The organism is Rhizobacter sp. LjRoot28 (assembly GCF_964253025.1).
Lineage (GTDB): Bacteria > Pseudomonadota > Gammaproteobacteria > Burkholderiales > Burkholderiaceae_C > Rhizobacter.
The window spans coordinates 4144403-4200936 of the sequence record NZ_CAXUQC020000001.1 but is presented as its reverse complement, the minus strand read 5'-3'; the positions used below and the strand labels follow the sequence as shown (position 1 = coordinate 4200936).

The following is a 56534-nucleotide window of genomic DNA, read 5'->3' as shown; positions in this document are numbered from 1 at the left end:
TTGACGGTGCGAGCAAGTTCGCGGTCTTTCGCTTCATTCAACTTCCGAAGTTGCGCGGCGTGCTGATGATCGCCGTGCTGCTCCGGTTCATGGACAGCTTCATGATCTACACCGAACCGTTCGTGCTGACCGGCGGCGGGCCCGGCAATGCGACCACTTTCCTGTCGCAGTACCTCACGCAGAAAGCGGTGGGCCAGTTCGACCTCGGGCCGGCGGCAGCCTTCTCGCTGATCTATTTCCTCATCATCCTGTTGCTGTGCTTCATCCTCTACAACTGGATGCAGCGGGTGGGAACCCAGTCCGACGCGGAGGTGCAGCATGGATAAGCGCTTCCGCAAGCGCGTGTTCTTCCTCGCGCTCTACCTGCTGTTCGCCATCCTGCCGGTGTACTGGATGGTCAACATGTCGTTCAAGACGAACGAGGAGATCCTCTCCACCTTCAGCCTCTGGCCCAACGAGTTCACGCTCGAGCACTACCGGACGATCTTCACGGACGAGTCCTGGTACTCCGGCTACATCAACTCGCTGATCTACGTGGCGATCAACACGGTCATCTCGCTCTGCGTGGCGCTGCCGGCGGCCTATGCGTTCTCCCGCTACAGCTTCCTGGGCGACAAGCACGTGTTCTTCTGGCTGCTGACGAACCGCATGACGCCGCCCGCGGTGTTCCTGCTTCCCTTCTTCCAGCTGTACACCACGCTCGGCCTGATGGACACGCACATCGCGGTCGCCCTGGCCCACCTGCTGTTCAACGTGCCGCTGGCCGTTTGGATCCTCGAGGGATTCATGAGCGGCGTGCCGCGCGAGATCGACGAGACGGCGTACATCGACGGCTACTCGTTCCCACGCTTCTTCCTCACCATCTACCTGCCCCTCATCAAGGCGGGCGTCGGTGTGGCCGCGTTCTTCTGCTTCATGTTCAGCTGGGTCGAACTGCTGATGGCCCGCACGCTCACGAGCGTGAACGCCAAGCCCATCGTGGCCACCATGACCCGCACCGTGTCCGCCTCCGGCATGGACTGGGGCGTGCTGGCCGCGGCCGGCGTCCTGACCATCGTCCCGGGCGCCATCGTCATCTGGTTCGTGCGGCACTACATCGCGAAGGGTTTCGCGATGGGCCGCGTCTGAGGAGTACCTGCCATGTTGAATTGGATGGCCTGGACGCTGCCGGTGGCAGTGTTCTTCGGCTGCATCGTCTTGATGCTCGTCGGCATGACGATCTGGGAAGTGCGCTCGCCGACCACGCTGCGACGGGGCTGGCTTCCCATGGCGACCACCCGCGGTGATCGCCTGTTCGTCGGCCTGCTGCTGGCCGCCTATGTGAACCTCATCTTCGTGGGCTTCAGCGAGCGGATGGTCACGTGGTTCAGCCTCGAGCAAGAGCCGTCGGTGTGGATCAGCTTCGTCGTCTCGATGGCCGTGCTGGCCCTCGTGATGCGCAAGGGTTAGGCAATCTGGAAAAGGCGCCCGGTGATCCTTCCCCACCGCGCGCCCGTGCGATCCATGGGAAGTCCCTGAGGAGAGATGAACATGAAACTGCGCATGAACGCGGTGGCGCGCGCCGCCGCCATCACGGCGGCCGCGCTGGCCCTGGGCCAGGGCGCCTGGGCGGGCGAGGCCGAGGCCAAGAAGTGGATCGACAGCGAGTTCCAGCCGTCGAGTCTGTCCAAGGACAAGCAGGCCGCGGAGATGAAGTGGTTCATCGACGCCGCCAAGAAGCTCCAGGCCAAGGGGGTCAAGGAGATTTCCGTGGTGTCGGAAACCATCACCACGCACGAATACGAGTCGAAGACGCTGGCCCGGGCGTTCGAGGAGATCACCGGCATCAAGGTCAAGCATGACCTCATCCAGGAAGGCGACGTCGTCGAGAAGCTGCAGACCTCGATGCAGTCGGGCCGCAGCATCTACGACGGCTGGATCTCCGACTCCGACCTGATCGGCACGCACTACCGCTACGGCAAGGTCATGTCCCTCACGGACTACATGAACGGCGCCGGCAAGGAGTTCACCAACCCCGGCATCGACATTCCGGACTTCATCGGTCGCAGCTTCACCACCGCGCCGGACGGGAAGATGTACCAGCTGCCCGACCAGCAGTTCGCCAACCTCTACTGGTTCCGCGCCGACCTCTTTGCCCGCAAGGACCTGAAGGACAAGTTCAAGGCCAAGTATGGCTACGAGCTCGGCGTGCCGCTCAACTGGAGCGCGTACGAGGACATCGCCGAGTTCTTCACCAACGACGTCAAGACCATCGACGGCAAGCCCATCTACGGCCACATGGACTACGGCAAGAAGGACCCGTCGCTCGGCTGGCGCTTCACCGACGCATGGCTGTCCATGGCCGGTACGGCGGACGTCGGCATTCCGAACGGTCTGCCGGTGGACGAATGGGGCATTCGCGTGGCCGACGACAAGTGCACCCCTGTGGGCGCTTCAGTCTCGCGCGGCGGCGCCACCAACTCGCCCGCAGCGGTCTATGCCCTGACGAAGTACGTCGACTGGATGAAGAAGTACGCGCCCAAGGAAGCCACGGGCATGACCTTCGGCGAGTCGGGTCCGGTGCCCGCGCAGGGCCAGATCGCCCAGCAGATCTTCTGGTACACGGCCTTCACGGCCGACATGGTCAAGCCGGGCCTGCCGGTGGTGAATGCCGACGGCACGCCGAAGTGGCGCATGGCGCCCGGGCCCAACGGCCCGTACTGGAAGCAAGGCATGCAGAACGGCTACCAGGACGTGGGCTCCTGGACCTTCTTCAAGGACCATGATGCCAACCGCACCGCGGCGGCCTGGCTGTACGCCCAGTTCGTCACCAGCAAGACCGTTTCTGCGAAGAAGTCGGTGGTGGGCCTCACCTTCATCCGCGACAGCGACATTCGGCACGAGTACTTCACCAAGAATGCGCCCAAGTACGGCGGCCTGATCGAGTTCTACCGCAGCCCCGCCCGGGTGGCCTGGACCCCGACCGGCAACAACGTCCCCGACTATCCGAAGCTGGCGCAGCTGTGGTGGAAGAACGTGGCGGTGGCGGTGACGGGCGAGAAGACCCCGCAGGCGGCGATGGACAACCTGGCCGAGGAAATGGACCAGGTCATGTCGCGGCTCCAACGTGCCGGCATGGCGCAGTGCGCCCCCAAGCTTAACCCGAAGGGCGACCCGAACAAGTACCTCAGCGACAAGGGCGCGCCGTGGAAGAAGCTGGCCAACGAGAAGCCGAAGGGTGAAACCATCGACTACGAGAAGCTGCTGGGCGCCTGGAAGGAAGGTCGAGTGCGCTGATCCGGTCGCCCACCCGGTGCCGGTTAGGGCCGGGTTCAGTGAACAGCAGAAAGGCCCGGGTGACCGGGCCTTTTCCTTTTGCGCCGCGGCGCTGCGCCGCAGCCACAAAAAAACGCACGGACCGGGTTGCCCCGGACCGTGCGTTGTCTTTGGCGTCAGGCCACCGGAGCGGCCTGTCGACAAGGGCTTAGAAGTTGTGCTTCAGGCCCAGGTCGAAACCGTTCTTCTCACGGCCGCTGGCGTCGATGCCGTCACGCTTCTCGTTGATGAAGTCGGCGTACACGGTGGTGCGCTTCGACAGGGCGTAGTGGTAGCCGATGCCGATTTGCTTGTCCAGCTTGGTCTTGGTGCCGCCCACAGCAGCTTCGTTCTCCAGCACGCCGTAGCTTGCCTTCAGTTCGCCGTTGCCGATGGGAGCCGTCAGGCCCAGGATGTAAGCGGTGCGCTCGTCGTTGCCACCCGAGGTGGTCAGGCCGGCTTGCGTGCCGGTGTCGCCGAAGCCGTACAGGCCGATCAGCTTGACGACCTTGAAGTCCCAGGCGGCGTTGACGGTGGTCCACTGAGCGTCGGCGTTGGCCGGGTTCTCATGGCCGACACCCACGGTGAAGGGGCCGCCGGTCCAGGCAGCAGCAACGCTCCACGGACGGTCTTCGCCAGCCGACTGCGGCTTGGAGCCGTCAGCTTCGGCGATCTGGGCGCCCAGGGTCACGCCCGAGAACGTGCCACGGTAGTTCACCGAGTTGGCATAGCGGTTCGTGCCGATGCGGCCGTTCAGGATCGTCGTGTTGGCAGCGACGGTGTCGGTGCCGAACGGGTCACCAGCGGCTTGGCTGATGGCGTATGCCGGGTTGTCTTCACGGCCCAGGTAGAAGTCACCGAAGGTCGTGCGAACGCCGACGAACGACTTGCCGTCCCAGAACACGGCGTTGGCGGTGCCTTCACCTGCGTCGAAGCGGTGCTCGAACTGGAAGAAGGCCTTCAGGCCGCCACCGAGGTCCTCAACACCACGGAAGCCCAGGCGGTTGGCCGAGCCAGCGCGGATCTGGCGGTTCTTGACGGCGTCGGCTTCTTGGGCGAAACCCTGGTCGACGCGACCATAGATCGTGACGGACGATTGAGCGAATGCGGAGCCGCTGACGGCGGCGAGCGCTGCGAGGGCGAGCAGAGATTTCTTCATGGTGTGCATTCCAGCTTTATTTGAGGTCAGTCGGCGCCATGATCGATGGGCCGGAGGGCGTGTTGCAAGAGGTGCCTCACATCACGACAGAGTGCATTGGAACCCAGTGCCGCCGGAAATTTAAGTCCCTTGTTGCGATATCGTCACTCGGCGTTGGCGACATGCGACAGTGGGGTTGACGTCATCAATTGTTCACATGCAAAGAGGGGAAACCCGAGGGCAGGTGGGCATCGAGTAATTCGACCCAGTGCCGTACAGGGACATCGGTACCTCCCTGCAGGTGGCTGATGCACCCGACGTTGGCCGAGATGACCATTCCCGCGCCGGTGCCGAGGAGATACCCGAGCTTGCGCTCGCGCAAATTCAGCGCCATCTCCGGCTGCAAAACCGAGTATGTCCCGGCCGACCCACAACAAAGATGAGATTCGGCGCCCGCTAGCACCACCTGGAAACCCATATCTCGCAGATGGGTTTCGACGCCGCCTCTCAACTGTTGTCCATGTTGCAGCGTGCAGGGTGGATGGAATACCACCGGGCCTTGCGGGATACCCTGCAACGCCCCTTTGAGTGCCGGCGCCAGCTCAGGCAGCAATTCACTCAGGTCGCGCGTCTTGTCGCTGATGGCTTGCGCCTTGTCGGCATAGTCCGGGTCGTGCGCCAGGGCATGGCCGTATTCCTTGACCGTCACGCCGCAGCCCGAGGCGTTCATCACGATCGCCTCGACCTCATCCAGCAGGGGCCACCACGCGTCGACATTGCGGCGCATGTCGTCGAGCCCGCCCGGCACGTCGCCGAGGTGGGTGCGGATGGCGCCGCAGCAGCCGGCCTCGGGGGCCACCACCGTCTGGATGCCCGCGGCGTCCAGGACACGGGCGGTGGCGCTGTTGATGTTGGGCATCATGGCCGGCTGCACACAGCCCTGCAGCAGCAGCATGCGACGGGGGTGCGTGGCGGTCGGCCAGCGGTGGGCCGACTTCGGTGCGGCGGGTGGCACCTTCGTCCTGAGCGCCGCCGGAAGCCAGGGGCGCACCCGTTGGCCGAGCCGCATGGCCGGCCCGAATGCGGGCGAGGTGAGGCCCTCCTTCAGAAGCCAGCGCAGCAGACGCTCGCTCCATGGCCGGCGCACCTTGCGTTCCACGACCTCGCGGCCGATCTCGACCAATCGTCCGTACTGCACGCCGGAGGGGCAGGTCGTCTCGCAGTTGCGACAGGTGAGGCAGCGATCGAGGTGCAGTTGGGTGCTGGCCGTGACGGGAGCGCCTTCCAGCATCTGCTTCATCAGGTAGATGCGACCGCGCGGTCCGTCGAGCTCATCGCCGAGCACCTGGTAGGTGGGGCAGGTGGCCGTGCAGAAGCCGCAGTGCACGCACTTGCGCACGATGGCTTCGGCTTCCGCGCCCTGCCGGGTGCCGTCGAACTCGGAGGAGAGGTCAATCTGCATTGAGGTGCTCAGAGATCAGGGTACATCCGGCCCGGATTGAAGATGCCGGCCGGATCGAAGGACTGCTTGAGCGCCCGGTGGATCGCGGCCAGGGGAGGCGACAGGGCCGCATGGACGCCGCCGGCCTTGTCCGCAGCCCGAAAGAGCGTGGCATGCCCGCCCAGCGAGGCCGCGGTGGCCCGCACGGTGGTCGCGGCCGCCGAGGTGCGCCACCACCGCTGTCCGCCATGCCATTCGATGAGTTGCTCGCCCGGCAGCGCCACGACCGGCGCCGTCTGCGGCAGCGACAGGCGCCACAGCGGCGCCTCGCCGCTGAAGAAGGGGTGCCCCTGGTCGCGCAGCCCGGTCCACAGCGAAGCGCCGATGTCATCGGACACCGCCTCGCCGCCCTCGTTGCGCAAGCCCTGCACGGCGGCCCGCACGGCAGCCGCAGCGCCGCGCAACCGCAGCCAGAGCACGTCGTCGACCCAGGCGCTGGCGTTGACGGGCAGCGGCAGGCCGTTCCAGCGGTGCAGTCGTTCGAGCGCCTCGTGTTCGGCGCATGCAAAGCGAAGCGTGGCGGTGGCCGGCGCCGCCGGCAGCACCTTGAGCGAGACGTCGACGAGCAGGCCCAGCGTGCCGAACGACCCTGCCAGCAGGCGAGACACGTCGTAGCCGGCGACGTTCTTGATCACCTGGCCGCCGAACTGCAGGAGCTCACCCCGGCCGTCGAGCAGCGAAGCGCCGAGAAGGTGATCGCGGACCGAGCCGACCGCCGCTCGCGCCGGCCCGGAGAGTCCGCTCGCCACCATGCCGCCCACCGTGCCGCCCGCGGCAAAGTGCGGCGGCTCGAAGGCCAGCGCCTGGCCCCGCTCCGCCAGGGCCGCCTCGAGTTCGGCGAGCGGCGTACCGCACAGCGCCGTGACGACGAGCTCGGTGGGTTGGTAACTCGTGATGCCGGTGAGCCGGCGCGTGTCCAGCGGACGGCCGCGTGGTGCCTCTCCGAGGAATCGCTTGGTCGCCCCGCCCCGGACCTCGACGGGCTCGCCGGCGGCGTGGGCAGCGCGGACCTGGTCGACGATGGAAGCGAGTTCGGGCTGCATGGACTCAGCGGGTGGGGTGAACGAAGCGCTCAGAAGCGCGGGATCTCGGCAAAGGCGAGCAGGCCCCGACGCACATGCATCTTCCCGTTCTCGGCGCATCGCACCAGCGAGGGCAGCACCTTGCCGGGGTTGAGGATGCCGGCCGGGTCGAAGGCCGACTTCAGTTCCCGCATGCGGTCGAGCTCGGCGGGTGAGAACTGCACGCACATCGACGACAGCTTCTCGACACCCACGCCATGCTCGCCCGTCACCGTGCCGCCCATGCGGACGCTGGTCTCGAGGATGTCGGCGCCGAAGCGTTCGCATCGGTCCAGCTGGTCCGGGTCATTGGCGTCATAGAGGATCAGGGGGTGCAGGTTGCCGTCGCCCGCGTGGAAGACGTTCGCGCAGCGCAGGCCGTAGCGGGTTTCCATGGCCGCGATGGCCTCCAGCATGTCGGCCAGGCGGTGGCGGGGGATGGTGGAGTCCATGCACATGTAGTCCGGACTGATGCGCCCGCTGGCCGGGAAGGCGTTCTTGCGCCCGCTCCAGAAGCGCAGTCGCTGCGCTTCGTCCTGGCTGACCTCGGCCCGCGTGGCGCCGGCGGCGACCAGGACGTCCAGCATGCGGTCGATCTCCTCGGCCACTTCTTCGGGTGTGCCATCGCTCTCGCAAAGCAGGATGGCCTCGGCCGTCAGGTCGTAGCCGGCGTGCACGAAGTCTTCGACGGCGGCGATCATCGGCCGGTCCATCATTTCGAGACCGGCGGGAATGATGCCCGCCGCGATGATGTTGGCCACCGCATCGCCGGCCCGCCGCAGGTTGTCGAAGCTCGCCATGATGCAGCGCGCCAATTGCGGGCGCGGCACCAGCCGTACCGTCACCTCGGTGATGACGGCCAGCATGCCTTCGCTGCCCACCACCACGGACAGCAGGTCGAGGCCGGCGCTGTCGAGCGCTTCCGAGCCGAACTCGACGGCAACGCCTGCGGCGGTGAACCCCCGGACCCTCAGCACGTTGTGCAAGGTGAGCCCGTACTTCAGGCAGTGCACGCCGCCGGAGTTCTCGGCCACGTTGCCGCCGATGGTGCAGGCGATCTGGCTGCTGGGGTCGGGTGCGTAGTAGAGGCCGTGCGGCGCGGCGGCTTCGCTGATGGCGAGGTTGCGCACCCCGCACTGGACCGTCGCCGTGCGCGCGCGGGCGTCGACGGCAAGGATGCGGTTGAAGCGGGCCAGGCTGAGCGACACGCCCAGTGCATGCGGCATCGCGCCGCCGCTCAGGCCCGTGCCCGCCCCCCGTGCAACCACAGGCACGCCCAGGCGGTAACAGGTGCGCAGCACCGCCGCCAGTTGCGCTTCCGTCTCGGGAAGGGCGACGAGCAGGGGCACCTGTCGGTAGGCGGTGAGACCATCGCACTCATAAGGCACGGTGTCTTCCGCCTGCCAGAGGAGGGCATGTGCCGGCAGCAGCGGCCGCAGCGCATCGAGCACCTCGCCCCGACGCGCCAGCCGGGCGCGGTTGCCTGCGGTGTCTGCGACGGCGGGGCCGGCGCTCATGCGCGGACCTCGTCCCGGAAGACCGTGAGCACGCCGGTGTAGCCGTAGAGGTGATGGTGGGCGATCTCGCCGGCGGCAAAGAAGCCGACCAGGGGCACGTCGCCCAGCGCGTGGCGGACGATGGCGAGCTCGGCCGACGGGCCGCCGAAGTGCGGCCCCCCGCGCCCCGTGCAGCTGACGTAGATGGCGCCGCGGATGCCACCCGCTGCAGGCGGGAGCGGGTCGGAGCGGGGCGCCGATCGCGCGGTGGCGGTATCGTGGGAGGGGTGGTCGGACTCGAGCTCCTCGCGGATCTCGCTGCAGATGCGCACGAGGTCGCGCCGGGCTGCCTCGGTGTTGCGGTGGCAGAACGCGAGTTGCATGCCGGCCTGAACCTCCTCGGCCACGGCAATGCCGCGTTCCTTCGGGTCGATGCCCAGCAGGTGGCGTACGCGCGTGTCGACCCCGAACTGTCCGCGGTGGGCAAGGACCTGTTCCTGCGGCTCGTTCAGTCCGACGAGGGTCTGGCGCAGGCGATCCAGGGCCTCGCGCGGTTCGCGGTCCGACACGCCCAGGTCGCTCATGAGCACGTCGAGGGCCGGCTCTCCATCCAGCGTGAGCACCAGGTTGCGTTGCGCCGCGGTGACCTGGCGGACCGGACCGATGGGCTGGCACCCCTGCGTGACCCGCGACACCAGGGCGATGTCCCGAGTGAACGCCACGCCCGACAGCCCGCCTTCGATCACCGCATCGGCCACCTGGAGGGCGCGCGTGCGCGACGACACCAGCCCGCCGAACAGGTAGCCGCTCGTGGTGCGGGCGCTCATTTCGCCGACCAGCTCGTCGAGGTCGGGTGTGGCGGGGTCGGCATGGACCTGCGCCGTCGCAGCGGCGAACGGACCCAGTGGCCGCGCACCCGAAAAGACCTTGAAACTGTTACGCGGCAGGTCGGACAGCATCAGCACCAGCGCTGGCTCGTCGATGTACTCCGCCGCATCCGCTGCGACGCCGGTCCCCACGCCCCCCACCCACGACACTCCGGGCCACCGCTGCCCCAGTTCGGCCAAGAGCGCGACCGCGTGGTCGGCGTAGTGGTCGCTGAAGTAGACCCAGCCGAGCGTGGCGTCACGAACGTGATATGAATCGGGGTGCTCGCGACGGGCTTCGATCTGGGCCGCCGCGAGGGCGAGTGCGATGCGCCAGTCCGGATGGGTGGCGTGCGCGTGGAGGAAAGGTCTCATCGTTCAGCGCTTGGGCGCGGTCGGGCGCTTTCGTGCGGGGCTGGCGGACGTTGATTTGCGCGCGGACTTCGCGGCCGGGCGCGTCGACTTGGGCGCCGGTTCGCCGACCGGGGTGCCTTGCGGTTCCTGCATGGCATTCGCCGCGAGCTGCGTGAACTGCTTCGTCAGGGCGCCCCACCATTGCACCGGGTCCACCATCGACGCCGCAGCGTCTCCGGCGGCACTGCCGGAGGCCGAAGCGGGACCGCCCTTGGCGGACTTGGCGGCCGGCTCTCGGAGGGTTTCAGCCTCAGGCTCCGCGACGGGCGCGGGCGGCGGTTCGGTCGGCACGGGTGGTCGCGCACGAAGGGAGTCGCGCAGATCGCCCATCTGCACGTTCATGGTCTTCAGGGTCGAGAGGGTCATGCGCTGCACTTCAAGCGCCTGGATCGTCGCGCCCAGCATGCGCGCGTTCTGCTCGAGCCAGAACTGCACCGTGCGGAGTTCGCCGATGCGCTTCTCGAGTTCCTCAGGGTTGATGGTCGGCGCGATCCATTGGCCCATGGCGGGCATCGCGGTGCCGGCGTTCTTGACCAGGTTCTGGAGGAAGTCGAACCCGGGGACCATGTTGGTGAAGGAAGGGGTGTCGGCCATCATGGCTCCTGCAGTGAGGTGGGCCGGATCATTGTGCATGCGATTCCATGGAGGCCGCAATCGAGGGGAGCCCCGGGGTGCGTCCTGCCGCGGCGCCCGCGGTTCGCGGACTTTCAACGTGCGAATTCGATCCGGCGGACGCTGTAGCCGCGGCGGGCCAGTTGGGCCGGTATACCGTCGGGCCCCACCAGGTGCAGGCTGCCGACGGCTGCGAACACCCGGCGACCTTCGGCATGCAGGGCGTCGATGCCATCGGCCAGCCCGGGATTGCGGTCGTTGAGGAGCGCCTTCAGCTGTGCACGCTCCTCGGGCGTGTTGGCACAGTCGCACCAGTCGGCGTAGTCGACGAGGGCCCGTTCGTCACCGGTCTCCCAGGTGCGGGCGATGCGCAGCATCATCGGGCGAACCTTGCCGTCCTCCAGGTCCAGGAGCATGCGGTCGAGCGACGCCCGTTGCTGCGCCTGCGTGGGGCTGATGAGCAGGGCGAGTTGCTTCTCGGGGCTCTCGAGGCCGACCACCGGCAGTCCGGCGGCCCGGGCCCGCCGCGCCAGCGCGACGTCGATGCCGTGCGCCGCATCCAGGCCGTCGTGCTGCGCCATCGTGGCCATGAGCGTCATGGCGATCATTTCCGGCGCCACCTGTGTCATCAGGGCTTCGGGCAGGCAGGCGAGCTGCATCTGGTTGGCGAGCCGTCGCGCCAGCTCATCGCCGAGGGTGTGGCGTGGATTCGGCGCCATGCCGCTGCGCAGGGCCTGCGCCGTCCGCGGGTCGAGCGGATCGAGTTCCAGCGCCAGCAGGTCGCTGGCCTGGAGCGCTGCGCGCACCTGCGGTCCCGGGACGGTCCACTCGTAGCGGCCGATGTGGATCGTTCCGTACAGCCACGAACTGCGGCCGTCGCGGGTGACCTGCCACAGCAGGCCGCGGTCGCGGGCCGTGCGTTCGGCCTGAGCCTGACTTGCCGAGGACGGGGCCGCCGCCACCGGTGGGCAGGCCGCCGGCGCCGTGTCGGCGACGGCCGGTGGGCCGAGCAGCGCCCAAGGCAGCGTGGCAAGCCAGCGCCAGCGGCCGAAGAGCCGCCTCATGGTTGCCCGCCTCCCAGATCGAAGCTCAACACCCCCTCGTGCTGCTGCCAGCGCAGCCGACCGAGCACGTCCATGCCAAGCAGCGGCCTGTCTCCGAGCCCGGCCAGCGCGACGACGCGCAGGCCTTGCGCACTGACGCCCCCCTCCAGAGTCAGGTCCGCGCGCACCACGTCGCCCTGGACCACGCCCGCTGCGGTGCGCGATTGGACCTGGCCGATGGCGACGAGGCCGAGGTCCCGGGCGAGCGCTGCCGAGATGGCGGTGCCCGTCGCGCCGGTGTCGACGAGGAACTCGACATTGCGGCCGTTGATGGTGCCCGGCCAGTGGTAGTGGCCGTCGGAACCGCGGCGGATCTCGACGCGGTTGCCCTCGGCCTGGAACTGCGTGCGAGCGCGCTGGGCTTCCCAGGCTTCGAAGGACAGGAAGACGCCGAGGCCCAGCAGCAGCCAGACCGTGGCGATCTTGAGGGTGTGGGGCAGTTCGGACATCTCGTTCGCAGTGTCGCCGAAGTGCCGCGGCCGGTGTGCCGCGGGGCCGTGGCGACGCCGCGCGGCGACGGCCGCGTCAGGCGTCGGCCTCGCGCTCCGCCTCGGCCGGCGATGTGATGGTGTGGTCGATGGCGCCGAAGACCGACTGTCCGTCCAGGCCCTTCATCTCGATGCGAACCGTGTCGCCGTGGCGGAGGAAATCGGTGCGCGGCTCGCCGTGCTCGATGGTTTCGACCGCCCGCTTCTCGGCGATGCAGGCGAAGCCCCGGCTGCCGTCCTTGCTGCTCACCACCCCGCCTCCCACGAGCGTGCCCGCGCGCAGCGGGCGAGTCCGGGCGGCGTGGGCAATCAGCCGGCCGAACTGGAACTTCATGTCGGCGCCGGCGTCGCACACGCCGAAGCGCTTGCCGTTCCAGGTGGCCTGCAGGGGCAGGTGGACGCGACCGCCCTTCCAGGCGTCACCCAATTCATCGGGCGTCACCGCGAGGGGCGAGCAGGCGGCGGCGGGCCGGGCGCTCAGTAGTCCTGCGCCCCGGGCCTGCTCCGCCGCGGCGACATGGCACAGGTTCACCTCGTTCACAAGCATGACGAGGCGGATCGCGTCGATGGCCCGATCCGGCGCGGCGCCCATCGGCACGTCGCCCGTGACCACGACAAGGCCGGCGCCGAAGTCGATGCCGGCCTTCTCGCTGGCCACGACGACGGCATCCGTGGGACCGAGCATCGTGTCGCTGGATGCCTGCGCAAGCAGCGGTTCGGTGCGCAGGCCTTCGGGCGCTGGCGATCCCGCCGCTTGGCACAGCCGCTCCACATGGCTCGGGTACGCCGAACCGCTCAGCCGCTGGAATGCCCTCGGCAGCGGCGCCATGCACAGCGCCGGGTCGAAGGCGAAGGCATGGCGGGCCCGTCCGTGGTTCAGCGAGACGGACAGTTCCTCGAGCTGCGGCGAAAGGAAGTTCCAGTCGTCCAGCACCTGCTGCAGGCGCGTGGCAATGCCGTTGGCATAGTGCGCGGTGCTGAGGTCACGCGAGACGACGACAAGCTGCCCGTCCCGGGATCCGTCCTTGTAACTGGCGAGTTTCATGGTGAGTGGCGTGGCATGGCATTCGGTTTCCCGTATTGTCGGTGCATGCACGCCCCGAACTTTTCGCCTTCCCCTCCCCGCGGCCGGTGGCCCGTCCTGCTGCCCTTCGTCGTCCCCGTCGTACTCGCGCACCTCGCGCTGGCGGGAGCGACCCTTTCGCATGCCGAGACGGCGCCTGCTGGCGCTGCGCCACTGAACCGGGCGCCCGTGTCAGTGCGCGTCGTAGAGCCTGCGCTGCCCGTGGCGGCCGAACCGGCCGCTGCGGTGGACGTGACACCGGCCGCTGCGCCGCGTCCGCTCGCGGCACGGCCGGCCCGCGCAGCGTCGGCACTGCCGGTGTCCTTGCCCCCGCCTCCGGATTCGCCCGTCTACCGCACGCGCATTCCACCGCCCACCACCCTGCGCTACGCGCTCAGCCGCGGACCATGGAACGGCAATGGGGAGCTGGTCTGGGAGCACCAGGGCGACCGCTATCACGCCCGCCTGGAAGGCCGGGTGGCCGGTTTCAAGGTCCTGACCTGGGACAGCAGCGGCAGCTTCGACACGGCGGGTCTCGCCCCGACGCGCTTCACGGACGAACGGCGTGGCAAGGCGGCCAAGGCGGCGAATTTCCAGCGCGCCGCCGGCAAGATCACCTATTCCGGCCCGCCCGACGAATATCCCCTGCTGCCCGGCAGCCAGGACCGACTGAGCTGGATGGTGCAGATCGCGGCCATCGCATCGGCCGACCCGCAGCGGGTCGCCCCGGGCAAGCGGGTCAGCATGTTCGTCTCCGGCGCCCGGGGCGATGCGGACATGTGGACCTTCCAGTCCGTGGGCAGCGAGTCGGTTTCGATTGGCGGCAGCTCGGTGCCGGCCATCAAGCTGCTGCGCCAGCCGCGCAAGGCCCAGGACACGCGGGTGGAGGTGTGGCTCGATCCCGCACTGCACCATCTGCCGGTCCGCGCGCGCCTCACCAGTTCACCGGAGAACGAAACTTTGGAACTGGTGCGCCGCGTTCACGATCCATCGTGATGCACATTCCGGCAAGATGGCCTTGAAACCGCCGCCGCCGGCCCGAGGTACGAGGTGTCACCAGGAGATTCACGATGCAAATGGTCTACAACTCGGACAATTACGTGGTCGTTCAGTTCGATCTGCCGCAATCGGAAGACACGGATCTGGGCGACGACGCCCTGTCTCGCGGTGGATTCGAGATCGTCGACAAGTTTGCGCGCAAGGAAATCTTCATCGAAGGCGCCATGGCGGAGACCTTCAAGGACGAGGTCACCGCGCTGATCGAGACCTCCCCCTCCGAGGAGGAAATGGACGCCTACATCGAACGTTACACCTCGCTGATGTTGCACCCGGTGGTGCTGCACTGACGTCGCAGCCCTGAAATGGCCACACGGGCGCGCGGACAAGCGCTCCCCGTGCGGCCGCGCCTTGCGCTATGGTGCAGGCGCAACCCGGTGGTCCCGGGGCTTGCCCCTTGGTGCGTGGTGCGCCAAGATGGTCCCGACGCCCGTACCGCCGCAGGAGCTGCACCATGGCCACCTCTCACGTCGATGCCCGCGTGGTGCTGTCACCCGGCCTGCGTGACGCGCCGGTGCTCGACCGCATGTGTTCGCAGTTCGTGCTCACCCTGACCGTGCGGCATGCGGCGCGCTTCAACCTGCGCCGGGACTGGAACAGCCTGCTCTCCCTGACGGCCAAGCACCTCGTGTGGCCCGCCAGCGTGCTGGCGCGCCTGCGCGCATTCCTGACCACGCGCTGCCGCGGCAATGACCACTGGCGCGGGCACGAGGCCCTGAGCGACGCCGTCTTCATGGAGCGCCATGGCGGCTGGGGCGGCCCCTACGAAGAAGGCACTCTCTTCTTCTACATCGACGAGTACATCAAGGACGCGCCCAAGGACCTGCTGGCCGTCATCGGCACCACGGCCGAATGGCTGGACCGCAGCCTGAAGAAGGAATCGACGCTCGTCGAGAAGAACATCGACGCCTTGGCCGGTCTGCTGCAGCTCAACCCGGCCGAGCGTGCGTTGCTGTTGTACGGCACGCTGGCGCGCTATCAGCGCGACCTGCGGGGCCTCCTGGTGGAGTTCAAGGTTTCCAATGCGCAGGAAGCCTATGCAGCGATTGCCGTGGTCGCGGGCGTGAACGAGCAGGAGGTGGCCGAAGCGTTGCGGGCCGGTTCGCGGCTCGAGCGCACCGGCATGGTCGAGAACCTCATCTCGGAGCACAACATTACCGACCTCGCCGACCTGATGAAGGTCAGCGAGCAGCTGCCGCCGGTGCTGATGCGGCACTACGAAGGCCCGTCGGACCTGATGGCCGTGTTCACCCGCCCGGCAGCCCGAAGCCAGCTCGCCCCCTCCGACTTCCATTACGTCGGTGAGGACCAGCAGGTCCTCACCGCGCTGCTGCGCAATGCAGTCGCCCGGCGTGAGCCCGGCGTGAACGTGCTCCTGTATGGCCCGCCCGGCACCGGCAAGACCGAGCTGGCCAAGGTGGCTGCGCAGGCGGCCGGGCTCGAGCTCTACGAAGTGGAGTACGCCGATCGGGATGGCAACAGCCTGAGCGGACGCGACCGCTACCGCTCCCTGCAGATCAGCCAGGTCTTCCTGAAGGGCAGCGCCACGGTGGCTCTGCTCTTCGACGAGGTGGAAGACGTCTTTCCGCCCATCTCCACCGACGCCGCCCAGTTCATGGCGCGGCTCGACACCGGCGACGGCATGCCGTCCGGCAGCGTCAGCGGCAAGGCCTGGGTCAACCAGATCCTCGAGACCAATCCGGTTCCGGTGATCTGGGTCACCAACCGCATCGAGCAGATCGATCCCGCGTTTCGTCGGCGCTTCCAATATCACCTGGAACTCAAATCGCCGCCGCCAGGCGCCCGCGAGGCACTCGTAACCCGCGCCCTCGAAGGCGTGGCCGTGTCGCCCGCCTTCTCGGCCCGTTTGGCAGAGCGGCGCGGACTCACGCCGGCCCAGGTGCGGACGGCCGTGAAGTTTGCCCAGCTCACCGCCGAGGCTGCAGCACCGGCGGCGATCGAGGCGCTGATCGAGCGTCAGCTCGGCAATGCCGACAAGGCGCTGGGCTCGGCGGGCGGCGAACGGGGCGCCCGCCGCGTCGTCACCCGCTACGACCTGTCGCTGGTGCACACCGCATCGCGCTTCGAGGTGCCGAAGATCGTCGAGGCCCTCGCTCGCAAGCAGTACGGCACCCTGTGCTTCCATGGCCCGCCGGGCACGGGCAAGACGGCGCTGGCCGAGCACATTGCCCAGCAATTGCAGCGACCGCTGCTCGTGCGCCAGGCGTCGGACCTCTCCAGCAAATACGTCGGCGAGACGGAGCAGAACCTCGCGCGCATGTTCGAGGAAGCGCAGGCCGAGCAGGCGGTGCTGCTGCTGGACGAGGCCGACAGCTTCCTGCGCAGCCGACGACGCGCCGAGCGCAATCACGAGGTCACGGAGGTCAACGAGATGCTGCAGGGCATGGAGCGCTTCGCCGGCGTCTTCATCTGCACGACGAACCTCTTCGAGGACCTGGACGAGGCGGCGCTGCGCCGCTTCACCTTCAAGGTCCGGTTCCTTCCGCTGACGGCCGAACAGCGCGAGCGCATGTTCGCCGCCGAAGCCCTGGCGGGTGAAGCGCTGTCGCTGACGGTCGAGCAGGCCGCCCGGCTGCGCCAGCTCGATGCCCTCACCGCCGGTGATTTCGCGGCGGTACGACAGCAGGTCGAGGTGCTTGGCGAAGCGTTCACCCCGGACGAGTTCCTCTCGCAACTGGAGGCCGAGCACCGGGTGAAGCCCGAAGTACGGCACCAGAAGGGCATGGGCTTCATGCGGTGACGAGTCGCGGCAGCTGCAAGCTGCTCCGGGGGCAATGACGACAATCCATGGGCAATGATGTCCGACGCCTACATCGATTGGGGACAGTCGCCGGTTTTGTGGCTCGGCACGTTCCTTCTCGCGTTGTTCGGCGCCTACGTGACGCTCGGGATGGCGCGCGGCGTGCGGTCGCCCGATTCCGGAACCTCCCGCCGGTGCCTGGCAGGTGCGACGGTGGCCCTCGCGGCGAGCGTGTGCGGGGCCCACTTCATCGTCCTGGCCGACTTCGAGATCCCGGTGCGGCCGTACCACCGCGTGGAGAGCGTGCTCGGGCTGGTCGTGGTGTCGCTGGCCGTTGCTGCGCTCGCGATTCGCTTGGCGGTCACGCGCCAGCCGCGTTGGGGAACCGACCTCGCCGCTGCTGTGCTTCTGGGCTTGTTGCTGTGCGCGGTGCCGGTGCTGGGCATGCTGAGCCTGGACCTGTTTCCCGCGCCCGTCTGGCTGCCGACGCCCTGGTGGGGTGCCTGGCTTGTCGTGATCGGCGCGGTGGCTGGAGCCTGGGCGCTGCTCTCGCGCAGTCGGCATCGGCGGAGCGGTCCGTTCGGCCTCTGGCAGGCGGCCGCATCGCTGGTGCTGGCCAACGGCGTGCTGGCGGGCAACGGGCTGCTGATGCAGGTCATGGCGCTGCCCTGGGAAGCCGGGTCCGATCCCCGGGGCGCCACGGTCGGCGGCGACACGCTGTTCGCGCTCGCCTCCCTCGGCGTGCCGGCGCTCCTTTCCGTGCTGCTGCTGTCGTCCTGGCTGGAAGTGCGGTTCAAGCTGGCCCTGCGTCGGGCCCGGGAAGAGGCCGAGATCGCCGCCCGGACGGATCCGCTGACCGGCTTGGCCAATCGGGCCATGTTCGAGACCTGGCTGTCCCGGGCCACCGCGCATGCCGATCGCAACGGGGAGCGCCTCGCGGTGCTGCTCGTCAACATCGATGGTTTGAAGACCGTCAACGAGTCCTTCGGCCAGGCCGCCGGCGACGCGGTGCTGTGCGAGATGGGGCGGCGGCTGAGGGCGAGGGCCGGCGGGCGCGAGGAGGTGGCCCGTGCCGGAGGTGACGAATTCCTGGTGCTGCTGCGCGGCAGCCCCGGAACGGCCGAGGCCCGTGAACGCGGGCACCGCCTGCTGCAGCTGCTGGCCGAAGGATTCACGCTCGATGAGCGAGAGCTCGCCATGTCGTGCTCGGTGGGCGTTGCGGTCTTCCCCGACCATGGCAGCCACGGGCGGCTCATCACCCATGCCGCGGCAGCCATGCATGCGGCCAAGCGGCAAGGCGGCGGCGCCGTGTCCGTCTTCGATCCGAGCATGGTGGCGGGCGCACGCGACCAGGCGGAACTGCTGAGGGACCTGCGCCATGCCGTGGCCGACCGCGACCTGATGCTGTACTACCAACCCAAGGTCCACGCGCCCAGCGGCCAGATCACCGGTGTCGAAGCGCTGATGCGCTGGCGCCATCCGCAGCGCGGCATGGTGGGGCCCGACGTCTTTGTTCCCCTGGCCGAGCGATTCGGGCTCATCCAGCCGCTTGGCAACTGGGCCCTCGACGAGGTGTGCCGGCAGATCCGGGCCTGGGCCGATGGCGGACTGTTGATGCGAGTGGCCTTGAACCTGTCGGTCCACCAGTTGCGGCAGGAAGGTCTCGTCGAACGCATCCTCGATGCGCTGGCTCGCCACGACGTGCGACCTGGCCAGCTCACCTGCGAGATCACCGAAACCGTCGCCATGGAGGACACGCGCAAGACCCTGCGCATCATCGAGCGCCTGACGGCCGCCGGGGTCCACCTGTCGATCGATGATTTCGGGACCGGCTACTCCAGCTTGAGCTACCTGCGCCAGCTGGCTGCCGAAGAGCTCAAGATCGATCGCAGCTTCGTGATGGACCTGGAAGTGAGCGCGGATGCGCGTGCGATCGTCGACGCCGTGATCAAGCTCGCTCAGGCGCTGGGCATGAAGGTGGTGGCCGAAGGCGTGGAGACCGAAGGGCAGCAGGCCATCCTGCGCGGCCTGGGTTGCGACGAGCTGCAGGGTTACCTCTTCGCCAAGCCCATGCCCGCCGAGGCGTTGACCGTCTGGGCGATGCGCCATGAAGGGCCGCGCGACATGGAATTCCGGCCCTCGCTGTTCGACAATTCCCTGCGCTGATCGGCGGCGAGGATGCCCATGCCGAGGGCCCGTTCGCGCGAGCTTTCTACAATCGGGGCATGAACACCCCTTCCTTCACCCGCGCTGCCGCCCTTCCGGGCATCATGAAAAACCGCATCGTCATCCTCGACGGGGCGATGGGCACGATGATCCAGCGCTACAAGCTGGGCGAGGCCGACTACCGCGGCACCCGCTTCGCCGACCACCCGAAGGATCTGAAGGGGAACAACGAGCTGCTGCAGTTCACGCGGCCCGACGTCATCCGGGAGATCCACGAGCAGTACCTCGCGGCCGGGGCCGACCTCATCGAGACGAACACCTTCGGCGCGACGAGCGTCGCGCAGGACGACTACGGCCTCGCGCCGCTGGCGCGCGAGATGAACGTGGTCGCCGCCCGTCTGGCCCGCGAGGCCTGCGACAAGTACAGCACCCCGGACCGTCCGCGCTTCGTGGCGGGCGCGCTCGGCCCGACGCCGCGAACGGCGAGCATCAGCCCCGACGTGAACGACCCCGCGGCGCGCAACGTGCACTTCGACGAGCTGCGCGCGGCCTACTACGAACAGGGCGAGGCACTCCTCGAAGGGGGGGCCGACCTGTTCCTCGTCGAAACCATCTTCGACACGCTGAATGCCAAGGCGGCCATCTTCGCGCTCGATGAGCTGATGGAGAACACCGGCGAGCGCCTGCCCGTCATCATCTCCGGCACGGTGACCGATGCATCCGGCCGCATCCTCTCCGGACAGACCGTCACCGCCTTCTGGCACAGCGTGCGCCACGCCCGGCCGCTGGCCATCGGGCTGAACTGCGCGCTTGGTGCGACCTTGATGCGTCCCTACATCGAGGAACTGGCCCGGGCCGCCGGCGACACCTTCATCAGCTGCTACCCGAACGCCGGCCTGCCCAATCCGATGAGCGAGACGGGCTTCGACGAGACGCCGGAGATCACCGGCGGGCTCGTCGAGGAATTTGCTCGCGCGGGCTTCCTCAACATCGCGGGCGGCTGCTGCGGCACCACGCCCGATCACATCGCCGAGATCGCTCGCCGGGTGGGCAAGTACCAGCCGCGCTGCGTGCACGGCGGCCTGTTCAGCGAGCTGCTGGCGGCGTGACGCCGGCGCGGCCGGCGGGCGCGGCGTTGCGCTCGCCGACCAGGATCTCCACGCGCCGGTTCTGGGCGCGCCCGCTGTCGCTGTCGTTGCTCGCGATCGGGTCCTGGGCGCCTCGACCGGCAATGGCGATGCGAACCGGTGACATTCCGCGGGCCACCAGCCAGTCCCGGGTGCTGGCCGCCCGGTCCAGCGACAGCGCGTTGTTGGCCGAGGCCGAGCCCTTGCTGTCGGTGTGGCCCACGATGCGCACGTCTACCTGGGTCTGCCGGCGCAGGGCGACCACGATCTGGTCCAGTGCCGTGCGCGCGCCCGGCTTGAGCGCGGCCCGGTTGGCCTCGAAGCTGAGGTCGCCGGGCAAGGTGATCCACAGGCGGTCGTCCGTGCTGCGGGCGATGGTGACGTCCGTGCCGCGCAGTGCGCTTTCCAGTTGATCACGTGCGGCCTGCATGGCCGGTGACCATACGAACCCGCCCGGGCCCGGCTTGCCGTAGACGGGCCCCGGCGCCGACCCTTCCACCGCACCGCTCACCTTCGGGACTTCCCGGGGCGAGGAGCCGCAACCGGCAGCGAGCAGCAGGGTGCCGAGGCAAGTGGCGAGAAGCAGGCGGTGGCAGGTCAGCGAATGGGGCATGGGGCTTCCGATCATGTGAGAGGAGGACATTGCCCAGGCGCCGTGCAGCGTCGGCGTGGGCCTCGTGATTGAACCGCATCCTGCCCGATCCGTGTAACCGGGGCGTCCCGGGGCGGAATGCCGGGAGGCGAGGTGCCCGGCCACCCGAGAAACGCCCGCCGCGCTTAAAATCGCCTGTCCAAGGAGCGTTGCGACCCCCGGCCTGCCGGGTGGCCAGGCTTGGAGCTCGAAACCACGCTCGCCCGCCATTGGCTGCTGCATTCGCCTTTCCATGCATGCGCCGCGGGTCGAGCGCCGCGGTTCGTGCCCACCTGTGCCTGCCGTGACTCCTTCCGCCCCCACCCACCTGCCACCCCCCATGAAGCTGTCGGGCCTCGAGCCCGTGGTCATCGGCGCGGGCACCCTGTTCGTCAACATCGGCGAGCGCACGAACGTGACGGGGTCCAAGGCCTTCGCGCGGATGATCCTGAACGGCGAGTTCGAGCAGGCCCTGAGCGTGGCGCGCCAGCAGGTCGAGAACGGTGCGCAGGTCATCGACGTCAACATGGACGAGGCCATGCTGGACAGCAAGGCCTCGATGGTCCGCTTCCTCAACCTGATCGCCAGCGAACCCGAGATCTCGCGGGTGCCGATCATGATCGACAGCTCCAAGTGGGAGGTCATCGAGGCGGGCCTCAAGTGCATCCAGGGCAAGGGCATCGTCAACTCCATCTCGATGAAGGAAGGGGTGGAGCCGTTCCGGCGCCAGGCGCGGTTGATCCGGCGCTACGGCGCCGCCGCGGTGGTGATGGCCTTCGACGAACAGGGACAGGCCGACACCTACGCCCGCAAGACCGAGATCTGTGAGCGGGCCTACCGCATCCTCGTCGACGAGGTCGGCTTCCCGCCCGAGGACATCATCTTCGACCCGAACATCTTCGCCATCGCGACCGGCATCGAAGAGCACGACAACTACGCGGTGGACTTCATCGAGGCCACCCGCTGGATCAAGCAGAACCTGCCCGGCGCCAAGGTCAGCGGCGGTGTGTCGAACGTCAGCTTCAGCTTCCGCGGCAACGACCCGATGCGCGAGGCGATCCACACCGTGTTCCTGTACCACGCCATCCAGGCGGGCATGGACATGGGCATCGTGAACGCCGGCATGGTTGGGGTGTACGACGACCTCGACCCCGTGTTGCGCGAGCGGGTCGAGGACGTCGTGCTGAACCGTCGACCGAACTATCGGCCGGGAGAGCCGGAGATCAGCGCCAGCGAACGCCTGATCGAGATCGCCGAGAGCGCCAAGGGCGCCGCCAAGGACGACACCGCCAAGCTCGCCTGGCGTGCCAAGCCGGTCGCCGAGCGCCTCAGCCACGCGCTGGTCCACGGCATCAACGACTACATCGTCGAGGACACCGAGGAGGTGTATCAGGCCATTCGCGCCACGGGCGGGCGGCCGCTGCACGTGATCGAAGGTCCGCTGATGGATGGCATGAACGTCGTCGGCGACCTCTTCGGCCAGGGCAAGATGTTCCTGCCCCAGGTGGTCAAGAGTGCGCGTGTGATGAAGCAGGCCGTCGCCCACCTCCTGCCGTACATCGAGGAAGAGAAGCGGCTGCTGATCGACGCGGGTGGCGAAGCGCGCGCCAAGGGCAAGATCGTCATCGCCACCGTCAAGGGCGACGTGCACGACATCGGCAAGAACATCGTCACCGTCGTCTTGCAGTGCAACAACTTCGAGGTCGTCAACATGGGCGTGATGGTGCCCTGCCAGGACATCCTCGCCCGGGCCAAGGCGGAAGGCGCGGACATCATCGGCCTGAGCGGCCTGATCACGCCGAGCCTCGAGGAAATGCAGTACGTGGCCGGCGAGATGCAGCGCGACCCGTACTTCCGCGAGCGCCGCACGCCGCTGCTGATCGGCGGGGCCACCACCAGCCGCGTGCACACGGCGGTCAAGATTTCCCCTCACTACGACGGCCCGGTGGTGTACGTGCCGGACGCGAGCCGCAGCGTTGGCGTGTGCAGCGACCTGCTGAGCGAGGAGAAGGCCGAAGGCTTCCTGGCCGAGCTGTCGAGCGACTACGAGCGCGTGCGGGAGCAGCATGCGAACAAGAAGGCCACGCCAATGGTGTCGCTCGCCGAAGCGCGGGCCAACAAGACGCCCATCGACTGGTCGGCGACCACACCGTCGGCGCCGCGCTTCACCGGCCGCCGGGTGTTCCGCAACTACGACCTCGCCGAGCTGGCCCAGTGCATCGACTGGGGCCCCTTCTTCCAGACCTGGGACCTGGCGGGCCCCTATCCGGCGATCCTGAGCGATGCGGTGGTCGGCGAGTCAGCCACCCGCGTCTTCGAGGATGCGCGTGCCATGCTCAAGCGCATCATCGACGGGCGCTGGTTGAGCGCCAATGGCGTGATGGGCCTGTACCCCGCCAACACCGTCAATGACGACGACATCGAGATCTACACCGACGAGAGTCGCTCCGAGGTGCTGATGACCTGGCATGGGCTGCGCATGCAGAGCGTGCGACCCGTGGTCGACGGCGTGAAGCGCCCGAACCGCTGCCTGGCCGACTTCGTTGCACCGAAGTCCTCCGGCCGGGCCGACTATGTCGGGCTGTTCGCCGTGACGGCGGGCATCGGGGCCGAGAAGAAGGAGCAGCAGTTCATCGCCGCCAACGACGACTACAGCAGCATCATGTTCAAGTCGCTGGCCGATCGCCTGGCGGAGGCTTTCGCCGAGCGGCTGCACCAGCGGGTGCGCACCGAGTTCTGGGGCTACGCGCCGGACGAGCAGCTCGACACCGATGCCCTTGTGGCCGAGAAGTACCGTGGCATCCGGCCGGCCCCTGGCTATCCGGCCTGCCCCGACCACAGCGTCAAGCGGGAGATGTTCCGGGTCCTGGCGTGCGACGAGATCGGCATGGGCCTGACCGAAAGCCTCGCCATGACGCCGGCGGCCAGTGTGAGCGGCTTCTACCTGGCTCATCCGGATGCGGCGTACTTCAACGTCGGCAAGCTCGGCGACGACCAGTTGCGGGATTTCGCCACCCGCATCGGGCAGCCCGCTGATCGCGTGGAACGGGCACTCGCTTCCCTTCGCTGATCCGCCCGAGCGACTTACACCCGAAACATTCCGTCTCACATCGGACGAGAAACGTCGACCCGCTTGGCGCGCAGCGGCGTGTGATTCCGTGCGAAATGCCCAGAAGTGACGGTTTCGCGGGCGTCTTTTTCGATCCTTCCCCACTTGGCGCGCTGGTATGCGTCCTGCGTATCCCTGCCTGAGACAGGTGTATTCGCAACAAGGGGGAGAGATCATGAATGTGCTTCAGGGCATCCCGGGGAGCCGCGTCCGTGCGGCTGCAGCGGCCGTATTGATCGCGGTGCTGACCGCCTGCGGTGGCGAGAAGGAAGACTCCGCTCCGGCCGCCAACGACGTGCCGGAGAACTCCCAGGAAGCCGCGCGCTTCCTCACGCAGGCCACGTTCGGTCCGACGCTCGCCGAGATCGAAGCGCTCAAGTCGACGGGCTATTCACGCTGGATCGACCGGCAGATGGCGGCGCCCCGCACCCCGCACCGCGCCTACATCGACCGCATGGCGGCTGATCTCGCGGCCAGCGAGGCCACGGTCAGCCAGACCCACTTCCGCGAGAGCTACTGGGCGCAGGCCCTGTCCGGGCAGGACCAGCTCCGCCAGCGGGCTGCCTTCGCCCTGTCGCAGATCTTCGTCGTCTCGTTCGTTGACAGCACGCTGCAGAACCAGGTGCGAGGGGTGACCTCGTACTACGACATGCTCGGCGAGAAGGCGTTCGGCAACTACCGCGACCTGCTCGAGAGCGTGAGCCTGCACCCGATGATGGGCTTGTACCTCACGAGCCTGCGCAACCAGAAGGAAGACGACAAGGGCCGTGTCGCCGACGAGAACTATGCGCGCGAGATCATGCAGCTGTTCTCGATCGGCCTGTACGAGCTGAATGTCGACGGCACGACGCGCGGCGCGACGCCGATCGAAACCTACACCCACGACGACATCAAGGGCCTGGCCAAGGTGTTCACCGGCTGGAGCTGGTATGCCGGCCCCAACCTCGCCGACCGCACCGATCGCCGCTTCACCGGCGGCGACGGCCACCTCGAGCGCGACTGGCGCCCGATGCAGGCCTACAACAAGTTCCATTCGACGTCCGAGAAGAAGTTCCTGGGCCTGACGATCCCCGCGACCGGCACGGCCGACGCAGAGGCCGACCTCAAGCTCGCCCTCGACCACCTCTTCCAGCATCCCAACGTCGGCCCCTTCTTCGGCAAGCTGCTCATCCAGCGCATGGTGACCAGCAACCCGAGCCCGGCCTACGTGGGACGAGTGGCCAAGGCGTTCAACGACAACGGCCGTGGCGTGCGGGGCGACCTGGCGGCTGTCTTCAAGGCGGTGCTGCTCGACCCGGAAGCCCGCCAGTACACCGAAGGCGACGACCAGTACGGCAAGGTGCGCGAGCCCCTGCTGCGACTGTCGGGCCTGCTGCGCGCCTTCAACGCCCGCTCGACGAGCGGCCGTTTCACCGGCATCGACAACACCGACAGCTCGACCAGCAACCTGAGCCAGACCGTGCTGCGGGCCCCGACCGTCTTCAACTTCTACCGCCCGGGCTATGTGCCGCCCAACAGCGCCGCGGCCACCGCGAAGCTGGTCGCACCTGAACTGCAGCTGAGCAATGAGGTGTCGGTCGCGGGCTACCTGAACTACATCCGTTCCGTCTGGCTGCCGGCCAGCGCGAACCGCGACATCCAGCTCGACTTCTCGGCCGAGGTCGCGCTGGCCGATGACGCCGGCAAGCTGGTCGATCGCATCGACCTGCTCCTCATGTCGGGCCAGATGTCGGACGCGCTGCGCAGCGAGATCATCGCGGGCGTCAATGGCCGCGTCATCCCGGCAGCGACCGCCACCAACCAGGCGCAGATCGAGGCGATCAAGCTCGACCGGGTCCGCATTGCCATCGTGCTGACGATGGCTTCGCCCGACTACCTGATCCAGAAGTGACGAGGCACCCACGATGATGAATCCCCACGACACCTCGCGCCGCGAGTTCCTGCGCCGCGCCTCGGTTCTCTCCGGTTCCGTCGGGACGGCGGGCCTGCCGTTCGCGATGAACCTCGCGGCCATGAATGCCGCGGTCGCCCAGAGCAGCGACTACAAGGCCATCGTGTGCCTGTTCCTCTATGGCGGCAACGACTCGGCCAACATGGTGCTGCCGACCGACACGGCGTCCTGGGAGGCCTACCAGACCGTTCGCTCCACGGCGCCGGACCCGATCGCGCTGAAGGCCGTGGGCACGCCGGCCGATGCCGGTGCCGCGGCCGCCACGCCCGCCGCCCTGGGCGGCGTGCTGCCGATCGTGCCGAACTTCACGGCCTTCAACGTCAACAACACGCGCACCTTCGCCCTGCACCCGTCGATGGGTGAGATGAAGTCGCTGTTCGATCAGGCGCGTGTCGGCATCATCGCCAACGCCGGGCCGTTGCTGCAGCCGATGACGAAGGAGGAGTACCGCGCCAACACCACCAAGAAGCGGCCGCCGAAGCTGTTCTCCCACAACGACCAGCAGTCGTCGTGGCAGGCGCTGGCCCCTGAAGGCGCGAAGATCGGCTGGGGCGGGCGCTTCGGCGACCTGCTTCGCGGCAGCAACAGCAACGCCGTCTTCACCAGCATCTCGGCCGGTGGCGGCGCGGTCTTCATGGCCGGCGAGAACGTGTTCCAGTACCAGGTCGGCAGCGGTGGTGCGGTCGCCATCGGTGGCATGGCCGGCAACCTCTTCGGTTCGGCCGCGGCCGCAACGGCCTACCGCGCGATCGTCTCGCGCACGGAGGTGGACCACTTGCTGGCCCGCGAACAGGCCGTGATCACGCGCCGGTCCATCGACGCTCAGGTGGCCTTCCAGACCGCGTTCTCGGCTTCCACGGTGGCCGCGCCGACGCAGTACTACCGGCCTTCCACGCGCGCCAATGCCAACAACGACCTCGCCACCCAGTTGCAGACGGTGGCCCGCATCATCGGCGCCCGCGCCGGGCTGGGCGCGAACCGCCAGGTCTTCTTCGTGAGCATGGGCGGCTTCGACACCCACGACAACCAGAACCGGGGCCAGGCCGACCTGCTGGCGCGTGTCTCGCACGCCATCGGCTACTTCGACCAGGTGCTCGGCACCATGGGCATGCGCGACAACGTCACGCTGTTCACCGGGTCCGACTTCGGCCGCACCTTCACCAGCAACGGCGACGGCACCGACCACGGCTGGGGCGCCCACCACTTCGTCTACGGTGGCGCCGTCAAGGGCAAGGAGATCTACGGGCGCTTCCCGCAGGTGGGCCTGAACCATGCCGACGAGGTCGGTTCCGGCAGCTTCCTGCCCGGTGTGTCGGTGGAGCAGATCGGCGCCACGATCGGACGCTGGTTCGGGGTGAGCGAGACGAACCTCAACATGGTGTTCCCGAACCTCAAGAACTTCAACGCGAACCTCGGATTTCTCGGTTGAAAGGAAGGGAGGCGCCAAAGCGGCACGGCTGGCCGTGTCGATTGGCGCCCGGCCGCGAGCTGACTCGCGGCGCGGCCTGGTCGAGACAGCCATGGGGCAAGCGCGGTTGATGGCCGGCCGCCTTGCGCGAAGGCGATGCAGACCGCGAGAATGGGCGCCCCCGTCGAGACCTTTGGAGTCCATTGCATGAGCACGCTCTCGCGCCAGAAGGACGCTCCGATCGAGATCGTGGCCTACCGGCCCGAATGGGTCGAGGACTTCGGCGTCGAGCGGCAGCGGCTGGTCGATGCATTGGGCCCTTGGCTGACCGGGACGGTCCAGCACATCGGCAGCACGGCTGTTCCGGGGCTCGCCGCCAAGCCGCTGATCGACATCATGGCGCCCATCCGGTCCCTGGAGGACGGGGCCGGCGCCATTGAGGCCGCCCGCACGCTCGGCTACCACCACTACCCGTACCTGCCGGATGTGATGCACTGGTTCTGCAAGCCGTCGCCCGAGGTGCGAACCCATCACCTGCACCTCGTGCCCTTCGGCAGCCGGCGGTGGGTCGATACCCTTGCCTTCCGGGATGCACTTCGGAGCGATCCCGACCTCGCCCAGGCATACGCAGGCCTGAAGCGGGAATTGGCGGCTCGCTTCCGCACGGATCGGGAGGGTTATACCCAGGCCAAGGCCTCCTTCGTCGACGATGTGATCTCGGGGCGGACTGCGCCTTTGGCAAGGCCCGGCTGACGCGCCGGGGTTCGTGTCGATTCCACCGGGGCCGGGCGGGCCATTCAGGCTGGAGCCCGAGCTTGAGCGCCTGACGCTGGAGGATCCGGCAATTCGCCGGAAGCCGGTGTCTCGGTCGATCGACCCTCGACTCCCTTTGCGCGCCACGCCGCGCCATGCCATGCCATGCCCTCTTGCGGCGGCCGACGGCCGGGCACGGGCGTGCCGGGTGTTATGGCAGGGCGAGGCCGCGCCGGTACTGCACGGCCTCGGCCACGTGGGTCTGCGTGAGCTCGGACGCGCCGGCCAGGTCGGCAATGGTGCGGGCAATGCGCAGCACTCTGTGGTGCCCGCGAGCGGACCAGCCCAGCCGCACGGAGGCCGCCTGAAGGAATGCCGCGCAATCGGCAGGCATCGCGGCGTGGCGGTCGAGCGCATCGCCTTGCAGCTCGGCATTGGGCACGCCTTGGCGGGCGAGTGCGGTCGCATGGGCGCGGCCGACTCGCTCGGCCACCACCGCGGAGGACTCACCATCGCGCGCTGCGGACAGCGTGGCCGCGGGGACCGCCGGCACCTCCACCTGCAGGTCGATGCGGTCGAGCAGGGGCCCGCTCAGGCGCGCCTGGTAGCGCAGCACGACGTCCGGCGCGCATCGGCAGGCGCGCAGCGTGCTGCCGTGGTGTCCGCATGGGCAGGGGTTCATGGCCGCGACCAGCTGGAACTGTGCTGGAAACTCGGCCTGCCGCGCTGCCCGCGAAATCACGACCCGACCACTCTCCAGCGGCTCCCGCAAGGCCTCCAGCGCCTGGCGCTTGAACTCCGGCAGCTCGTCCAGGAAGAGCACCCCGCGGTGAGCCAGCGAGATTTCGCCAGGTCGGGGTGGCGAGCCGCCGCCCACGAGCGCGGCCTGCGAGGCGCTGTGGTGCGGCGCGCGAAAGGGCCGACGCTTCCACGCGGCCGGCTCGAAGCTCCCGTGCAGGCTCAGGAGCGCGGCGGACTCCAGCGCACCTTCGTCAGTCATCGGGGGCAGCAGGCCGGCCAGTCGCTGTGCCAGCATGGACTTGCCCGTGCCGGGTGGGCCCACCATCAACAGGCAGTGAGATCCGGCGGCGGCCACTTCGAGGGCACGCTTCGCGGACGCCTGCCCCTTGACGTCTTTCAGGTCCGCGCATGGGCGCGCGGGCGGCACCGGCTCAGGCACCGCACGTGGGAGCGGTCGGACATGGGCGGCCCCGGCGGCGTCGGTGGGGCGGAACGCCTCCACCACCTCGAGCAGGTGGCGGGCGCCATGGATGGCCAGGCTGCCGCCCACGCGCGCGGCCTCCGCGGCAGAGCCGCTGGGCAGCACCAACGCTCGCGCACCCCCGGCGCTGGGGGCCGTGCGGCGGAGCGCGAGCGCGAGGGCAAGTGCCCCGCGCACCGGCCTCAGGTCCCCCGCCAGGGAGAGTTCGCCAGCGAACTCGAAGCCCTCCGTGAGCTTGACGTCGATCTGCTCGCTGGCCGCGAGGATGCCCAGCGCGATGGGCAGGTCGAAGCGCCCGGATTCCTTCGGCAGATCGGCCGGGGCCAGGTTGACCGTGATGCGCTTGTTGTGCGGAAAGCTCAGTCCGCAGTTGATGAGCGCCGCCCGCACGCGTTCACGCGCCTCGCGCACCTCGGTGTCGGCCAGACCGACGAGGGTGAAGGTGGGCAGGCCGTTGGCGAGGTCGACCTCCACCGTCACGGGTGGAGCGACAAGTCCGTCGAGTGTGCGACTGTGGATGACGGCAAGCGACATGGCCGCAGTCTGCCGCCTTCGGCCCCGCCCGGTACCCGTCACGGGGCAGGATTTCGGGCGGCCTCAGCAGCCCAGTTCATCGAGCTCCGCGTGGCCATCGGGCCGCCGGCCCAGCGGCCACAGCAGCTTGCGCTCGGCTGCACGGATCGGAAGGTCGTTGATGCTGGCGTGGCGCTCGATCATGAGGCCGTCCGCATCGAACGCCCAGTTCTCGTTGCCGTGGCTGCGGTACCACTGGCCGCTGTCGTCGTGCCACTCATAGGCGAAGCGCACCGCGATGCGGTCACCGGTGAAGGCCCACAAGGACTTCACCAGGCGGTAGTCGAGCTCCCGCACCCACTTTCGCGCCAGGAAGGCCTGCACCTCCGGGCGCCCGTTGACGAACTCGGCGCGGTTGCGCCAACGCGTGTCGACGGAGTAGGCCAGCGCCACCCGCTCAGGGTCGCGGGTGTTCCAGGCGTCCTCCGCCAGACGCACCTTGAGGCGGGCGGATTCAGCGGAGAACGGCGGCAAGGGAGGGCGAGGTGACATGGGTAGGCTCCGGAGGACGGTAGACGGACTTGTCTACCTGGTGGAATCTAGGGCATGTAGACAAGTCTGTCTACAATCGGGTGATGAACAGTCCACCCTCTGACTTGGGGCCCGCAGTGACGCTCAGCGCGCGGGACCGGATCGTGGCGGCGGCCCATCGGCTCTTCTATGGCGAGGGCATCCGCGCCACGGGGATCGACCGTGTGATCGCCGAGGCCCGGGTCACCAAGGTGACCTTCTATCGGCACTTCCCGAGCAAGAACGATCTGGTGCTCGACTTCCTCGAGCGCCGCCATGTCGCGTGGATGGCCTGGTTCACCGAGGCCCTGCAGCGGCATCGGCCCCGTGCGGCGCCGCCCGTGGCGGCGATCGCGCCCGCCTTGCGAGAGTGGTTCTCGTCGCCGGACTTTCGCGGCTGTGCCTTCATCAACGCCGTGAACGAGGTGGCGGCCATCACGCCCGGCGTTCGCGAGATCGCCGCGCGGCACAAGGCCGAGATGGTGACGGTCCTGTCGACCCTGCTCTCGCCCGGGCGCCATCGCCGCCGCGACGCCGAGGCCCTCGGCGTCGCGGTGGACGGCGCCATTGTCCGCGCCCAGGTCGACGGTCGCAGCGAGGCGGCGCTCTCGGGCCTGGCCATTCTGGTGCGGCCTTTCAGCGCGCCGCCGGGCTGATCACCGTCGGGCCGAACGGGTGCACCAACTGAGGGCTTCGCGGGTCCGAGCGCGGACGGACGGCACCGAATGCGTGCCTCCCATGCTTGCTCGCGGGGCGTTCCTGTGGCTCACGCCGCATTTTTGGGGCGGGAGGCCGCAATCCGACCCTTGGCACAGAAGGTGCAGAAGGGACGGTGCCGAATCACCACCTGCCCTACGGAGCCATCCATGAAGAAAACGCTTGTCTGCCTGTCGGTTCTCAGCACGCTGATCGGCGCCGCCGCTCAGGCAGCCGACGCGCCGGCGGTCACCTCCAATGTGACGCTGACCACCAAGTACAAGTACCGCGGCCAGGATCAGAGCCGCGCCGACAAGACCGTCGTGCCCGCGATCCAGGGCGGATTCGACTACGCATCCAACGGCTTCTACATCGGCAACTGGAACTCCAGCATCGGCTTCGTCGACGGGTCGGACATCGAGATGGACGTCTACGGTGGCTACAAGGGCCAGATCACTCCCGACATCGGCTTTGACGTGGGTGTGCTGCGCTACCAGTACCCGCAGTTCTCGACCGGCAACACCACCGAGATCTATGGTGGCATCTCCTGGAGCTTCATCACCGCCAAGCTTTCCTACACCGCATCGAAGCGCTACTTCGGCCTCGAGGAAGGTCGCGGCACGCTCTATGGCGACCTGTCCGCCAACTACGAAGTGGTCAAGGGCGTCACGTTGAACGGCCACATCGGCGGCACGCGCCTCACGAGCGACACCAAGGACATCCACGGTGTCCCGAGCTTCATCGACTACAAGTTCGGCGCGACCTACGACCTCGGCACCGGCTTCTCCCTCGCCGGTGCATACGTCGGGGCAACGAAGAAGGATGCCTGGGGCGATGCCAACAAGGGCCGCTTCATCCTCTCGCTCACCAAGGCCATGTGAGCGAGCGAACCCGGTTCGGACACAGCTGCAAACAAGGAGAATCCCATGAAGATGGTGACTGCCATCGTCAAGCCGTTCAAGCTTGACGAGGTCCGCGAAGCCCTCAGCGCCATCGGCGTCCAGGGCATCACGGTGACGGAGGTGAAGGGCTTCGGCCGCCAGAAGGGCCATACCGAGCTCTATCGCGGCGCGGAGTACGTCGTCGACTTCCTGCCCAAGGTCAAGATCGAAGCGGCCGTCGACGACGGCCTGATCGATCGGGTGATCGAGGCCATCGAAGGCGCCGCGCGCACCGGCAAGATCGGCGACGGCAAGATCTTCGTCTCGCCGCTCGAACAAGTGGTTCGCATCCGCACCGGCGAGACCGGCAAGGATGCCCTGTGACGGCATCGGAAAGACAACCATGAAAAAACTGATCGCTTCCCTCGTCCTGGGCCTGACGGTCCTGGGCTTTTCTGGCGGAGTCCTCGCACAGGACGCCGCCGCCTCGGCCCCGGAGGCCGCTGCCTCGGTGGTCGCTCCGGCTGCCGCAGAGCCGGCCGCGGTGACCACGGCCGCGGCTGAAGCCGCGCCCGCCGCGGCACCTGCCGCCGCCGCCCCGGTGCCCGACAAGGGCGACGTGGCCTGGATCATCGTGGCCACGCTGCTCGTCATCATGATGACCATCCCGGGCCTGGCGCTCTTCTATGGCGGCCTCGTGCGCAGCAAGAACATGCTGTCGGTGCTGATGCAGGTCTTCGTCACCTTCTCGATGGTGGTCGTCCTGTGGATGGTCTATGGCTACAGCCTGGCCTTCACCGAGGGCAACGCCTTCATCGGCGGCCTCGATCGCCTGTTCATGAAGGGCATCTTCGACCCGGCCACCGGCACCTTCGCCATGGGCGCGACATTCAGCAAGGGCGTCTACATCCCCGAGCTGCTGTTCGCCGCCTTCCAGGCCACCTTCGCCGGCATCACCTGCTGCCTGATCGTCGGCGCCTTTGCCGAGCGCATCAAGTTCTCCGCCGTGCTCGCCTTCATGGTGCTGTGGTTCACCTTCAGCTACGCGCCGATCGCCCACATGGTGTGGTACTGGATGGGTCCGGACGCCTACACGTCGGCTGCGGTGGTCGACGAGATGAATGGCAAGGCCGGCTTCCTGTGGCAGATGGGGGCGCTGGACTTCGCGGGCGGCACCGTGGTGCACATCAACGCCGCCGTGGCGGGCCTCGTGGGTGCCTTCGTGATCGGCAAGCGCGTCGGCTATGGCCGCGAAGCCTTCACCCCGCACTCGCTGACGCTGACCATGGTCGGGGCCTCGCTGCTGTGGGTGGGCTGGTTCGGCTTCAACGCGGGCTCTGCCCTTGAAGCCGGCAACAGCGCCGTGCTCGCCTTCATGAACACCCTGGGTGCCACGGCCGCAGCCGTGCTGGCCTGGTGCATCGGCGAGGCACTGCTCAAGGGCAAGGCTTCCATGCTGGGCGCAGCTTCCGGGGCGGTCGCCGGCCTCGTGGCCATCACGCCGGCCGCCGGCAACGTCGGCCTGATGGGCGGCCTGGTGATCGGCTTCGTGGCCGGCTTCGCCTGCCTCTGGGGCGTGAACGGCCTGAAGCGCATGCTGGGTGCGGACGACTCCCTCGACGTCTTCGGCGTGCACGGCGTCGGCGGCATCGTCGGTGCACTGCTGACGGGCGTCTTCAACAACCAGGCGCTGGGTGGCCCCGGACTGGTCGGCGACTGGGTGACGGCAACGATCACCTCCAACTCGATCGGCGTGCAGGTCTGGATCCAGCTCAAGGCCGTGCTCATCACGGTGGTCTGGTCGGCTGTGGTGTCCTTCATCGCCTTCAAGCTCGTTGACCTGGTCATCGGGTTGCGCGTGACGGAAGAAGAGGAGCGCGAGGGTCTCGACATCTCGGCCCACGGTGAGACCGCGTACCACAAGTAAGTCCCTGCTTTCTCCGGCGGCCTTCGCGGGCCGCCGGCCAGCAGTCGCAAAGGCCACCCTCGGGTGGCCTTTGCCCGTCCGGAGCGCGACAACCGGCGCCATCTTGCGGGCGGCCCGTTTGCCCCCAGATGCCTAGAATCGTGCCATTACGCGTCCTTCGGGCTTTCCATGGTTCCTCACCTCATCACTGCCCTCAACGGCCCGATCAATGAACTCGAGCAGCGCATCCTGGAGTCGCTGCCGGCCATCGAGCGCTGGTTCCGCCTCGAATGGATGGAGCACACGCCGCCCTTCTACACCTCGGTGGACGTGCGCAACGCCGGCTACAAGCTGGCCCCGGTCGACACCAATCTCTTCCCTGGCGGCTTCAACAACCTGACGACCGAGATGCTGCCGCTGGCCGTTCAGGCGGCCATGGCGGCGATCGAGAAGATCTGCCCCGAAGCCAAGAACCTGCTGCTGATCCCGGAGAAGCACACCCGCAACACCTTCTACCTGGCCAATGTCGCCCGGCTGATGCAGATCTTCCACCAGGCGGGGCTCAATGTGCGCCTGGGAACGCTCGACGAGAGCATCGAACGCCCGACCGACATCAACCTGCCGGACGGGTCCGCCCTGACGCTCGAACCGCTGGTGCGCACCCGGGGTCGCCTCGGGCTGAAGGACTTCGATCCCTGCACGATCCTGCTCAACAACGACCTGTCGGCCGGCATCCCCAAGGTGCTCGAGGGCCTGCACGAGCAGTACCTGCTGCCGCCGCTGCACGCCGGCTGGGCGCTGCGCCGCAAGACCAATCACTTCCAGGCCTATGAAGAGGTGGCGAAGAAGTTTGCCAAGCTGCTGGGCATGGACCCGTGGCTCATCAACCCGATGTTCGCGCGCGGGGAGAAGATCAACTTCACCACCGGCGAGGGCGAGGACGCACTGGCCACCCAGGCCGAGGCCCTGCTTGCCAAGATCCGCCGCAAGCACAAGGAATACGGCATCCAGGAGAAGCCCTTCCTGATCGTGAAGGCCGACGCCGGCACCTACGGCATGGGCATCATGACCGTGCGCGACCCGAAGGAACTGGTCGACCTGAACCGCAAGACGCGCAACAAGATGAGCGTCATCAAGGACGGCCAGGAGGTGAGCGAGGTCATCCTCCAGGAGGGAGTGCCGACGTACGAGCGGGTCAACGACGCCGTCGCCGAACCGGTGGTGTACATGATCGACCGCTACGTGGTGGGCGGCTTCTACCGCGTGAACGCCGAGCGGGGCGTGGACGAGAACCTCAATTCCCCGGGTGCGGTCTTCGCGCCGCTGGCGTTCGCGGAGTCGAACCAGCTGCCCAAGCCGGGCAGCAAACCGGGCGCGAGCGCGCCCAACCGCTTCTACATGTATGGGGTGATCGCTCGCCTGGCGATGCTGGCGGCAAGCTATGAGCTCGAGGCCACGGACCCGGACGCCGAGGTTTACGAATAAGTCGGCCTCGGGCAAGATGCGCCGTGTTGCATTGCAACAAGCTCTTTTCCACAGGTGCACCATGGCCCTCTCCCGTTCCCTGAACTCGCGCCGCCTGGCCGGCCGCGACTCCTCGTGACCCAGCCGCGTCCGAATTCCAGCCTGGCGGCACTCACGCTCGGGGCGATCGGTGTCGTCTACGGCGACATCGGCACCAGTCCGCTGTATGCACTGAAGGAAGTGTTCGCTCACGGCCGGGTGCCGCTCAGCGAGGAGAGCATCCTTGGCGTGCTTTCGCTCGCCTTCTGGGCACTCACGGTCATCGTCTCGTTGAAATACGTGGTGCTCATCCTGCGGGCCGACAACAACGGCGAGGGTGGCCTGATCGCCATGCTCGCGCTGGCCTCCACGGCAGTGGCTGACCGGCCCGTCTTGCGCAACCGCCTGCTGCTCGTCGGCATCTTCGGCACGGCGATCTTCTTCGGCGATGGCGTCATCACGCCTGCCATCTCGGTGCTGTCCGCGGTCGAAGGCCTCGAGGTCGCGGCTCCCGGGCTGCACCGCTACGTGGTGCCGGTGACCCTGCTGGTGCTGGCGGCCCTCTTCCTCGTGCAGCGCCACGGCACCGCGCACGTCGGCCGGTTCTTCGGCCCGGTGATGGTCCTGTGGTTCCTGGTGCTCGCCTTGCTGGGGGTGCAGCACATCGCCGAGAACCCCGACGTGCTGCGCGCGCTGAGCCCGGGCCACGCGATCGGGTTCCTCGTCAACCACCCCGGAACCTCGTTCATCGCACTCGGCGCGCTGGTCCTGTGCGTCACCGGGGCCGAGGCGCTGTATGCCGACATGGGGCACTTCGGCAAGCGCCCGATCCGGGTCGCCTGGTTTTCGCTGGCCATGCCGGCGCTGGTCCTGAACTACTTCGGCCAGGGCGCACTGCTGCTCCAGCACCCGGAAAACGTGAACAACCCGTTCTACGAGATGGCACCGCAGTGGGCGCTGTACCCCCTCATCGCGCTGGCCACTTGCGCCACGGTGATCGCCTCGCAGGCCCTGATCACGGCCGCCTTCTCCATCACCAAGCAGGCCATCCAGCTCGGCTACCTTCCCCGCATGCAGATCCAGCACACCTCGGTGAAGGAGGCGGGACAGGTCTATGTGCCGGTGGTGAACTGGGGGTTGTTCGTCTGCATCGTCTTCGCCGTGGTGCTGTTCGGCTCCAGCAGCCGCCTGGCGGGTGCCTACGGGATCGCGGTCACGGTGGACATGCTCATCACCACCACGATGACCTTCTTCGTGATCCGCTACGGCTGGAAGCTGCCCTGGCTGGTGTGCGTCGCGGCGACCGGCTTCTTCTTCGTGGTCGACGCCGTCTTCTTCGCCGCGAACATCGTCAAGATCTTCGACGGCGGCTGGTTCCCGCTGATGATCGGGGGCGTGATGTTCACCTTGATGATGACCTGGAAGCAGGGCCGGCAGCTCATGCGCGAGCGGCTGCGCGACGACGCCATCGAACTCGAGAGCTTCCTCGAGGCCGTGTTCCTCAGCCCGCCCCTGCGGGTCGCCGGCACCGCGGTGTTCATGGTGAGCGAACAGGGCCTCGCGCCCAACGCACTGCTGCACAACCTGAAGCACAACAAGGTGCTGCACGAGACCAACGTGTTCGTGCACGTGAAGCACCATGAGGTGCCCTGGATCGGCTTCGACCGCCGCGTCGAGATGAAGCCGCTTGGCCATGACTGCTGGCAGGTCACGCTGCACTTCGGCTTCAAGAACGACCCGGACGTACCCGAGGCCCTGAACCTGCTGCGCGGCCGCGGCGTGCGCCTTGACGAGATGGAGACCTCGTACTTCCTGTCCCGCGACATCGTCATTCCGACCCTCGGCCAGGACATGGTCATGTGGCGCGAGAAGATGTTCGCCAGCATGCACCACAACGCGAGCGGCGCGGCCGACTTCCTCAGCCTGCCCACGAACCGGGTGGTCGAACTGGGCTCGAAGATCGAGATCTGAGCCGGCCGGCGCTGGGCGTCGACCCGGGTACCGGCTGCAGGCGGCAGGGATTTGTGCAACAGTGGCGGTCTCCGCCTGCCGCCCTCCCGCGCCATGAAACTGCTCTTCGTCGCCGACCCTCTCGACACCTTCAAGCCCTACAAGGACTCCACCTTCGCGATGATGCGCGAGGCCGCGTCGCGCGGGCACACCCTGCTCTCATGCGAGCCGGGGCACCTGCACTGGGAGCGCGGAGGGCGCGTCAGTGCGCCGGTGCTCGAGATCGCCCTGACGGGGCGTACCGACGACAGCTGGTTCACGGTGGTGTCGGGCCGCGAGACCCTCGCCCTCGCCGACACCGACGCCATCCTGATGCGCAAGGACCCGCCCTTCGACAGCGAGTTCTTCTACGCGACGCACCTGCTCGAGCAGGCGGAGCGTGAAGGGGCGCGGGTCTTCAACAAGCCCGCCGCCCTGCGCGACCACCCCGAGAAGCTCGCCATCCTGGAGTTTCCGGAATTCATCGGGCCGACGCTCGTCACCCGGTCCGCGGCCGACGTGCGGCGTTTCCACGAACTCCACCGCGACATCATCCTGAAGCCGCTCGACGGCATGGGCGGCATGGGCATCTTCCGGGTCGGACCGGACGGCCTGAACCTCGGGAGCATCACCGAGACGCTGAACCGGGGCGGGGCCACGACCTTGATGGTGCAGCGCTACCTGCCGGAGATCGTCAAGGGCGACAAGCGCGTGCTGGTGATTGGCGGCCAGCCGGTGCCGTTCTCCCTCGCGCGCATCCCGCAGGGCAGCGAGATCCGCGGCAACCTCGCGGCCGGCGGCAAGGGTGTCGCCCAGCCCCTGTCCGATCGGGATCGCGAGATCGCGACCGCGCTCGGCCCCGTGCTGGCGGCGCGCGGCCTCCTGCTGGTCGGCCTGGACGTCATCGGCGACAGCCTCACCGAGATCAACGTCACCAGCCCCACCTGCTTCCAGGAAATCACCCAGCAGACCGGGTTCGACGTGGCGGCCATGTTCATTGACGCGCTGGAGCGGTCACTGGCTTCGGGCCGAGGCTGACCGCCGTGAGCGGCGCGGCAGGGTGACCCTTCGGCGTGCGGGAAACCCGCCGGTCGGCCCGCCGAGCGGCGACAATCGCGGTTTGTCGCTGAAGCTTTCCCCATGGCCGTCCTCTCCCTTTCCAACGCCCACCTGGCCTTCGGCCACGTGGCCCTGCTCGACAACGCGGCGTTCTCGCTCGAGTCCGGCGAACGGCTGGGGCTGATCGGCCGCAATGGCGCGGGCAAGTCCTCGCTGCTCAAGATCATCGCCGGCCTGGAGAAGCCCGATGACGGCCTGCTGCAGATGACGCAGGGACTGCGCATCTGCTACGTGCCTCAGGAACCCGTGTTCGACCTGTCCGCCTCGGTCTTCCAGGTCGTCAGCGAAGGCGTGGCCGAGGCCAAGGCCGTGCGCCAGCAGTATGAGGAGCATGCCGAGGGCGTGGACCTCGACGCCCTGCAGACCCGCATCGAGGCGCTGGACGCCTGGACGTGGGAGCAGCGCGTCGACACCACCCTCGCCCAGTTGCACCTGGACGGCGATCGCATCGTCGGCGAGCTCTCCGGCGGCATGAAGAAGCGCGTCGCGCTGGCCCAGGCCCTGGTGGCCGTGCCCGACGTGCTGCTGCTCGACGAGCCCACCAACCACCTGGACCTCGACTCCATCGCCTGGCTCGAGGAACTGCTGCGCGCTTTCAAGGGCAGCGTGATGCTGATCACCCACGACCGCGCCTTCCTCGACGGCGTGGCCACCCGCATCCTCGAGCTCGACCGGGGCATCATCCGCAGCTATCCCGGCAACTTCACGGCCTACGAGCGCCTGAAGGAAGAGCAACTGGCCTCCGAGGCCCTTGCCAACGCCCGCGCCGACAAGCTGCTCGCGCAGGAAGAGGTGTGGATCCGCAAGGGCGTGGAGGCGCGCCGGACCCGCAGCGTGGCCCGCATTGCCCGCCTCGAAACCCTGCGCCAACGCCGGCAGGCTCGCCGCGACTCCCTCGGCCAGGTCCGGCTCGAGGTCGACTCGAGCGCACCCAGCGGCAAGATCGTCGCCGAGTTGCGCGACGTCTCGCTCGCCTTCGCCGACAAGCTCATCGTCAAGGGCTTCAACGCCACCATCCTGCGCGGCGACAAGGTGGGTCTCATCGGACCCAACGGCGCCGGCAAGACGACCCTGCTCAAGCTGATCCTCGGCGAACTTCAACCCGATTCGGGCAGCATTCGCCAGGGTACCCGGCTCGAGGTTGCGTACTTCGACCAGATGCGAAGCACGCTCAACCTCGATGCCACGCTGGCCGACACCATCAGCCCGGGCAGCGAATGGGTGGAGTTCAACGGCGCGCGAAAGCACGTCATGAGCTACCTGAACGATTTCCTGTTTTCGCCGGAGCGGGCCAACTCCCCGGTGCGCACGCTGTCGGGCGGCGAGCGGAACCGGCTGCTGCTGGCTCGGCTGTTCGCGCTGCCCGCCAACGTGCTGGTGCTGGACGAACCCACCAACGACCTCGACATCGACACGCTCGAGCTGCTCGAGGAACTGCTGCAGAACTACCCCGGAACCGTGTTCCTGGTCAGCCACGACCGTCGCTTCCTCGACAACGTCGTCACCAGCACCATTGCATGGGAGGGCGACGAGGCGCCGGGCCTCTGGCGGGAGTACGAGGGCGGTTACGAGGACTGGAAGCTGCAGCGCGACCGCGCCCGCAGCATGCGGGACAAGGCCGCGCGTGCCGCCAGCGCGCCGGCCCCGAGCGCCGCTCCGGTCGCCGCGCCCGCGGCCGCCGTACCGGCCAGGAAGGCCAAGCTGAGCTACAAGGAACAGCGCGAGCTCGATGCGTTGCCGGGCCGCATCGAGGCCCTCGAGGCGGAGCAGAAGCAGTTGGCCGAGCAGCTGTCAGGCACCGAGATCTACACCGATGCCAAGCGGTTGGCCACGGTCCAGGCGCGAGTCGGCGCCATCGAGGAAGAACTGCTGGCCGCCCTGGAACGCTGGGAAATCCTGGGCGCTCGCTGACGCAGGACGCGATTGGACGTGCCGCGCGCCGCCGCGGCTCACCGCCCGAGCGCGCCGAACCAGGACTCGCTGGCCGCCGGATGCGTGCGGCTCATGATGAGGCCCGATTGCAGGTAGAGCGCGTTGAGCAGGCGGGCCGCACGTTCGGCATCGAGGCCCGGCCAGTCGGTCAGCTCGCGAAAGGACACGCTGTCTCCCTGCAAGCGCTGGATGGCGGCCAGCAGCGCGCCGGTGACACGCAGGTCGCCCAGTTCCAGCCCGGGCGCGATCCGGTAGGCCACCGGGCCGGCGATCTCCGGCAGCAGCGACCGCCGCGAGCCCCGCAGGGCGAACTCCCACAGCACCGGCCGCAGTGGGTGGTAGTGCGCTTCCTCGCCGACCAGCGCCGATTCCTCGTCGCCGGGAGGGCGCAGCACCGCCGGCTCGACATGCAACACCCGCAGCTCCGTGGGCCGCTGCTTGAGCAAGGCGTCCAGGCTGATCGGGCAGTGCACCAGCCGCTCCAGCGCGAACACCGTCAAGGGCACCACCATGTCGCCCATCTGCAGGTGAATGACCACCTGCTGGGCATGGCGGACGCAGGCGGCCAGCACCTCCAGGGCTTCGGACGCCTGGCCGGCGCGCTCGAAGCGGCTCAGGTCGGCCAGCAGCGAGGGGCTGAGGCCGGGCTGCCGGACGGCCGTCTCCACCATCACGCCGTGCGCGCGCGGACCCCCGGGCTCATGCAGGTAGCGCTGGAAGGCGCTCGCCCGCAGGAGCTCGGGTTCGCCGAAGGGGATGGTGGGTTCGAACATGCAACCAGACATGACAGAGGGCGTGACTTTATGCCAAGCCCGTACCACAACGCAAAATCGCCCACCCGGGCATCGGGGCTCCGGCGTGGCTCATGAGGCGGACCGGGCGGCGCGCAAGGCCTCCCAGAAGCTTTGCGCCTGCAGGGTGGCGAAGTTGATGCGCATGAGCGTGCTCGGGCGCGGGGAGGCGTAGAACAGCGAGCCGGGCGCGAGCAGCCAGCCGTCATCCAGCATGGTATGCGCCAGGCGCTCGGTGTCCATCCCCACGTCGAGCCAGCCGAAGAGACCACGCGGCGTCGCGGCAAACCGGCAACCCGCCGCCTCCGCCATCTGCACCGTGCGGGCGCGCGCGGCGTCGAGCCGCTGGACCACGCGCTCGGCATGACGGCGCAGCAGCCCCTGCTCGAGGCAGTGGGCGATGGCCTGCTCCGGCAGGCTGGGGGTGGTGAGCGAGGTGAGGAGCTTGGTGTCGATGACGCGCTCCACGACCGCGGGTGAGGCAGCGAGGTAGCCGACCCGCCAGTTGGGTGCGAGGATCTTGGAGAACCCGGAGATATAGACCGTGCGATCGAGTCCGTCCAGGGCCGACAGGCGCGGCTGGTGGGCCGGCGCCAGGTGGGCGTAGGTGTCGTCCTCGATCACCATGAAGTCGTGCTGCTGGGCCAGCTGCAGCAGCCGGTGCGCGACCGCCAGCGACAGCGATGCGCCGGTCGGGTTGTGCAGCACCGACACCGTCACGTACACCCGCGGCCGGTCCGTCGGCTTCTGCGCGGTGATCAGCTGCTCCATCACCGCGAGGTCCGGGCCGTTCTCGCCGCGTGGTACCGGCAGCATGCGCATGCCGAGCGCGGCGAGGCGCGCGTACTCCACGGACCAGCCCGGCTCGTCGACCAGCACGGTGTCGCCCGGGCGAAGCAAGGTGCGGGTGACGATGTCCAGCGCGTGGGTGGCCCCCGACGTGGTCACGATCTGGGCGGCCGGCGCGTCCACGCCAATCCCGGCCAACAGGCCGGACAGCGCCTTGCGCAGCCGCGGATCGCCCGCCGGTTCGCCATACCGGACCGAGCTCGCCTCGAGCAACGCGCCGCTGCTCACCCGGCGCAGTGCACTGCCCAGCATGGGCACGTCGAGCCATTCCACCGGAAGGGTGCCGAGGCCGGGCATGGGCTGCGCGCCGGGCGGCTGGAACATGCCGCGCACCAGGGCCGTGGCACTGATCGGCGCGCGAGGCCGCAGGGCCGGCACGTCCGGCATGGCCGAAGGCGTGGGGGGCGCCGTGCGCGGCTCACGCACGAAGAAGCCGCGCTGCCGCCGCGCCTCCACCAGGCCCAGTGCCAGCAGCCGGTCATAGGCGGCCACGACCGTGTGCGGACTGACGCCATGCCGGCTCGCGCATTCACGCACCGAGGGCAGGCGCGCCCCGGGCGCGATGAGGCGCTGGCGGATCCGTTCGGCAAAGCGGGCGGCCAGCTGGTCGGTCAGGCTCGTGTCGGCCTGGCGGGAGAGGGGAGGCGACGGCATGTGTCGGCGGGCGAACCAGTACAGTGCATGTGGCGTGTTGGTCAAGTGTAGCGTTGCTGTGCTGGTCTTCTGCTTAGACTGCAGGGACCTACCCGAGGAGACACCCATGACCTGGCAGATGGCGCGCCGAACCGCCCGAATGAACCCCTCCAGCATCCGCGAGATCCTGAAGGTCACCGAACGCCCCGGCATCATCTCGCTGGCTGGCGGCCTGCCTGCCGCTGAGGCCTTTCCGGTGGAGGCCATGCGTGACGCGAGCGCCCGCGTGCTGCGCGACACGCCCCGCGAGGCGCTGCAGTACGCCGCCAGCGAGGGACTCCCCGGCTTGCGCGAGTGGGTGGCCGCGCACCTGGCCGAGAGCGGCATGCGGGTGGACGCCTCGCAGGTGCTCATCACCTCCGGCTCCCAGCAAGGCCTCGACTTGCTGGGCAAGGTGCTGATCGACGCCGGCAGTGCGGTGGCCGTCGAGTCGCCCACCTACCTTGGGGCGCTGCAGGCCTTCGGCGTGTTCGAACCGGAGTGGGTCACGGTTCCCTGCGACAGCGAGGGCCCGCTGCCCGAGGGACTTGCCCGCGCCCGTGGCGCCCGCTTCCTCTACGCGTTGCCGAATTTCCAGAATCCGAGCGGCCGCTTGATCGGGGCGGCGCGGCGGCAGGGGCTGGTGGCGGCGGCGAGTCAGCTCGGCCTTCCCATCGTCGAAGACAATCCCTACGGCGACCTCTGGTACGACGCGCCGCCGCCGCCGCCGCTCGCAGCGCTGTGGCCCGAAGGCGTGGCCTACCTCGGCTCCTTCTCCAAGGTGCTGGCCCCCGGTCTGCGCCTGGGCTACCTGGTGGCGCCGCCCGAGCTGATGCCCAAGCTGTTGCAGGCCAAGCAGGCCGCGGACCTGCACACCCCCGGCTTCAATCAGCGCATGGTGCTCGAGGTGCTCAGGACCGGCCTGCTGGCCGAGCACGTGCCCGCCATCCGGGCCCGCTACCGCGCTCGGCGCGACGCCATGGCGCAGGCCCTTCGCAGCCACCTGCCCGACACCTGCCGTTGGGAGCTGCCCCAGGGCGGCATGTTCTTCTGGGTGCAGCTTCCCGCAGGGTGCGACGCCAGCGCGTTGCTGCCCAAGGCCGTGGCGCGAGGCATGGCCTTCGTGCCCGGCTCCGCCTTCTTCGCTGAGGGCGCCAGCGAATCCAGCCTGCGACTGTCCTTCGTCACCGCCACCCCGGAACAGATCGAGCTCGGCGTGCGCATGTTGGCCGAAACCCTCAAGGAGGCCTCATGAGCTGCCACCGCTTCACCCAGGTCGACGTGTTCACCGACGTTGCGCTGAAGGGCAACGCGCTGGCCGTCGTGCACGATGCCGACGGCCTCTCCGACGCCGCCATGCAGGCCTTTGCCCACTGGACCAACCTGTCGGAAACCACGTTCCTGCTCAAGCCCACCGAGCCCGGCGCGGACTACCGGGTGCGTATCTTCACCCCCAAGGGTGAGATGCGCTTCGCCGGCCATCCGACGCTCGGCAGCTGTCACGCCTGGCGACTGGCGGGCGGCGTCCCAGCGACGGACGGCATGGCGGTGCAGGAATGCGGCGTGGGGTTGGTGCGCATTCGCCAACGCGGTGAGGAGGCCGCTTTCGCGGCGCCGCCCGTTCGGGTCGAGCCGGTCGATGCGTCACTGATGGAAGCCGTCCAGGCGGCGCTCGGTCTCGCGCCGGCGCAAGTGATCGCGGCCAGCTGGCTGGACAACGGCGCCCGCTGGCTGGTGCTGCAGCTCGACAGCGCGGCATCCGTGCTGGCCGTCGAGCCCGACCTCTCACGGCTGGAGCCGCTGGCCGAGGTCGGCCTGGTGGGCGCCCATGAGGCCGGCGGACCGGCGGACTTCGAGTTGCGCGCCTTCGCGCCCTCGATCGGCGTGGGCGAGGACCCCGTCACCGGGAGCCTGAATGCCAGCGTGGCCCAGTGGCTGATGCAACGGGGCGTGGCGCCGGACGCCTACCGCGCCACCCAGGGCGCCCGACTGGGCCGGGCCGGGCGCATCGTCATCGAGCGGGAGGGGGACACCGTCTGGGTGGGCGGCCCGTCGGTCGCCTGCATCCAGGGTGAACTCACCCTCTGAGTTGCCTCAGCCCCGCAGGCGCCATGCGCGGCGCAGGCCGTCGAGCGCCTGGGCCCGCTCGGGATCGTTTGCGCGGGCCAGGGCGGAGTAGCGACGCCAGATGGTCCAGATCGAGGCCAGGAAGAACGCGAACAACGTCGCCCCGACAGCAATCACGGCGCGCTTGGGCTTGGACTTGCGGTCCGGCGGCAGGGCCACGTCGACCTGCTGGAGCGCCGGCGCGTCCTTCGCTTCATCCAGCCGGGCCACCTCGAACTGCTTGAGCATGCTGGTGAGCATCGTTTCCTGGAACTTCACCTCGCGCATGGCCCGGACGTAGTCCACGGCCGCCGACGGCAACCGGCCGATCGGGATGTCGATGCCGCCTTCGCCGCCCTGACCCTGGGCCACGGTCGAAGACTCCATTCGGGCCAGCTCCGCCCGGAGCGCTGCGAGCTCGGACATCAGCATGCGAACGTCCGGGTTCTCGGCTGTCGTGGCGGTGCGCAGCACCTTCAGCCGGATCTCGCGTTCCGCAATGCGCGTCTTGAGCTGCGCCACCGCCTCGATGATCGCTTCGGCCTGCTTGTCGAGCACCACCATGCCGGACTTTTCCTGGACCTGGCGCAAGGCCTGCTCGGCCTTGATGAGGTTCTCCTTCGTGTCCTTCAACTGGCTTTCGAAGAAGACGCGCCGCTGCTGTGCCTCCGACATGGCCAGGCGACTGAGCAGCCGGGTGATCTCCACCGAATGTGCATTGGCCAGATCCGCGGCGAACTGGGGGTCCTCGTCGTCCACCTCGACGGTGATGATGCCGGACTTCTTCTCGGCCGACTGGCGGATGTACTTCGCCACCTTGCTCTTCAATTCCTCGTAGGTCTTGGCCTCGTAGCGGTCCTTCAGCTTGAACTGCGTGTCCAGCGCCCGCAGGACCGTGTCGCTGCGCAGCAGGTTCACGTAGAGCTCGTCCGGCGTCTTGGCGCCCAGGCCACCGGCGAGTCCGCCGAGGTTGCCGAGTGCGGCCAGGGCCGCCGCCGAGCCCGATTGCTGCTGCGAGTTGGGCGGCACCATCGTGGTCCGCGCCGTGTAGACGTTGGGCAGCAGCAGGGAGATGCCGGCGGCCACCACACCGGTCGCCAGCGCGATGCCGCCGATGAAGCGCTTGCTCTCGCCGACCCACGTGAGCAGATCGACCAGGCTCACGCTCGGGCCGTCATCCAGCTCGTCGAGGGCCGGGTCCTGCAGTTGAACGGAAGTGTTCATGTCCGGCCTCAGTTGTTGCGCAGCGTGATGATCGCCGCGGCGCCCAGGCCGAACTGCGAGAAGATCTGCGACCAGTCCTTCAGGTTGCGCACCAGCGCGCGGCCCCAGGTCTCGTAGTCGAGCTTGTTCGGAACGACCAGCGCGTCACCCGGATTGAGGGCCACCGAATCGAGGTTGCTGCCGCCGAAGAAGCCGCGCGACTCGCTTGCGTGCAGCACCGTGCCGTCCGCCCGCAGGATGAACATGTTCGAGGGTTCCGCGGCGTCGTCGAGACCGGCCGAGCCGATGTACTCGCCCACGGTCTTGCCCGGCTTCCACAGGAACGCGTTGTTGTTCACCACGGCACCGGCCACGGTGACGAACGCGGGGCGGGTGGGCACGACGATCTGGTCCTGGTGTTCCAGCGGCACCTCAGGGAGGTCGGACAGCGAATCCACGTCGGGCGTGAGCTCGAGCGCGATGCGGCCGTTCGGCTCCATGCGGCTCAGTCGACCGATCTGGGCCTGGGTGGCCGCCGAGCTGATGGCCGCGCCCGCGGCCGCCGTCTCGTTGGCGCGGTTGGCGGCGTCGCGCGCCGCCTGGATGGACGACAGCGCCTCCAGCCGCTCGATGGCCGAGGCCAGGTTCTCGCGCTGGCGCTGGCGGGTTTCCTCGCGGCTGAACTCGAGGCCGTAGATGTAGGCCTGCGACGTGAGGCCGCCGGCACGCGCGATCAGCTGGGGCAGCGTCTCGCCGGGCAGCAGCTGGTAGGTGCCGGGAGCACCGACTTCGCCGAGCACGGACACCATGCGCGTCTGGCGCGACACCGGCACGCGCACGTCCTTCTGGCTGAACACCGTCACGACGTCGCCCGGCAGCAGGGCGAGGTTGTTCGCCTCGTCGCCTTGCAGCACGGCCTTGCCGAGGTTGAAGGGGATCACCTGGGTGGTCAGGTCCGCCTTGTTCAGTCGTTCGATGACGGCGTAGTCCCAATTCAGCTCATCGAAGAGCGGAGCAGCCGGGCGACGCCGCGTCGACACGCTGGAGCGGTTGCGGTCTTCGTCACGAGGATCCAGGCGGTCGCGGTCGCGCTCGCGCGGGAGCCGCTCGGCGTCCGCGCCGGCCAGGGCGCCGGCCTCCGCGCCACGGGCCGGCGGGCGGCTGCGCCCGTCACGCTGGCGGGCACGCTCACGCAACAGCTCGCTGTCGTTCAGGTCGTCGGTGCTGCGGGTGTCCATGCGCTCGCCATTGCGGGGCAGGTCGGTGCCCGTGTAGCGGCGGGACTCGCGTTGCAGCTGTTGCTCGTCTTCCTCTTCCTCGGTGACCTGCACGAGCAGGTTCTTGCGGCGGTAGAAGTCGGGCGAGATCAGGGCTTCCCGGTCCGGGATCAGGTCACGGATCCGCATGCCTTCGCGGTGCGGATAGCGCAGCGGCTGGGCCACCGCGCCCTTGAGGGTCACGGCATTGGCGAAGGCGGGCGAGATGGCGAGCAGGGTGACGACGTCGCCGTCCTTGAGCGGCTTCTTGAGGCCGTCGGCGTCCAGCTTGAACTCTTCCACGAAACGAGCCGCACCCGCGCGTTGCGGGTCGATGCGCTCGATCTGCACCCGGTTCGGGTTCACCAGCACGCCCGTGTCGCCGGAATAGCGAAGCACCTCGGAGACCGGCTCCTGGGCATCCTTCAGTTCATAGATGGCCGGGGAGTCGATGGCGCCGGTGAGCGCGACGCGCGGACCGGCCGGCTGGAAGACGACGACGTCGCCCGCAGTCAGCTGCACGTCGCGCGACTTGTCGCCCTGCACCAGGAAGTCGTAGATGTCGAGCTCCGCGACGATCTTGCCGTCGCGGCGCAGGCCCACCTTGCGCATCGAGCCGTTGGGACTCGGCCCGCCCGCGGCCACCACCGCCGACAGCAGGGTGGACTGGCTGGCCAGGGTGTAGACGCCCGGCACGCGCGCCGGTCCCACGACGAACACCTTGACGCCACGGAGCTGGCCGAGCGTCACGTTCAGGTTGAAGTTGGTGAACAGGCGGCCGATCTGGCCGCGCAGGTGACTTTCGAGGTTCGAGGCCCGCGTGCCGGCCACCGTGAAGGTGCCGACCTTGGGCAGGCTGATCTGCCCGCTGCGGTCCACCGTGGCGCGGTAGTCGACGTCGATGCTGCCCCAGGCGCGGATCAGGATCTGGTCGCCCGGGCCGACCATGTAGTCGGCCGACACCGGCACGTTGTCGACGGGCGAGAAGCTGTCGGCCGCGTCGGTGAAGAAGCGGTTGCCGAAGTTCTGCAACCGGCGGCCGGTGGCGGCCTCGACGAACTTCTGGAATTCGCTCGGCTTCGGCGGGGGCAGGTCGGCCCGGACGCCGGGCCGGGTCACGCCGGTGCGGTCCTGATTGGCGAAGCTCGGGTCGCCGCGCAGCGGGTTGTCGTTGCGAATGGTCGTGGGCGAGCTGAATCCTCCGCCAGTCCCACCGAAGCCGTCGCCGCGCTGGTTGGAGCCGCTGTTGCGGATGTCGGTCGACGACGAGTAGTCCGGGTTGGCGAACATCCCGGGCGTGGATTCGCCGGCGCCAAGGGCGGCTGCCGAGCCCAGACACAGGGTGGCGGCCAGCGCGCCGGTGCGAAACAGGGAGCGGAGAGACAGCAGGGGCATGCGGAACGAGCTCATGGAGACCGGCGCGCGAGCGCGCCGCATCGGGCCGGCGCGCCGGGCGCCGGAGGAAAGCAGCCGCGAATGTTAGCGGAACCGCGTCCGGCGCCCCGCAAGCCGGTGCGGGCCTCCGGCTTTGACGGCCGGGCGGCGGGTTGCGAATAAACTGGCGCGGCCCTGCACCGAAGCCCCGGAATGGATTCACCCGACATCCGCCTGATCCCCGCCGACCAGCCCGAATGGCTGGACCGCGTGCGCGCCATCTTTCGCGAGTACGCCGACAGTCTCGACGTGGACCTGTGCTTCCAGCAGTTCGATGAGGAGCTGGCCACGCTGCCCGGGCGCTATGCCCAGCCCGAAGGCCAGTTGCTGCTGGCGCTCGTGGACGGCGAGATCGCCGGCTGCGGCGCCTTCGCGCCGCGGCCCGACGCCGACTACCCCAATGCCTGCGAGATGAAGCGGCTGTACGTGCGACCCGCCTTCCGCCGGTTCGGGCTCGGGCGCGTGATGGCGCAGGCCTTGCTCGATGATGCACGGCGGGCCGGCTACTCGACCATGCTGCTCGACACCCTCGACGACATGGAGGCGGCCCGGGGTCTGTACAGCACCCTGGGCTTCCACGACATTCCTCCCTATTACTACAACCCCATCCCGGGCGCGCACTACCTGAAGGCCGACCTGGACTGACCGGTCCCGCGCCCACCGTCCCACCCTCCTGACGAGACTGTCTCCATGACCGATCCCCTTTCCCACAGCGTCGAACTGCGCGCCGGCTCCCTTCGCCTGGCATTGCGCGCCGACCTCGGCGGCTCCATCGCCGGGCTGTGGCACGACGGCACGCCGGTGCTGCGTTCGACCGAGCCGGCCGATCTGGCGCTGCCCCGCGCTTCAGCCAGCTATCCGCTGGTGCCGTACTCCAATCGTCTGGGGCACAGGCGCTTCGAATGGATGGGGCAGTCGTACACGACCGTGCCCAACTTCGGCGACAGCCCGCATTCGGTGCACGGTGTGGCCTGGTTGCGCGCCTGGGACGTGGTGTCGACCAACGCGACGGAGGCCGTCCTGCGCTACGTCCACACCCCCGACGCACACTGGCCGTTCGCCTTCGAGGTCGAGCAGCACTTCAAGCTCACCCCGCAGGCCCTGGAGGTGAGCTTCGCCTTCAGGAACACCGATGCCCGCGCGCAGCCGGCCGGCCTGGGCTGGCATCCGTACTTTCCCAAGCGCACGCGCAGCCGCCTGGAGATCGACCTCACGGGTCGGTGGGTGTCCGACGCCTCCGAGCTGCCGACGCACCGCGTGGCCGACACGGGTCTGCATGCGGACGTCGCGGCGCTCGACGTGGACAACTGCTTCGAGGGCTGGACCGGTGCGGCCCGCATTGACGATGAACAGTTCTCGCTGCAGCTGACGTCCGACCTGCCCTACCTCGTGGTCTACACACCGCAGGACAAGGACTACTACTGCGTCGAACCGGTGAGCCACGTCAGCAATGCGATCCAGATGGCCGATCCCGCCGCGCACGGCCTGCGCACGGTGGAGCCCGGCGCCACCTTCACGGGTTCGATGAACCTGGCGGTGAAGGCGCTGTGAGCCAGGGCGCCGCATCCGACTGGCAACTCGCCGTGCCGCCGACCGCGGTGCTCGGCGAGTCCCCGGCCTGGCATGCCGGCGAGCAATGCCTGTATTACTGCGACATCGCAGCGCACCAGCTGCGTCGCTTCGACCCGGCCACCGGCGAGCTTCGCCAGTGGCAGTTCGGCACCCACGTGGCCAGCGTCGCGCCCATGGCCGACGGCGCGCTGTTGCTCGCGCAGCGCAACGGGCTGTGGCGCTTCGAGCCGTCGGCCGGTCGACATGAATTGCTGGTGCCGCCCCCCTACGACCTCGGCGCCTTCCGGTTCAACGACGGCAAGTGCGATCCACAAGGGCGCTTCTGGGTGGGCACGCTGAGCGACGCGCGCGAGCCTGTGGCCGCGCTGTATCGCTTCGACGCGCAACACGAACTCACCGAGATGGTGGGCGGCCTCACCGTGGCCAACGGCCTGGCCTTCAGCCCCGACGGCCGCACGCTGTACCACAGCGATACGACGGCTCATGCCATCTATGCGGCCGACTTCGAGCCGACGCGGGGCACACTCTCCAACCGCCGTGTCTTCGCGCAGTTCCCCAAGAAGGATGCGGGGCAGGGCCTGTCTCGCTACGGTGGCCGGCCCGACGGGGCCGCGGTCGACCTGGAGGGCTGCTACTGGGTCGCCATGTTCGAGGGCGCACGCGTGTTGAAGCTGTCGCCCACCGGCGAAGTCCTGCGCGAGCTGCCCCTTCCGGTGCAGTGTCCCACCATGCCGTGCTTCGGCGGCCCCGACCTGCGCACGCTGTACCTCACCACCTCGCGCGAGAAGCGCCCTGATGCTGAACTGGCGTCCCAGCCGTGGGCGGGCGGCGTGCTGTCGCTGAGAGTCGATGTGCCGGGCCTGCCCACTTCGGTTTTTGGTTGAAAGCAGACACCTCGACTTGGGGTTCGCGGAAGAGGGTGGGTTTCCACGTATAATTCCGAGGCTTTGCTGCAACCGGACGTACGTGGGCCATGAACGGACCTCTCGATCATGGCGCTGATAGCGCGTACGACACAGATGCGGCGCAAGAACCGGCTTTCAAGCCGCTGACCTCCGAGGAGGCCGCGGCGCTGAGAAGCAGGATCCCTCCGATTTCGCCCTGGCGAATCCTTGCGGCGCAAGCCGCGCTGGGTCTGGTTTGCGCGCTGGTGACGTGGGGCTTCACACAACGCGCCAGCGCGGTGTGGTCGGCCTTTTACGGCGCGGCGGTGGTCGTGGTTCCCGGCGCCTTGCTGGCTTACGGAATCCGACGAGGAACAGCCAACCCGGCGGCCGCGGCTGCAGGGTTCATGTTCTGGGAATTGACGAAGATCGCCGTGGCGGCGTCCATGTTGGTGGGCGTGGCCATGTTGGCGCCCGATCTGAGCTGGCCGGCCCTGCTGGTCACGATGGTCGTGTGCATGAAGATGGGTTGGCTGGTGCTGCTCGTGCGGCGCCGGTCGGTTGTGACCACGATAACAAAGAGAGTCTGATTCGACATGGCTGCCGAAGCAAACGCTGCTCAAGCTCACGCGGGCCCCTCGCCCACCGAGTACATCCAGCACCACCTGCAACACCTGCAGAAGACCTTCTCTTTCGAGAGCGTGAAACAGACGCAGATCGTTGATTTCAGCGTCTTCAACCTCGACTCCCTCGTGTTCTCCGTCGTGCTCGGGGTGCTGGGTTGCTGGATCATGTGGATGGCCGCGCGTCGCGCCACCTCCGGCGTGCCGGGCCGCTTCCAGGCTGCCGTCGAGATCCTGGCCGAGATGGTCGAGAACCAGGCCAAGGGCGTGATCCACAACGCACAGAGCCGCAAGCTCGTGTCGCCGCTCGCGCTCACCGTGGCCGTGTGGATCTTCCTCATGAACTTCATGGACATGCTGCCGGTGGACTTGCTCCCGGCTGCATGGCACGTCGCCGGTCCGGCGCTCGGCTTCAAGGATTACCTGCGTGTCGTGCCCACGGCCGACCTGTCGACCACGCTCGGCCTCTCGACCAGCGTGCTGTTCGTCTGCCTCGTCTACAACGTCAAGATCAAGGGCGTTGGTGGCTGGGCCCACGAGCTGGTCGCCGCGCCTTTCGGCGACAAGTGGTTCCTCTACCCGGTGAACTTCCTCATGCAAATGATCGAGTACGTCGCGAAGACCGTGTCCCACGGCATGCGACTGTTCGGCAACATGTTCGCCGGCGAACTCGTGTTCATGCTGATCGCCCTCATGGGCGGCGTGTGGGCATGGCAGTTCAATCCCGTGTCCGGTGGCTTCTGGCTGGGCGTGGGGCATGTGGTGGCCGGGACCGTCTGGACCCTGTTCCACATTCTCGTGATCACGCTGCAAGCCTTCATCTTCATGATGCTGACGCTGATCTACGCAGGCCAGGCGCACGACGCGCACTGATCTGACCCTCTCTCTCGTTCTTCTCTTTTCCCGTTTTTCATTCCATCCTTAGGAGCAATCATGGATAACAGCTACATCGGTCTTCTGGCACTGGCTTGCGGTCTGATCGTCGGCCTGGGCGCGATCGGCGCTTCGATCGGCATCGCACTGATGGGCGGCAAGTTCCTCGAGTCGTCGGCTCGCCAACCGGAACTGATGAACGAACTGCAGACCAAGATGTTCATTCTGGCCGGCCTGATCGACGCCGCGTTCCTGATCGGCGTCGCCATCGCGCTGCTGTTCGCCTTCGCCAACCCGTTCGCCGCTTTCCTCCGGTAATTCGTCGCAGCCCTTTCACGGTTGAAAGGATCGTGCAATGAACATCAACGCAACCCTGTTCCTCCAAGCGATCGTCTTCGCGATCCTTGTGTGGTTCACGATGCGCTACATCTGGCCGCCGCTCACGAAGGCGCTGGACGAGCGCGCCGCGAAAATTGCCGAAGGTCTGTCTGCCGCTGACAAGGCCAAGACGGAACTCGTCGCCACGCAGCAGCGTGTCGGCGAGCAGCTGTCGGCCGCCCGTGACGATGCCAACAAGCGCCTGGCCGATGCCGAGCGCCTGGCCCAGTCGATGATCGAGGAAGCCAAGACTCGCGCAAGCGAGGAAGGCGCCAAGATCATCGCCTCGGCGAAGGCCGAGGCCGAGCAGGAAGCCACCCGCGCGCGCGAAAGCCTGCGCGACCAGGTGGCCGTGCTGGCAGTCAAGGGTGCGGAACAGATCCTGAAGCGCGAAGTCAACGCCGGCGTTCACGCCGACATCCTGAATCGCCTCAAGGCTGAGCTGTAAACCATGGCCGAGCTTGCAACCATCGCGCGCCCGTACGCCGAGGCGCTGTTCAAGGCATCCGACGCGGCCAGCGCGCCGGCCCTGGCTGGCGAAATCCAGTCCCTGGCTGACGTGTCGGCCGACGGTCAACTGCGTCAGTTCGCCGCCAATCCCAAGGTGTCGGCCCAGCAGGTGCTCGAGGTCATCGCTTCGGTGATCAAGACGCCGCTGTCGCCGGCCGCGAAAAACCTGCTGCAGGTCGTGCTCGAGAACGATCGCCTGGCCGTGCTGCCCGATGTGGCCGCGCAGTTCCAGGCGCTCGTGAACGAGCGCACCGGCGTCTCGGATGCTGTCGTCTACAGCGCCTACCCCATCGAGCCGGCTCAACTCGGCGACGTGAAGGCGACGCTGGAAAAGCGATTCGGGCGCAAGCTCAACGCCACGGTGGTGGTGCAGCCCGAGCTGATCGGTGGCATTCGCGTGGTGGTCGGTGACGAAGTGCTGGACACCTCGGTCAAGGCCCGTCTTGAACAAATGAAGGTGGCGCTGACGGCGTAAGCCGTCCCCGCTGCCCGTCCAACCTGCCAAGGCCTTGCCCGAAGCAGACCGGAGAGAAGCAATGCAACTGAATCCCGCAGAAATTTCCGAACTGATCAAGAGCCGCATCGAAGGGCTCACCGCTTCGGCGGACATCCGCAACCAGGGCACCGTGGTGTCGGTCACCGACGGCATCGTCCGCATCCACGGCCTGTCGGACGTGATGCAGGGCGAAATGCTGGAATTCCCGGCCACTGCGGCTGGTGCGCCGACCTTCGGTCTGGCCCTGAACCTCGAGCGCGACTCCGTCGGCGCCGTGATTCTGGGCGAGTACGAGCACATCTCCGAAGGCGACACGGTCAAGTGCACCGGCCGCATTCTCGAAGTGCCGATCGGTCCGGAACTCAAGGGCCGCGTGGTGAACGCACTCGGCCAGCCGATCGACGGCAAGGGCCCGATCAACGCCAAGCTGACCGCCCCGATCGAGAAGATCGCCCCTGGCGTGATCGCCCGTAAATCGGTCGACCAGCCGATGCAGACCGGCCTGAAGTCCATCGACTCCATGGTGCCCGTCGGCCGTGGCCAGCGCGAGCTGATCATCGGTGACCGCCAGACCGGCAAGACCGCCGTCGCCATCGACGCGATCATCAACCAGAAGGGTCAGAACATGACCTGCATCTACGTTGCGATCGGCCAGAAGGCTTCGTCGATCAAGAACGTGGTGCGCGCCCTGGAAGCCAACGGCGCCCTGGAATACACCATCGTCGTGGCCGCATCGGCCGCCGAATCGGCTGCCATGCAGTACGTGTCGGCCTACTCGGGCTGCACGATGGGCGAGTACTTCCGCGACCGTGGCGAAGACGCCCTGATCGTGTACGACGACCTGTCCAAGCAGGCCGTGGCCTACCGTCAGGTCTCGCTGCTGCTGCGCCGCCCGCCGGGCCGCGAAGCCTACCCCGGCGACGTGTTCTACCTCCACAGCCGTCTGCTCGAGCGCGCAGCCCGCGTGAACGCCGACTACGTCGAAGCCTTCACCAAGGGTGAAGTCAAGGGCAAGACCGGTTCGCTGACCGCCCTGCCCATCATCGAGACGCAAGCCGGTGACGTGTCGGCGTTCGTGCCGACCAACGTGATCTCGATCACCGACGGCCAGATCTTCCTCGAGACCTCGCTCTTCAACGCCGGCATCCGTCCCGCCATCAACGCCGGTATCTCGGTGTCGCGCGTCGGTGGTGCAGCACAGACGAAGATCATCAAGGGCCTGTCCGGTGGTATCCGTACCGACCTGGCGCAGTACCGTGAACTGGCCGCCTTCGCGCAGTTCGCCTCCGACCTGGACGAAGCCACCCGCAAGCAGCTCGACCGTGGCGCCCGCGTCACCGAACTGCTCAAGCAGGCCCAGTACTCGCCGCTGCCCATCAGCCTCATGGGTGCGACGCTGTTCGCGGTGAACAAGGGCTTCATGGACGACGTCGACGTCAAGAAGGTCCTCGCCTTCGAAGCCGGCCTGCACTCGCACCTCAAGTCGAGCCACGCCGGTCTGCTGAAGAAGATCGAGGATGCCAAGGCGATGGACAAGGACGCGGAAGCCGAACTGTCGAACGCCGTGGCGGCCTTCAAGAAGTCCTTCGCCTGATCGCTGACGGCACGAAGACGCTTTAACGAAGGAACTCCGACATGGCAGCAGGCAAGGAAATCCGCGGCAAGATCAAGAGCTTCGAGAACACGAAGAAGATCACCAAGGCCATGGAGATGGTGTCCGTCTCCAAGATGCGCAAGGCGCAGGAGCGCATGCGCTCGGCCCGCCCGTATGCCGAGAAGATCCGCAGCTTGGCGGCCAACCTGTCGTTGGCCACGCCCGAGTACAAGCACCCGTTCATGGTGGCGAACGACTCGGCCAAGGTGGCCGGCGTCATCGCCGTCACGACCGACAAGGGCCTGTGCGGCGGCTTGAACACCAACGTGTTGCGGGCCCTCACGGCCAAGCTGCGCGAGCTCGAAGGCCAGGGCCAGAAGATCGAAGCCGTTGCCATCGGCAACAAGGGCTACGGTTTTTTGAACCGCATCGGCGCGACGGTGGTCTCGCATGTCACGCAGCTCGGTGACAAGCCGCACCTGGACAAGCTCATCGGTCCGGTGAAGGTGCTGCTCGACGCGTATGCCGAAGGCAAGCTGTCGGCGGTGTACCTGACCTACACCCGCTTCATCAACACGATGAAGCAGGAGCCGGTCGTGATGCAGCTGCTGCCGCTGGCAGCCGACAGCCTCAAGGGCGACCAGCCCGAAGCGGCCGTCGGTGCCGGTTCGCATGGCTGGGACTACATCTACGAGCCCGATGCCGTGACGGTGATCGACGAACTGCTGATGCGCTACACCGAGGCCCTGGTCTACCAGGCGGTTGCCGAGAACATGGCATCCGAGCACTCGGCACGCATGGTGGCGATGAAGGCCGCGACCGACAACGCGGGCAACGTGATCGCCGAGTTGAAGCTCGTCTACAACAAGGCCCGGCAGGCCGCGATCACCAAAGAACTGTCCGAGATCGTGGCGGGTGCTGCAGCCGTCTGACGGCCGCGACTCCCCTGGTCGACGATTCAAGA

The 56534-nt window shown here is 68.0% G+C and carries 49 protein-coding genes and 1 riboswitch (1 of these 50 cut by a window edge); of the genes, 33 read left to right on the top strand and 16 right to left on the bottom strand.

What is annotated here, in order from left to right; translation table 11 throughout:
- The 4 genes from ACSQ2F_RS19210 to ACSQ2F_RS19195 all read left to right on the top strand — a co-directional run.
- On the top strand, window positions 1-326 hold the 3' end of the coding sequence (locus ACSQ2F_RS19210) for a carbohydrate ABC transporter permease (RefSeq protein ID WP_436025762.1). Its footprint begins 559 nt before the window's first position; the window shows 326 of its 885 coding nt (coding positions 560-885); its start codon lies off the left edge, out of view; the stop codon is at window positions 324-326.
- Window positions 319-1128, top strand: a complete 810-nt coding sequence (locus tag ACSQ2F_RS19205; RefSeq protein WP_436025760.1) for a carbohydrate ABC transporter permease — start codon at window positions 319-321, stop codon at window positions 1126-1128. Before ACSQ2F_RS19210 ends, ACSQ2F_RS19205 begins: the two co-directional genes overlap by 8 nt.
- Before the next feature lie 12 nt (window positions 1129-1140).
- Window positions 1141-1449, top strand: coding sequence for a DUF2160 domain-containing protein (locus ACSQ2F_RS19200; RefSeq protein WP_436025758.1), 309 nt, complete (start codon window positions 1141-1143; stop codon window positions 1447-1449).
- A gap of 81 nt (window positions 1450-1530) precedes the next feature.
- Window positions 1531-3276 (top strand): ABC transporter substrate-binding protein, encoded by a 1746-nt coding sequence (locus tag ACSQ2F_RS19195; RefSeq protein ID WP_436025756.1) that lies wholly within the window; start codon window positions 1531-1533, stop codon window positions 3274-3276.
- Window positions 3277-3463: 187 nt separating this feature from the next.
- Here the strand turns inward: ACSQ2F_RS19195 and ACSQ2F_RS19190 are convergent, their stop codons facing one another.
- From ACSQ2F_RS19190 to ACSQ2F_RS19150, 9 genes are all read right to left on the bottom strand, one after another.
- On the bottom strand, window positions 3464-4453 hold the full coding sequence (locus ACSQ2F_RS19190; RefSeq protein WP_436025754.1) for a porin: 990 nt from the start codon (window positions 4451-4453) through the stop codon (window positions 3464-3466).
- 184 nt (window positions 4454-4637) lie between these two features.
- Window positions 4638-5894, bottom strand: coding sequence for a glycolate oxidase subunit GlcF (gene glcF, locus ACSQ2F_RS19185; protein ID WP_436025752.1), 1257 nt, complete (start codon window positions 5892-5894; stop codon window positions 4638-4640).
- 8 nt (window positions 5895-5902) lie between these two features.
- Entirely contained in the window at window positions 5903-6976 is a 1074-nt protein-coding gene (glcE, locus tag ACSQ2F_RS19180) for a glycolate oxidase subunit GlcE (RefSeq protein WP_436025750.1), read from the bottom strand.
- 29 nt (window positions 6977-7005) lie between these two features.
- Window positions 7006-8511 (bottom strand): FAD-linked oxidase C-terminal domain-containing protein, encoded by a 1506-nt coding sequence (locus ACSQ2F_RS19175; protein ID WP_436025748.1) that lies wholly within the window; start codon window positions 8509-8511, stop codon window positions 7006-7008.
- Window positions 8508-9731: an FIST signal transduction protein gene (locus ACSQ2F_RS19170; RefSeq protein WP_436025746.1), complete on the bottom strand. Its 1224-nt coding sequence runs from the start codon at window positions 9729-9731 to the stop codon at window positions 8508-8510. The genes ACSQ2F_RS19175 and ACSQ2F_RS19170 overlap by 4 nt, the downstream gene beginning before the upstream one ends.
- Before the next feature lie 3 nt (window positions 9732-9734).
- A complete protein-coding gene (locus ACSQ2F_RS19165) occupies window positions 9735-10364 on the bottom strand; it encodes a PhaM family polyhydroxyalkanoate granule multifunctional regulatory protein (RefSeq protein ID WP_436025744.1) in 630 nt (209 codons plus the stop codon).
- A 113-nt stretch (window positions 10365-10477) separates the two neighbouring features.
- The gene (locus ACSQ2F_RS19160) at window positions 10478-11446 is read right to left on the bottom strand and encodes a TraB/GumN family protein (RefSeq protein ID WP_436025742.1); all 969 of its coding nucleotides are present in this window, start codon (window positions 11444-11446) and stop codon (window positions 10478-10480) included.
- On the bottom strand, window positions 11443-11934 hold the full coding sequence (locus ACSQ2F_RS19155) for a retropepsin-like aspartic protease family protein (protein WP_436025740.1): 492 nt from the start codon (window positions 11932-11934) through the stop codon (window positions 11443-11445). Before ACSQ2F_RS19155 ends, ACSQ2F_RS19160 begins: the two co-directional genes overlap by 4 nt.
- A 76-nt stretch (window positions 11935-12010) precedes the next feature.
- Window positions 12011-13018, bottom strand: a complete 1008-nt coding sequence (locus tag ACSQ2F_RS19150; protein WP_436025738.1) for a fumarylacetoacetate hydrolase family protein — start codon at window positions 13016-13018, stop codon at window positions 12011-12013.
- 45 nt (window positions 13019-13063) lie between these two features.
- Here ACSQ2F_RS19150 and ACSQ2F_RS19145 point away from each other — a divergent pair, with 45 nt between their 5' ends.
- From ACSQ2F_RS19145 to ACSQ2F_RS19125, 5 genes are all read left to right on the top strand, one after another.
- Window positions 13064-14032 (top strand): DUF3108 domain-containing protein, encoded by a 969-nt coding sequence (locus tag ACSQ2F_RS19145; RefSeq protein WP_436025736.1) that lies wholly within the window; start codon window positions 13064-13066, stop codon window positions 14030-14032.
- A 74-nt stretch (window positions 14033-14106) separates the two neighbouring features.
- Window positions 14107-14382 carry a BTH_I0359 family protein gene (locus tag ACSQ2F_RS19140; protein ID WP_436025734.1) on the top strand — a complete coding sequence of 92 codons (276 nt, stop codon included), beginning with the start codon at window positions 14107-14109 and terminating at the stop codon, window positions 14380-14382.
- Between the two features lie 164 nt (window positions 14383-14546).
- Complete coding sequence (locus ACSQ2F_RS19135) at window positions 14547-16853, top strand: ATP-binding protein (RefSeq protein WP_436025732.1); 2307 nt, start codon at window positions 14547-14549, stop codon at window positions 16851-16853.
- A 57-nt stretch (window positions 16854-16910) separates the two neighbouring features.
- Window positions 16911-19019 carry a putative bifunctional diguanylate cyclase/phosphodiesterase gene (locus tag ACSQ2F_RS19130; protein ID WP_436025730.1) on the top strand — a complete coding sequence of 703 codons (2109 nt, stop codon included), beginning with the start codon at window positions 16911-16913 and terminating at the stop codon, window positions 19017-19019.
- Between the two features lie 59 nt (window positions 19020-19078).
- The gene (locus ACSQ2F_RS19125) at window positions 19079-20128 is read left to right on the top strand and encodes a homocysteine S-methyltransferase family protein (RefSeq protein ID WP_436025728.1); all 1050 of its coding nucleotides are present in this window, start codon (window positions 19079-19081) and stop codon (window positions 20126-20128) included.
- On the opposite strand, the gene ACSQ2F_RS19120 is transcribed toward ACSQ2F_RS19125, so the two are convergent.
- Window positions 20106-20759, bottom strand: a complete 654-nt coding sequence (locus tag ACSQ2F_RS19120; protein ID WP_436025726.1) for an OmpA family protein — start codon at window positions 20757-20759, stop codon at window positions 20106-20108. The genes ACSQ2F_RS19125 and ACSQ2F_RS19120 overlap by 23 nt on opposite strands.
- A gap of 174 nt (window positions 20760-20933) precedes the next feature.
- Window positions 20934-21006: riboswitch (S-adenosyl-L-homocysteine riboswitch) on the top strand.
- A gap of 24 nt (window positions 21007-21030) precedes the next feature.
- On the opposite strand from ACSQ2F_RS19120, the gene metH reads away from it, so the two are divergent.
- The 4 genes from metH (at window position 21031) to ACSQ2F_RS19100 (ending at window position 27998) form a co-directional block, all read left to right on the top strand.
- Entirely contained in the window at window positions 21031-23847 is a 2817-nt protein-coding gene (metH, locus tag ACSQ2F_RS19115; protein WP_436025724.1) for a methionine synthase, read from the top strand.
- Between the two features lie 214 nt (window positions 23848-24061).
- Window positions 24062-25777, top strand: coding sequence for a DUF1800 domain-containing protein (locus ACSQ2F_RS19110; RefSeq protein ID WP_436025722.1), 1716 nt, complete (start codon window positions 24062-24064; stop codon window positions 25775-25777).
- 13 nt (window positions 25778-25790) lie between these two features.
- Complete coding sequence (locus ACSQ2F_RS19105; protein WP_436025720.1) at window positions 25791-27266, top strand: DUF1501 domain-containing protein; 1476 nt, start codon at window positions 25791-25793, stop codon at window positions 27264-27266.
- A 186-nt stretch (window positions 27267-27452) separates the two neighbouring features.
- Entirely contained in the window at window positions 27453-27998 is a 546-nt protein-coding gene (locus ACSQ2F_RS19100; RefSeq protein WP_436025718.1) for a GrpB family protein, read from the top strand.
- Between the two features lie 211 nt (window positions 27999-28209).
- Here the strand turns inward: ACSQ2F_RS19100 and ACSQ2F_RS19095 are convergent, their stop codons facing one another.
- Window positions 28210-29754 carry a YifB family Mg chelatase-like AAA ATPase gene (locus tag ACSQ2F_RS19095; RefSeq protein WP_436025716.1) on the bottom strand — a complete coding sequence of 515 codons (1545 nt, stop codon included), beginning with the start codon at window positions 29752-29754 and terminating at the stop codon, window positions 28210-28212.
- A 63-nt stretch (window positions 29755-29817) separates the two neighbouring features.
- Complete coding sequence (locus ACSQ2F_RS19090) at window positions 29818-30285, bottom strand: DUF1348 family protein (RefSeq protein WP_436025714.1); 468 nt, start codon at window positions 30283-30285, stop codon at window positions 29818-29820.
- A gap of 83 nt (window positions 30286-30368) precedes the next feature.
- Between ACSQ2F_RS19090 and ACSQ2F_RS19085 the strand changes: the two genes are divergently transcribed.
- The 8 genes from ACSQ2F_RS19085 (at window position 30369) to ACSQ2F_RS19050 (ending at window position 40308) form a co-directional block, all read left to right on the top strand.
- Window positions 30369-30959 (top strand): TetR/AcrR family transcriptional regulator, encoded by a 591-nt coding sequence (locus ACSQ2F_RS19085; RefSeq protein WP_436025712.1) that lies wholly within the window; start codon window positions 30369-30371, stop codon window positions 30957-30959.
- Between the two features lie 210 nt (window positions 30960-31169).
- Complete coding sequence (locus ACSQ2F_RS19080; RefSeq protein ID WP_436025710.1) at window positions 31170-31880, top strand: TorF family putative porin; 711 nt, start codon at window positions 31170-31172, stop codon at window positions 31878-31880.
- A 45-nt stretch (window positions 31881-31925) separates the two neighbouring features.
- A complete protein-coding gene (locus ACSQ2F_RS19075) occupies window positions 31926-32264 on the top strand; it encodes a P-II family nitrogen regulator (RefSeq protein WP_047509787.1) in 339 nt (112 codons plus the stop codon).
- Between the two features lie 19 nt (window positions 32265-32283).
- Entirely contained in the window at window positions 32284-33807 is a 1524-nt protein-coding gene (locus ACSQ2F_RS19070) for an ammonium transporter (RefSeq protein ID WP_436025707.1), read from the top strand.
- A 168-nt stretch (window positions 33808-33975) separates the two neighbouring features.
- The gene (gshA, locus tag ACSQ2F_RS19065; RefSeq protein WP_436025705.1) at window positions 33976-35271 is read left to right on the top strand and encodes a glutamate--cysteine ligase; all 1296 of its coding nucleotides are present in this window, start codon (window positions 33976-33978) and stop codon (window positions 35269-35271) included.
- Window positions 35272-35385: 114 nt separating this feature from the next.
- Entirely contained in the window at window positions 35386-37260 is a 1875-nt protein-coding gene (locus ACSQ2F_RS19060; protein WP_436025703.1) for a potassium transporter Kup, read from the top strand.
- A gap of 93 nt (window positions 37261-37353) precedes the next feature.
- Window positions 37354-38316 carry a glutathione synthase gene (gene gshB / locus ACSQ2F_RS19055; protein ID WP_436025701.1) on the top strand — a complete coding sequence of 321 codons (963 nt, stop codon included), beginning with the start codon at window positions 37354-37356 and terminating at the stop codon, window positions 38314-38316.
- Window positions 38317-38418: 102 nt separating this feature from the next.
- Window positions 38419-40308, top strand: coding sequence for an ATP-binding cassette domain-containing protein (locus tag ACSQ2F_RS19050; RefSeq protein ID WP_436025699.1), 1890 nt, complete (start codon window positions 38419-38421; stop codon window positions 40306-40308).
- A gap of 38 nt (window positions 40309-40346) precedes the next feature.
- Here the strand turns inward: ACSQ2F_RS19050 and ACSQ2F_RS19045 are convergent, their stop codons facing one another.
- Together ACSQ2F_RS19045 and ACSQ2F_RS19040 are read right to left on the bottom strand one after the other, a co-directional pair.
- On the bottom strand, window positions 40347-41102 hold the full coding sequence (locus ACSQ2F_RS19045; RefSeq protein ID WP_436025697.1) for a hypothetical protein: 756 nt from the start codon (window positions 41100-41102) through the stop codon (window positions 40347-40349).
- Between the two features lie 90 nt (window positions 41103-41192).
- Window positions 41193-42623, bottom strand: a complete 1431-nt coding sequence (locus ACSQ2F_RS19040; protein WP_436025695.1) for a PLP-dependent aminotransferase family protein — start codon at window positions 42621-42623, stop codon at window positions 41193-41195.
- 106 nt (window positions 42624-42729) lie between these two features.
- Between ACSQ2F_RS19040 and ACSQ2F_RS19035 the strand changes: the two genes are divergently transcribed.
- A complete protein-coding gene (locus ACSQ2F_RS19035; protein WP_436025693.1) occupies window positions 42730-43896 on the top strand; it encodes a PLP-dependent aminotransferase family protein in 1167 nt (388 codons plus the stop codon).
- Entirely contained in the window at window positions 43893-44729 is an 837-nt protein-coding gene (locus ACSQ2F_RS19030) for a PhzF family phenazine biosynthesis protein (protein ID WP_436025691.1), read from the top strand. The genes ACSQ2F_RS19035 and ACSQ2F_RS19030 overlap by 4 nt, the downstream gene beginning before the upstream one ends.
- A 6-nt stretch (window positions 44730-44735) precedes the next feature.
- Here ACSQ2F_RS19030 and ACSQ2F_RS19025 read toward each other — a convergent pair whose 3' ends face one another.
- A complete protein-coding gene (locus tag ACSQ2F_RS19025) occupies window positions 44736-45971 on the bottom strand; it encodes a GumC family protein (RefSeq protein ID WP_436025689.1) in 1236 nt (411 codons plus the stop codon).
- A gap of 8 nt (window positions 45972-45979) precedes the next feature.
- Entirely contained in the window at window positions 45980-48601 is a 2622-nt protein-coding gene (locus ACSQ2F_RS19020; RefSeq protein WP_436025687.1) for an SLBB domain-containing protein, read from the bottom strand.
- Between the two features lie 192 nt (window positions 48602-48793).
- Between ACSQ2F_RS19020 and ACSQ2F_RS19015 the strand changes: the two genes are divergently transcribed.
- The 10 genes from ACSQ2F_RS19015 (at window position 48794) to atpG (ending at window position 56502) form a co-directional block, all read left to right on the top strand.
- Window positions 48794-49285 carry a GNAT family N-acetyltransferase gene (locus ACSQ2F_RS19015; RefSeq protein WP_436025682.1) on the top strand — a complete coding sequence of 164 codons (492 nt, stop codon included), beginning with the start codon at window positions 48794-48796 and terminating at the stop codon, window positions 49283-49285.
- Window positions 49286-49330: 45 nt separating this feature from the next.
- The gene (locus ACSQ2F_RS19010; RefSeq protein ID WP_436025680.1) at window positions 49331-50191 is read left to right on the top strand and encodes an aldose 1-epimerase; all 861 of its coding nucleotides are present in this window, start codon (window positions 49331-49333) and stop codon (window positions 50189-50191) included.
- Complete coding sequence (locus tag ACSQ2F_RS19005; protein ID WP_436025678.1) at window positions 50188-51096, top strand: SMP-30/gluconolactonase/LRE family protein; 909 nt, start codon at window positions 50188-50190, stop codon at window positions 51094-51096. Before ACSQ2F_RS19010 ends, ACSQ2F_RS19005 begins: the two co-directional genes overlap by 4 nt.
- A gap of 89 nt (window positions 51097-51185) precedes the next feature.
- A complete protein-coding gene (locus ACSQ2F_RS19000) occupies window positions 51186-51686 on the top strand; it encodes an ATP synthase subunit I (RefSeq protein WP_436025676.1) in 501 nt (166 codons plus the stop codon).
- A gap of 6 nt (window positions 51687-51692) precedes the next feature.
- Complete coding sequence (atpB, locus tag ACSQ2F_RS18995) at window positions 51693-52592, top strand: F0F1 ATP synthase subunit A (protein WP_436025674.1); 900 nt, start codon at window positions 51693-51695, stop codon at window positions 52590-52592.
- Window positions 52593-52652: 60 nt separating this feature from the next.
- On the top strand, window positions 52653-52910 hold the full coding sequence (atpE, locus tag ACSQ2F_RS18990; protein WP_436025672.1) for a F0F1 ATP synthase subunit C: 258 nt from the start codon (window positions 52653-52655) through the stop codon (window positions 52908-52910).
- 37 nt (window positions 52911-52947) lie between these two features.
- Window positions 52948-53418 carry a F0F1 ATP synthase subunit B gene (locus ACSQ2F_RS18985; RefSeq protein ID WP_056660942.1) on the top strand — a complete coding sequence of 157 codons (471 nt, stop codon included), beginning with the start codon at window positions 52948-52950 and terminating at the stop codon, window positions 53416-53418.
- Between the two features lie 3 nt (window positions 53419-53421).
- Entirely contained in the window at window positions 53422-53955 is a 534-nt protein-coding gene (locus ACSQ2F_RS18980) for a F0F1 ATP synthase subunit delta (RefSeq protein WP_436025669.1), read from the top strand.
- Between the two features lie 61 nt (window positions 53956-54016).
- Window positions 54017-55570, top strand: coding sequence for a F0F1 ATP synthase subunit alpha (atpA, locus tag ACSQ2F_RS18975; RefSeq protein WP_436025667.1), 1554 nt, complete (start codon window positions 54017-54019; stop codon window positions 55568-55570).
- 41 nt (window positions 55571-55611) lie between these two features.
- Window positions 55612-56502, top strand: coding sequence for a F0F1 ATP synthase subunit gamma (gene atpG, locus ACSQ2F_RS18970; RefSeq protein ID WP_436025665.1), 891 nt, complete (start codon window positions 55612-55614; stop codon window positions 56500-56502).
- Window positions 56503-56534: the final 32 nt, after the last annotated feature.

Bases quoted from the DNA above. Each gene is read 5' to 3' on its own strand.
- ACSQ2F_RS19130 (WP_436025730.1), top strand. From the start codon at position 16,911: ATGTCCGACGCCTACATCGATTGGGGACAGTCGCCGGTTTTGTGGCTC.
- ACSQ2F_RS19140 (WP_436025734.1), top strand. From the start codon at position 14,107: ATGCAAATGGTCTACAACTCGGACAATTACGTGGTCGTTCAGTTCGAT.
- ACSQ2F_RS19110 (WP_436025722.1), top strand. From the start codon at position 24,062: ATGAATGTGCTTCAGGGCATCCCGGGGAGCCGCGTCCGTGCGGCTGCA.
- ACSQ2F_RS19000 (WP_436025676.1), top strand. From the start codon at position 51,186: ATGAACGGACCTCTCGATCATGGCGCTGATAGCGCGTACGACACAGAT.
- gshB (WP_436025701.1), top strand. From the start codon at position 37,354: ATGAAACTGCTCTTCGTCGCCGACCCTCTCGACACCTTCAAGCCCTAC.
- ACSQ2F_RS19100 (WP_436025718.1), top strand. From the start codon at position 27,453: ATGAGCACGCTCTCGCGCCAGAAGGACGCTCCGATCGAGATCGTGGCC.
- ACSQ2F_RS19170 (WP_436025746.1), bottom strand. From the start codon at position 9,731: ATGAGACCTTTCCTCCACGCGCACGCCACCCATCCGGACTGGCGCATC.
- glcF (WP_436025752.1), bottom strand. From the start codon at position 5,894: ATGCAGATTGACCTCTCCTCCGAGTTCGACGGCACCCGGCAGGGCGCG.
- ACSQ2F_RS19010 (WP_436025680.1), top strand. From the start codon at position 49,331: ATGACCGATCCCCTTTCCCACAGCGTCGAACTGCGCGCCGGCTCCCTT.
- ACSQ2F_RS19045 (WP_436025697.1), bottom strand. From the start codon at position 41,102: ATGTTCGAACCCACCATCCCCTTCGGCGAACCCGAGCTCCTGCGGGCG.
- metH (WP_436025724.1), top strand. From the start codon at position 21,031: ATGCATGCGCCGCGGGTCGAGCGCCGCGGTTCGTGCCCACCTGTGCCT.
- ACSQ2F_RS19165 (WP_436025744.1), bottom strand. From the start codon at position 10,364: ATGGCCGACACCCCTTCCTTCACCAACATGGTCCCCGGGTTCGACTTC.
- ACSQ2F_RS19075 (WP_047509787.1), top strand. From the start codon at position 31,926: ATGAAGATGGTGACTGCCATCGTCAAGCCGTTCAAGCTTGACGAGGTC.
- ACSQ2F_RS19160 (WP_436025742.1), bottom strand. From the start codon at position 11,446: ATGAGGCGGCTCTTCGGCCGCTGGCGCTGGCTTGCCACGCTGCCTTGG.
- ACSQ2F_RS19125 (WP_436025728.1), top strand. From the start codon at position 19,079: ATGAACACCCCTTCCTTCACCCGCGCTGCCGCCCTTCCGGGCATCATG.
- ACSQ2F_RS19020 (WP_436025687.1), bottom strand. From the start codon at position 48,601: ATGCCCCTGCTGTCTCTCCGCTCCCTGTTTCGCACCGGCGCGCTGGCC.
- ACSQ2F_RS19040 (WP_436025695.1), bottom strand. From the start codon at position 42,623: ATGCCGTCGCCTCCCCTCTCCCGCCAGGCCGACACGAGCCTGACCGAC.
- ACSQ2F_RS19085 (WP_436025712.1), top strand. From the start codon at position 30,369: ATGAACAGTCCACCCTCTGACTTGGGGCCCGCAGTGACGCTCAGCGCG.
- ACSQ2F_RS19195 (WP_436025756.1), top strand. From the start codon at position 1,531: ATGAAACTGCGCATGAACGCGGTGGCGCGCGCCGCCGCCATCACGGCG.
- ACSQ2F_RS19015 (WP_436025682.1), top strand. From the start codon at position 48,794: ATGGATTCACCCGACATCCGCCTGATCCCCGCCGACCAGCCCGAATGG.
- ACSQ2F_RS19070 (WP_436025707.1), top strand. From the start codon at position 32,284: ATGAAAAAACTGATCGCTTCCCTCGTCCTGGGCCTGACGGTCCTGGGC.
- ACSQ2F_RS19050 (WP_436025699.1), top strand. From the start codon at position 38,419: ATGGCCGTCCTCTCCCTTTCCAACGCCCACCTGGCCTTCGGCCACGTG.
- ACSQ2F_RS19120 (WP_436025726.1), bottom strand. From the start codon at position 20,759: ATGCCCCATTCGCTGACCTGCCACCGCCTGCTTCTCGCCACTTGCCTC.
- ACSQ2F_RS19190 (WP_436025754.1), bottom strand. From the start codon at position 4,453: ATGAAGAAATCTCTGCTCGCCCTCGCAGCGCTCGCCGCCGTCAGCGGC.
- ACSQ2F_RS19150 (WP_436025738.1), bottom strand. From the start codon at position 13,018: ATGAAACTCGCCAGTTACAAGGACGGATCCCGGGACGGGCAGCTTGTC.
- ACSQ2F_RS19095 (WP_436025716.1), bottom strand. From the start codon at position 29,754: ATGTCGCTTGCCGTCATCCACAGTCGCACACTCGACGGACTTGTCGCT.
- ACSQ2F_RS19030 (WP_436025691.1), top strand. From the start codon at position 43,893: ATGAGCTGCCACCGCTTCACCCAGGTCGACGTGTTCACCGACGTTGCG.
- atpG (WP_436025665.1), top strand. From the start codon at position 55,612: ATGGCAGCAGGCAAGGAAATCCGCGGCAAGATCAAGAGCTTCGAGAAC.
- ACSQ2F_RS18980 (WP_436025669.1), top strand. From the start codon at position 53,422: ATGGCCGAGCTTGCAACCATCGCGCGCCCGTACGCCGAGGCGCTGTTC.
- ACSQ2F_RS19035 (WP_436025693.1), top strand. From the start codon at position 42,730: ATGACCTGGCAGATGGCGCGCCGAACCGCCCGAATGAACCCCTCCAGC.
- ACSQ2F_RS19155 (WP_436025740.1), bottom strand. From the start codon at position 11,934: ATGTCCGAACTGCCCCACACCCTCAAGATCGCCACGGTCTGGCTGCTG.
- glcE (WP_436025750.1), bottom strand. From the start codon at position 6,976: ATGCAGCCCGAACTCGCTTCCATCGTCGACCAGGTCCGCGCTGCCCAC.
- ACSQ2F_RS19145 (WP_436025736.1), top strand. From the start codon at position 13,064: ATGCACGCCCCGAACTTTTCGCCTTCCCCTCCCCGCGGCCGGTGGCCC.
- atpA (WP_436025667.1), top strand. From the start codon at position 54,017: ATGCAACTGAATCCCGCAGAAATTTCCGAACTGATCAAGAGCCGCATC.
- ACSQ2F_RS19025 (WP_436025689.1), bottom strand. From the start codon at position 45,971: ATGAACACTTCCGTTCAACTGCAGGACCCGGCCCTCGACGAGCTGGAT.
- ACSQ2F_RS19090 (WP_436025714.1), bottom strand. From the start codon at position 30,285: ATGTCACCTCGCCCTCCCTTGCCGCCGTTCTCCGCTGAATCCGCCCGC.
- ACSQ2F_RS19175 (WP_436025748.1), bottom strand. From the start codon at position 8,511: ATGAGCGCCGGCCCCGCCGTCGCAGACACCGCAGGCAACCGCGCCCGG.
- ACSQ2F_RS19080 (WP_436025710.1), top strand. From the start codon at position 31,170: ATGAAGAAAACGCTTGTCTGCCTGTCGGTTCTCAGCACGCTGATCGGC.
- atpE (WP_436025672.1), top strand. From the start codon at position 52,653: ATGGATAACAGCTACATCGGTCTTCTGGCACTGGCTTGCGGTCTGATC.
- gshA (WP_436025705.1), top strand. From the start codon at position 33,976: ATGGTTCCTCACCTCATCACTGCCCTCAACGGCCCGATCAATGAACTC.
- ACSQ2F_RS19105 (WP_436025720.1), top strand. From the start codon at position 25,791: ATGATGAATCCCCACGACACCTCGCGCCGCGAGTTCCTGCGCCGCGCC.
- ACSQ2F_RS18985 (WP_056660942.1), top strand. From the start codon at position 52,948: ATGAACATCAACGCAACCCTGTTCCTCCAAGCGATCGTCTTCGCGATC.
- atpB (WP_436025674.1), top strand. From the start codon at position 51,693: ATGGCTGCCGAAGCAAACGCTGCTCAAGCTCACGCGGGCCCCTCGCCC.
- ACSQ2F_RS19200 (WP_436025758.1), top strand. From the start codon at position 1,141: ATGTTGAATTGGATGGCCTGGACGCTGCCGGTGGCAGTGTTCTTCGGC.
- ACSQ2F_RS19205 (WP_436025760.1), top strand. From the start codon at position 319: ATGGATAAGCGCTTCCGCAAGCGCGTGTTCTTCCTCGCGCTCTACCTG.
- ACSQ2F_RS19135 (WP_436025732.1), top strand. From the start codon at position 14,547: ATGGCCACCTCTCACGTCGATGCCCGCGTGGTGCTGTCACCCGGCCTG.